The 54,733-nt window shown below is 72.4% G+C and carries 62 protein-coding genes; 31 read left to right on the forward strand and 31 right to left on the reverse strand.

From position 1 onward, the window contains the following. Positions 1-99: 99 nt before the first annotated feature. Positions 100-393 carry a helix-turn-helix domain-containing protein gene (locus ACU436_RS11315; RefSeq protein WP_459024340.1) on the reverse strand — a complete coding sequence of 98 codons (294 nt, stop codon included), beginning with the start codon at positions 391-393 and terminating at the stop codon, positions 100-102. A gap of 157 nt (positions 394-550) precedes the next feature. Next, the gene (locus tag ACU436_RS11320; RefSeq protein WP_459024342.1) at positions 551-1,384 is read right to left on the reverse strand and encodes an alpha/beta fold hydrolase; all 834 of its coding nucleotides are present in this window, start codon (positions 1,382-1,384) and stop codon (positions 551-553) included. A gap of 117 nt (positions 1,385-1,501) precedes the next feature. Here ACU436_RS11320 and ACU436_RS11325 point away from each other — a divergent pair, with 117 nt between their 5' ends. Beyond that, on the forward strand, positions 1,502-2,077 hold the full coding sequence (locus tag ACU436_RS11325; RefSeq protein ID WP_459024344.1) for a TetR/AcrR family transcriptional regulator: 576 nt from the start codon (positions 1,502-1,504) through the stop codon (positions 2,075-2,077). Between the two features lie 8 nt (positions 2,078-2,085). On the opposite strand, the gene ACU436_RS11330 is transcribed toward ACU436_RS11325, so the two are convergent. After that, positions 2,086-2,493 carry a type II toxin-antitoxin system VapC family toxin gene (locus ACU436_RS11330; protein ID WP_459024346.1) on the reverse strand — a complete coding sequence of 136 codons (408 nt, stop codon included), beginning with the start codon at positions 2,491-2,493 and terminating at the stop codon, positions 2,086-2,088. Then, positions 2,493-2,762: a hypothetical protein gene (locus ACU436_RS11335; protein WP_459024348.1), complete on the reverse strand. Its 270-nt coding sequence runs from the start codon at positions 2,760-2,762 to the stop codon at positions 2,493-2,495. Before ACU436_RS11335 ends, ACU436_RS11330 begins: the two co-directional genes overlap by 1 nt. A gap of 73 nt (positions 2,763-2,835) precedes the next feature. On the opposite strand from ACU436_RS11335, the gene ACU436_RS11340 reads away from it, so the two are divergent. Next, positions 2,836-3,255, forward strand: a complete 420-nt coding sequence (locus tag ACU436_RS11340; protein ID WP_459024351.1) for a hypothetical protein — start codon at positions 2,836-2,838, stop codon at positions 3,253-3,255. Here ACU436_RS11340 and ACU436_RS11345 read toward each other — a convergent pair. Next, a complete protein-coding gene (locus ACU436_RS11345) occupies positions 3,231-3,524 on the reverse strand; it encodes a hypothetical protein (protein WP_459024353.1) in 294 nt (97 codons plus the stop codon). The genes ACU436_RS11340 and ACU436_RS11345 overlap by 25 nt on opposite strands. On the opposite strand from ACU436_RS11345, the gene ACU436_RS11350 reads away from it, so the two are divergent. The 7 genes from ACU436_RS11350 to ACU436_RS11380 all read left to right on the forward strand — a co-directional run bounded on the left by ACU436_RS11350 (position 3,523) and on the right by ACU436_RS11380 (position 9,297). Next, positions 3,523-3,837 (forward strand): enoyl-CoA hydratase/isomerase family protein, encoded by a 315-nt coding sequence (locus ACU436_RS11350; RefSeq protein ID WP_459024355.1) that lies wholly within the window; start codon positions 3,523-3,525, stop codon positions 3,835-3,837. The genes ACU436_RS11345 and ACU436_RS11350 overlap by 2 nt on opposite strands. Before the next feature lie 250 nt (positions 3,838-4,087). Then, positions 4,088-5,293, forward strand: coding sequence for a sensor histidine kinase (locus tag ACU436_RS11355; RefSeq protein ID WP_459024357.1), 1,206 nt, complete (start codon positions 4,088-4,090; stop codon positions 5,291-5,293). After that, a complete protein-coding gene (locus tag ACU436_RS11360; RefSeq protein ID WP_459024358.1) occupies positions 5,290-5,730 on the forward strand; it encodes a roadblock/LC7 domain-containing protein in 441 nt (146 codons plus the stop codon). Before ACU436_RS11355 ends, ACU436_RS11360 begins: the two co-directional genes overlap by 4 nt. 23 nt (positions 5,731-5,753) lie before the next feature. Beyond that, the gene (locus ACU436_RS11365) at positions 5,754-6,125 is read left to right on the forward strand and encodes a DUF742 domain-containing protein (RefSeq protein ID WP_459024359.1); all 372 of its coding nucleotides are present in this window, start codon (positions 5,754-5,756) and stop codon (positions 6,123-6,125) included. Next, positions 6,100-6,747, forward strand: a complete 648-nt coding sequence (locus ACU436_RS11370; protein WP_459024361.1) for a GTP-binding protein — start codon at positions 6,100-6,102, stop codon at positions 6,745-6,747. The genes ACU436_RS11365 and ACU436_RS11370 overlap by 26 nt, the downstream gene beginning before the upstream one ends. Positions 6,748-6,803: 56 nt before the next feature. Continuing rightward, a complete protein-coding gene (locus ACU436_RS11375; protein ID WP_459024363.1) occupies positions 6,804-8,033 on the forward strand; it encodes a styrene monooxygenase/indole monooxygenase family protein in 1,230 nt (409 codons plus the stop codon). A gap of 34 nt (positions 8,034-8,067) precedes the next feature. Further along, on the forward strand, positions 8,068-9,297 hold the full coding sequence (locus ACU436_RS11380; protein WP_459024365.1) for a styrene monooxygenase/indole monooxygenase family protein: 1,230 nt from the start codon (positions 8,068-8,070) through the stop codon (positions 9,295-9,297). A gap of 24 nt (positions 9,298-9,321) precedes the next feature. Here ACU436_RS11380 and ACU436_RS11385 read toward each other — a convergent pair whose 3' ends face one another. From ACU436_RS11385 to ACU436_RS11425, 9 genes are read right to left on the reverse strand one after another with little or no spacing between them, the layout of a single operon-like run. After that, a complete protein-coding gene (locus tag ACU436_RS11385) occupies positions 9,322-9,630 on the reverse strand; it encodes an EthD family reductase (RefSeq protein WP_459024367.1) in 309 nt (102 codons plus the stop codon). Positions 9,631-9,645: 15 nt separating this feature from the next. Next, the gene (locus ACU436_RS11390; RefSeq protein ID WP_459024369.1) at positions 9,646-10,239 is read right to left on the reverse strand and encodes a nuclear transport factor 2 family protein; all 594 of its coding nucleotides are present in this window, start codon (positions 10,237-10,239) and stop codon (positions 9,646-9,648) included. Further along, positions 10,236-10,649: an acyl-CoA thioesterase gene (locus ACU436_RS11395; protein ID WP_459024370.1), complete on the reverse strand. Its 414-nt coding sequence runs from the start codon at positions 10,647-10,649 to the stop codon at positions 10,236-10,238. Before ACU436_RS11395 ends, ACU436_RS11390 begins: the two co-directional genes overlap by 4 nt. Beyond that, entirely contained in the window at positions 10,646-11,047 is a 402-nt protein-coding gene (locus tag ACU436_RS11400; protein WP_459024372.1) for a MaoC family dehydratase, read from the reverse strand. Before ACU436_RS11400 ends, ACU436_RS11395 begins: the two co-directional genes overlap by 4 nt. Then, positions 11,044-11,496, reverse strand: coding sequence for a hypothetical protein (locus tag ACU436_RS11405; RefSeq protein WP_459024374.1), 453 nt, complete (start codon positions 11,494-11,496; stop codon positions 11,044-11,046). The genes ACU436_RS11400 and ACU436_RS11405 overlap by 4 nt, the downstream gene beginning before the upstream one ends. Beyond that, positions 11,497-13,056: an AMP-binding protein gene (locus ACU436_RS11410; protein WP_459024375.1), complete on the reverse strand. Its 1,560-nt coding sequence runs from the start codon at positions 13,054-13,056 to the stop codon at positions 11,497-11,499. A 2-nt stretch (positions 13,057-13,058) separates the two neighbouring features. After that, positions 13,059-13,484, reverse strand: coding sequence for a nuclear transport factor 2 family protein (locus ACU436_RS11415; RefSeq protein WP_459024377.1), 426 nt, complete (start codon positions 13,482-13,484; stop codon positions 13,059-13,061). Between the two features lie 14 nt (positions 13,485-13,498). After that, entirely contained in the window at positions 13,499-14,338 is an 840-nt protein-coding gene (locus tag ACU436_RS11420) for a mycofactocin-coupled SDR family oxidoreductase (RefSeq protein ID WP_459024379.1), read from the reverse strand. A gap of 11 nt (positions 14,339-14,349) precedes the next feature. Continuing rightward, the gene (locus ACU436_RS11425) at positions 14,350-15,624 is read right to left on the reverse strand and encodes a cytochrome P450 (RefSeq protein ID WP_459024380.1); all 1,275 of its coding nucleotides are present in this window, start codon (positions 15,622-15,624) and stop codon (positions 14,350-14,352) included. 88 nt (positions 15,625-15,712) lie between these two features. Between ACU436_RS11425 and ACU436_RS11430 the strand changes: the two genes are divergently transcribed. Continuing rightward, positions 15,713-15,904 (forward strand): ferredoxin, encoded by a 192-nt coding sequence (locus ACU436_RS11430; RefSeq protein ID WP_459024382.1) that lies wholly within the window; start codon positions 15,713-15,715, stop codon positions 15,902-15,904. An 18-nt stretch (positions 15,905-15,922) separates the two neighbouring features. Here ACU436_RS11430 and mftR read toward each other — a convergent pair whose 3' ends face one another. Further along, the gene (gene mftR / locus ACU436_RS11435; RefSeq protein ID WP_459024384.1) at positions 15,923-16,612 is read right to left on the reverse strand and encodes a mycofactocin system transcriptional regulator; all 690 of its coding nucleotides are present in this window, start codon (positions 16,610-16,612) and stop codon (positions 15,923-15,925) included. 65 nt (positions 16,613-16,677) lie between these two features. On the opposite strand from mftR, the gene mftD reads away from it, so the two are divergent. Beyond that, positions 16,678-17,853 (forward strand): pre-mycofactocin synthase MftD, encoded by a 1,176-nt coding sequence (gene mftD / locus ACU436_RS11440; RefSeq protein ID WP_459024387.1) that lies wholly within the window; start codon positions 16,678-16,680, stop codon positions 17,851-17,853. A 22-nt stretch (positions 17,854-17,875) separates the two neighbouring features. Here mftD and ACU436_RS11445 read toward each other — a convergent pair whose 3' ends face one another. The 9 genes from ACU436_RS11445 to ACU436_RS11485 form a co-directional block, all read right to left on the reverse strand. After that, positions 17,876-18,064 (reverse strand): hypothetical protein, encoded by a 189-nt coding sequence (locus tag ACU436_RS11445; protein WP_459024388.1) that lies wholly within the window; start codon positions 18,062-18,064, stop codon positions 17,876-17,878. 17 nt (positions 18,065-18,081) lie between these two features. After that, the gene (locus ACU436_RS11450) at positions 18,082-18,939 is read right to left on the reverse strand and encodes an EamA family transporter (protein WP_459024389.1); all 858 of its coding nucleotides are present in this window, start codon (positions 18,937-18,939) and stop codon (positions 18,082-18,084) included. A gap of 268 nt (positions 18,940-19,207) precedes the next feature. Further along, positions 19,208-19,984 carry an SDR family oxidoreductase gene (locus ACU436_RS11455; RefSeq protein WP_459024391.1) on the reverse strand — a complete coding sequence of 259 codons (777 nt, stop codon included), beginning with the start codon at positions 19,982-19,984 and terminating at the stop codon, positions 19,208-19,210. Positions 19,985-20,008: 24 nt separating this feature from the next. Next, positions 20,009-21,241, reverse strand: a complete 1,233-nt coding sequence (locus tag ACU436_RS11460) for an aminotransferase class III-fold pyridoxal phosphate-dependent enzyme (protein WP_459024393.1) — start codon at positions 21,239-21,241, stop codon at positions 20,009-20,011. Further along, positions 21,238-22,272 (reverse strand): transketolase family protein, encoded by a 1,035-nt coding sequence (locus ACU436_RS11465; RefSeq protein ID WP_459024395.1) that lies wholly within the window; start codon positions 22,270-22,272, stop codon positions 21,238-21,240. The genes ACU436_RS11460 and ACU436_RS11465 overlap by 4 nt, the downstream gene beginning before the upstream one ends. Continuing rightward, complete coding sequence (locus ACU436_RS11470) at positions 22,269-23,111, reverse strand: transketolase (protein WP_459024396.1); 843 nt, start codon at positions 23,109-23,111, stop codon at positions 22,269-22,271. Before ACU436_RS11470 ends, ACU436_RS11465 begins: the two co-directional genes overlap by 4 nt. Positions 23,112-23,121: 10 nt before the next feature. Further along, positions 23,122-25,290 carry a N,N-dimethylformamidase beta subunit family domain-containing protein gene (locus ACU436_RS11475; protein WP_459024397.1) on the reverse strand — a complete coding sequence of 723 codons (2,169 nt, stop codon included), beginning with the start codon at positions 25,288-25,290 and terminating at the stop codon, positions 23,122-23,124. Continuing rightward, positions 25,287-27,509 (reverse strand): N,N-dimethylformamidase beta subunit family domain-containing protein, encoded by a 2,223-nt coding sequence (locus tag ACU436_RS11480; RefSeq protein ID WP_459024399.1) that lies wholly within the window; start codon positions 27,507-27,509, stop codon positions 25,287-25,289. The genes ACU436_RS11475 and ACU436_RS11480 overlap by 4 nt, the downstream gene beginning before the upstream one ends. Further along, positions 27,506-28,552 (reverse strand): extracellular solute-binding protein, encoded by a 1,047-nt coding sequence (locus ACU436_RS11485; protein ID WP_459024401.1) that lies wholly within the window; start codon positions 28,550-28,552, stop codon positions 27,506-27,508. The genes ACU436_RS11480 and ACU436_RS11485 overlap by 4 nt, the downstream gene beginning before the upstream one ends. 253 nt (positions 28,553-28,805) lie before the next feature. On the opposite strand from ACU436_RS11485, the gene ACU436_RS11490 reads away from it, so the two are divergent. From ACU436_RS11490 to ACU436_RS11535, 10 genes are all read left to right on the forward strand, one after another. Further along, positions 28,806-29,714: an ABC transporter permease gene (locus tag ACU436_RS11490; protein WP_459024403.1), complete on the forward strand. Its 909-nt coding sequence runs from the start codon at positions 28,806-28,808 to the stop codon at positions 29,712-29,714. After that, entirely contained in the window at positions 29,711-30,496 is a 786-nt protein-coding gene (locus tag ACU436_RS11495; protein WP_459024405.1) for an ABC transporter permease, read from the forward strand. Before ACU436_RS11490 ends, ACU436_RS11495 begins: the two co-directional genes overlap by 4 nt. Next, positions 30,489-31,622, forward strand: coding sequence for an ABC transporter ATP-binding protein (locus tag ACU436_RS11500; protein ID WP_459024407.1), 1,134 nt, complete (start codon positions 30,489-30,491; stop codon positions 31,620-31,622). The genes ACU436_RS11495 and ACU436_RS11500 overlap by 8 nt, the downstream gene beginning before the upstream one ends. After that, positions 31,619-32,263 (forward strand): class II aldolase/adducin family protein, encoded by a 645-nt coding sequence (locus ACU436_RS11505; RefSeq protein ID WP_459024408.1) that lies wholly within the window; start codon positions 31,619-31,621, stop codon positions 32,261-32,263. Before ACU436_RS11500 ends, ACU436_RS11505 begins: the two co-directional genes overlap by 4 nt. Then, a complete protein-coding gene (locus tag ACU436_RS11510; protein WP_459024410.1) occupies positions 32,260-33,186 on the forward strand; it encodes a carbohydrate kinase family protein in 927 nt (308 codons plus the stop codon). The genes ACU436_RS11505 and ACU436_RS11510 overlap by 4 nt, the downstream gene beginning before the upstream one ends. A 24-nt stretch (positions 33,187-33,210) precedes the next feature. Further along, positions 33,211-33,987, forward strand: a complete 777-nt coding sequence (locus ACU436_RS11515; RefSeq protein WP_459024412.1) for an IclR family transcriptional regulator — start codon at positions 33,211-33,213, stop codon at positions 33,985-33,987. A 120-nt stretch (positions 33,988-34,107) separates the two neighbouring features. Next, entirely contained in the window at positions 34,108-34,659 is a 552-nt protein-coding gene (locus tag ACU436_RS11520; RefSeq protein WP_459024414.1) for an HD domain-containing protein, read from the forward strand. A 24-nt stretch (positions 34,660-34,683) separates the two neighbouring features. Further along, entirely contained in the window at positions 34,684-35,436 is a 753-nt protein-coding gene (locus ACU436_RS11525) for a dienelactone hydrolase family protein (RefSeq protein ID WP_459024415.1), read from the forward strand. Further along, the gene (locus ACU436_RS11530; protein ID WP_459024416.1) at positions 35,433-35,699 is read left to right on the forward strand and encodes a DUF6295 family protein; all 267 of its coding nucleotides are present in this window, start codon (positions 35,433-35,435) and stop codon (positions 35,697-35,699) included. Before ACU436_RS11525 ends, ACU436_RS11530 begins: the two co-directional genes overlap by 4 nt. Before the next feature lie 49 nt (positions 35,700-35,748). Beyond that, positions 35,749-36,144: a RidA family protein gene (locus ACU436_RS11535; protein ID WP_459024417.1), complete on the forward strand. Its 396-nt coding sequence runs from the start codon at positions 35,749-35,751 to the stop codon at positions 36,142-36,144. A gap of 1,234 nt (positions 36,145-37,378) precedes the next feature. Here ACU436_RS11535 and ACU436_RS11540 read toward each other — a convergent pair. Then, the gene (locus ACU436_RS11540; protein ID WP_459024419.1) at positions 37,379-37,972 is read right to left on the reverse strand and encodes a methyltransferase domain-containing protein; all 594 of its coding nucleotides are present in this window, start codon (positions 37,970-37,972) and stop codon (positions 37,379-37,381) included. A 390-nt stretch (positions 37,973-38,362) separates the two neighbouring features. After that, positions 38,363-39,178 carry an SDR family NAD(P)-dependent oxidoreductase gene (locus ACU436_RS11545; protein WP_459024420.1) on the reverse strand — a complete coding sequence of 272 codons (816 nt, stop codon included), beginning with the start codon at positions 39,176-39,178 and terminating at the stop codon, positions 38,363-38,365. Between the two features lie 47 nt (positions 39,179-39,225). Between ACU436_RS11545 and ACU436_RS11550 the strand changes: the two genes are divergently transcribed. Together ACU436_RS11550 and ACU436_RS11555 are read left to right on the forward strand one after the other, a co-directional pair. Continuing rightward, positions 39,226-40,167, forward strand: a complete 942-nt coding sequence (locus ACU436_RS11550; protein ID WP_459024422.1) for a U32 family peptidase — start codon at positions 39,226-39,228, stop codon at positions 40,165-40,167. Further along, on the forward strand, positions 40,164-41,735 hold the full coding sequence (locus tag ACU436_RS11555; protein WP_459024424.1) for an amidohydrolase: 1,572 nt from the start codon (positions 40,164-40,166) through the stop codon (positions 41,733-41,735). Before ACU436_RS11550 ends, ACU436_RS11555 begins: the two co-directional genes overlap by 4 nt. 3 nt (positions 41,736-41,738) lie before the next feature. Here ACU436_RS11555 and ACU436_RS11560 read toward each other — a convergent pair whose 3' ends face one another. After that, a complete protein-coding gene (locus ACU436_RS11560; RefSeq protein ID WP_459024426.1) occupies positions 41,739-43,070 on the reverse strand; it encodes an APC family permease in 1,332 nt (443 codons plus the stop codon). A gap of 74 nt (positions 43,071-43,144) precedes the next feature. On the opposite strand from ACU436_RS11560, the gene ACU436_RS11565 reads away from it, so the two are divergent. Genes ACU436_RS11565 through ACU436_RS11575 form a run of 3 tightly spaced genes read left to right on the forward strand, consistent with a single transcriptional unit; the run spans position 43,145 to position 45,506 of the window. Further along, a complete protein-coding gene (locus ACU436_RS11565) occupies positions 43,145-43,951 on the forward strand; it encodes an alpha/beta hydrolase (protein ID WP_459024427.1) in 807 nt (268 codons plus the stop codon). Between the two features lie 17 nt (positions 43,952-43,968). Continuing rightward, positions 43,969-44,475 (forward strand): SRPBCC family protein, encoded by a 507-nt coding sequence (locus ACU436_RS11570; protein WP_459024429.1) that lies wholly within the window; start codon positions 43,969-43,971, stop codon positions 44,473-44,475. Then, complete coding sequence (locus ACU436_RS11575) at positions 44,475-45,506, forward strand: LLM class flavin-dependent oxidoreductase (protein ID WP_459024430.1); 1,032 nt, start codon at positions 44,475-44,477, stop codon at positions 45,504-45,506. Before ACU436_RS11570 ends, ACU436_RS11575 begins: the two co-directional genes overlap by 1 nt. Here ACU436_RS11575 and ACU436_RS11580 read toward each other — a convergent pair. Then, the gene (locus tag ACU436_RS11580) at positions 45,498-46,382 is read right to left on the reverse strand and encodes an AraC family transcriptional regulator (protein WP_459024431.1); all 885 of its coding nucleotides are present in this window, start codon (positions 46,380-46,382) and stop codon (positions 45,498-45,500) included. The genes ACU436_RS11575 and ACU436_RS11580 overlap by 9 nt on opposite strands. 90 nt (positions 46,383-46,472) lie before the next feature. Here ACU436_RS11580 and ACU436_RS11585 point away from each other — a divergent pair, with 90 nt between their 5' ends. Together ACU436_RS11585 and ACU436_RS11590 are read left to right on the forward strand one after the other, a co-directional pair. Beyond that, on the forward strand, positions 46,473-47,555 hold the full coding sequence (locus ACU436_RS11585; protein ID WP_459024433.1) for an aldo/keto reductase: 1,083 nt from the start codon (positions 46,473-46,475) through the stop codon (positions 47,553-47,555). A gap of 22 nt (positions 47,556-47,577) precedes the next feature. Continuing rightward, positions 47,578-48,330, forward strand: a complete 753-nt coding sequence (locus ACU436_RS11590; protein ID WP_459024434.1) for a creatininase family protein — start codon at positions 47,578-47,580, stop codon at positions 48,328-48,330. Between the two features lie 359 nt (positions 48,331-48,689). On the opposite strand, the gene cynS is transcribed toward ACU436_RS11590, so the two are convergent. Further along, positions 48,690-49,139, reverse strand: a complete 450-nt coding sequence (gene cynS, locus ACU436_RS11595) for a cyanase (protein WP_459025667.1) — start codon at positions 49,137-49,139, stop codon at positions 48,690-48,692. Between the two features lie 210 nt (positions 49,140-49,349). Between cynS and ACU436_RS11600 the strand changes: the two genes are divergently transcribed. Next, a complete protein-coding gene (locus ACU436_RS11600; protein WP_459024436.1) occupies positions 49,350-50,201 on the forward strand; it encodes a formate/nitrite transporter family protein in 852 nt (283 codons plus the stop codon). Position 50,202: 1 nt separating this feature from the next. Here ACU436_RS11600 and ACU436_RS11605 read toward each other — a convergent pair whose 3' ends face one another. Continuing rightward, complete coding sequence (locus ACU436_RS11605; protein WP_459024438.1) at positions 50,203-51,027, reverse strand: helix-turn-helix domain-containing protein; 825 nt, start codon at positions 51,025-51,027, stop codon at positions 50,203-50,205. A gap of 71 nt (positions 51,028-51,098) precedes the next feature. On the opposite strand from ACU436_RS11605, the gene melA reads away from it, so the two are divergent. Beyond that, positions 51,099-52,460, forward strand: coding sequence for an alpha-galactosidase (melA, locus tag ACU436_RS11610; protein ID WP_459024440.1), 1,362 nt, complete (start codon positions 51,099-51,101; stop codon positions 52,458-52,460). A gap of 30 nt (positions 52,461-52,490) precedes the next feature. Continuing rightward, positions 52,491-53,135, forward strand: coding sequence for an ABC transporter substrate-binding protein (locus tag ACU436_RS11615; protein WP_459024441.1), 645 nt, complete (start codon positions 52,491-52,493; stop codon positions 53,133-53,135). Between the two features lie 276 nt (positions 53,136-53,411). On the opposite strand, the gene ACU436_RS11620 is transcribed toward ACU436_RS11615, so the two are convergent. Then, entirely contained in the window at positions 53,412-54,641 is a 1,230-nt protein-coding gene (locus ACU436_RS11620; protein WP_459024443.1) for a metal-dependent hydrolase family protein, read from the reverse strand. Positions 54,642-54,733: the final 92 nt, after the last annotated feature.

Below are 54,733 nucleotides of genomic sequence, written 5' to 3' on the forward strand. Positions count from 1 at the left end.
CGCGGTCACCGGCGCGGCATCGGCGGCGCCAAGTGGATGCTCAACCCGCGGGTCATCGGTCATGGTCATCTGTGTACTCCTCGATTCAAGAGGATCTTGTTACACAGACCATCTGACACGCTCGCGATGCCGGCCAGTCCGACGAGCGATCTCGGCCCGACTCAGCCCGGCCGCCCAGCCCACCGCGATCTCTTCCCGCTCCGCCAAGGACAGGTGCCAACCAGAGGGCTCGGCAAGATCAGGGATCATGCCGCCAGACTCCGCGATCCAGTCCCGTGCCCTGGTCTCCGACACTCCGACCAGCTCCGCGGCGTCAGCGACTGACACCCCCGCCAGCCGCGCCCGCCAAAACGCCCGCACCCGCTCCCGTGGATACCGCCGAGACCCTGCCATCACAATCACCCCAGTTCAGAAGGGTGTTGCGATCACTCCTTGAATCCGCCCTTGACCGGAGCCCGCTCACGTCTACGCCGAGCCACCCGGGCGATTGCCAGTCACCGTGATCATGGACCTGTCCCGCCCTTGCAAGATCACGAAGTCCGGCTGAACGCTAGGCGGCGAGGAACTCCACCAGCAGGTCGCTGATCTCGTCGGCGTGCGTCCACAGCATCCCGTGCGGCGCACCCTCGATCTCGACGTAGCGGGCGTTCGGGAGGCGCTTGGTGAACTCCCGGCCCGTGGCGTCGATCGGCAGGATGCGGTCGTGTGTGCCGTGCACGATGAGGGTCGGCACGTCGACCTTCTGGATGTCGGCGCGGAAGTCGGTGCCCCAGCTGGGGACCACCGCCCAGGACGCGCGGGCGCCCGCACCCGACGCGACGTTCCAGCTGCCCCGCACCGCCTCCTCGCTGATGCGCGAGCCGAGGTTCTCGTCGAGGTTGTAGAAGTCCTGGTAGAACTGGGTGAACCAGGCGTAGCGGTCCGCCTTGGCGGTGGCGAGGATGCCGTCGAAGACGCTCTGGTCCACGCCGGTCGGGTTGTCGGTCGTCTTGATCAGGTACGGCTCCAGGGAGGCCAGGAAGGCGGCCTTCGCCACGCGCCCGGACCCGTGCCGGGCCAGGTACCGGGCGACCTCGCCGGTGCCCATCGAGAAGCCGACGAGCACCGCGTCGGTGACGTCCAGGGTCGTGAGGATCTGGTCGAGGTCGTCGGCGAAGGTGTCGTAGTCGTAGCCGAACGAGGGCTTGCTGGAGTCGCCGAACCCACGGCGGTCGTAGGTGATGACCCGGTAGCCGGCCTCCAGCAGCCGCTCCTCCTGCTTCTCCCAGGACGCCCCGCTGAGCGGGTAGCCGTGGATGAGGACGACCGGCTGCCCGGTGCCCCGGTCGGTGTAGTTCAGGACGATGTCGGTGCTGTTCTCGTGCCCGACGGTGATCGTGGCCATGATCGCGACTTCCTTCCGGTGGGGACTGAACGGGCCGAAGCTATTACCGAACGATCGGTAATACAATGTGACGAGTGCGACGCGGTAACTTTCCCGTTCGTTCGGTAACGTCGAGCCATGCCTCGCCCCCAGACGGTCCCCGACGTCGAGCTCTTCGACCGCCTCGCCGAGGTCTTCCGCGTCGCGGGCTTCGAAGGTGCCTCGCTGGGCGCGCTCGCCGACGGGGCTCAGCTCCGACGGGCGAGCCTGTACCACCGCTTCCCCGACGGCAAGGTGCAGATGGCGCAGGCCGTGATGGGCCGGGTGCGGGAGCTCTTCGCGCAGGCCCTGGAGCCGATGACGAGCGACCCCGACCTCGCGGCGGGCATCGTCGAGTCGGGCCGGCGGATCTCTGCGATCTACGCCGACGGCACGCTGCCGTGCGTGCTGGACACGCTCACGCTCTCGGGCGCACCGGAGGGAGTCCGCGCGAGCGCCGCCGAGATCACCGGTGCGTGGATCGACGCGATGGCCGCGGCCGCCCGTCGCGGCGGAGCATCCCCGGCCGCGGGGCGGGCTGCCGCCGAGGACGCGTTCATCCGGATCGAGGGGAGCCTCGTGCTGGCCCGGCTGCGCGGCGACCCCGCCGCGTTCCGCCGGGCGATCACCGAACTCCCGAGGATGCTGCTGGCCCGCGAACGGTCGACGGAGTAGCCGCGTGCTCAGGTGGGTGTCGCCGTAGCGAGCCCGTTCTCCTCGCACGCCGCGAGGAGGCGAACGTCGTAGGCGATGACGAGGTCCGCATCGACCAGGAGCGCTGAGGCCACATGAATGGCGTCGAGTGATCGCAGCGCATCGGGATTGACCCGGCGTGCGAGGCTCACCACCTCCGGTGCCATCGGGTGCTCGGCCACGCCCGAGAGGGCGGCCTCGACGTCGGCCGTCACTCGCGCGAGGCGGTGGTGGTGCCGGTTCCGAAGCGCGCGTGACACCTCGATCCAGGCCAGTGAGGACGACAGCAGCAGGTCGCCACCGCCATGATGGGTGTCCAGCGCCTCGACCAGGGCTGCGGATTCGCGATCGGCGACCACTCGCTTGATCAATGCGCTGCTGTCGACGTAGACCCGCATCAGAACCGGTCGTCGCGGTCGAGAAGGGTCAGGCTCGGGAGGTCGGACGTAGCGTCATCGGCCGGCACGACCTTCCGGTATGCCACTCGTGGGGCTCGCACCTTCCCGCTCGCGATGAGGTCGTCCTCGGCCGGATTGCGGGGCCCGGTCAGCCCGAGGTAGCGGTCAACGGCTTCCCGGAGCACGTCCTGCTGTGAGCGGTGCGACAGTTCCGCTTCCGCGCGCAGTGCCGCTTCGGCGTCCGGGCGAAGCCGCAGGTTCATGGCCATGACTGATTACGGTACCAGTTCGGTACCATCCATGGTATCGATCGCGGGCGTTCGGGACACTAGGATATTTCGGGTGTCCGAGCGGGCGGTGGCCGCAGTGGTGGACGTCTTCGTCTATGTCGTCGTCCTGAACCTGTTCGTCGAGTACTTCCCACAGGTCCTCACCGAGACCTTCACGCTCTCACTCCTCACCGCCGTTCTGCTGAAGGGCGTGCTCGAGGTCGTCCTCGCCGCGAAGGACCGGGTGAAGACGCGGTTTCGCGAAGCCTCCACGCCGCTGGGCAAGGTCGCTGCCGGGTTCCTCCTGTGGTTGGTGCTGTTCGGCAGCAAGTTCCTCGTCCTGGAGGCCATCGACCTCGTCTTCGGCGAACGGGTCAGCCTGGGCGGGTTCTTCTCGGTGACGCTGCTGATCCTCGTCCTGATGCTGTCGAGGGCACTCGTCCGCCGCCTGCTCCGCGCCCACGATGGTCATGCGAGGGCGAACCCCTCGTAGCCGCTCGCCGCCACCTCGTCGCACTTCTGCCGGTACGGCCCCACGCCGCCGATGTAGGGCAGGAAGACCCGGGGCTTGCCGGGGACGTTCGAGCCCATGTACCAGGAATCGGCAGTGGGGTAGAGGGTGGCGTGACCGACCTCGTCGACGTGCCGGGTCCAGGCGTCCTCGGCCTCGACGGAGGCCTCCATCGTCGCCTTGTCGCCGGCGCGGAGCGCACCGATCGCGGCTGCCACCCACTCCACGTGCTGCTCGATCGACACGATCATGCGGACCCGCTACCTCGCCCTGACCGGCCGCGAGATCGACGCCTCCCGGGCCGGGCGCGCCGGACTGGTGCAGGAGGTGCACCCCGACGCCGACCTGCTGCCCGCCGCCGTGGCGCTGGCCGCCGAGATCGCCGCGCACCCGCCCCTGGCGGTGCAGGTGGGCAAGGCGTTCGTCAACCGGGACACGGGCGGCGGGCTCAGCGAGCCGGTGGAGGCGACCGCGCTCCTGTTCGGTACCCCGGAGCACCGCGCCGCGGTGGACGCCTTCCGCGCCCGCCACCGTTCGGATGACATCTCGAGTCACGGCGCGTGATCTTTCGCGGCGGGCGCACCCGGCGGAGCAGCGCGAACACGCTGTTGCGCCATGCAGGCCATCCACGTGATCTGGACGGGGCAGTCGACAAGCCCGCCGGACTCTGCTTGCATAGCCCGCGGTCCCGGGAGAGTGACTGATCCGGGACTGACCGTCACCGTATGTTCCAACGGAATGTCTCCCGAATGTCGAGGTGGACCGCATGGCGACGCGGGCGCGCGCTCGTGAGATCTTCGATCGATCACGTGTAATGCTCGACCGCTCGCGCGTGGTGGCGGCGCACCTCCTGGACCCGCCCCGCCACGCCGCGCCGAGGGCACTCGAAGCCGCGCCGAGCGCCTGGGCCGAGGCGGCGCGGAACGAGTCGCTCGTCGACGCCTGCGCGAGCATCGCCCTGCGTGATCTCAACCTGATCGACACGCTGCTGGCCGAGCTCGAGGAGCTGGAGCGCAAGGAGGACGACAGCACGCGGCTGGGCCAGCTCTACCGGCTCGACCACCTGGCCGCGCGGCTGCGCCGCAACGCGGAGAACCTGCGCGTGCTGGCCGATCGGGATGCCGGGGAGAGCGGCGGTGACACCACCTCGATCCTCGACACGGTCCGCGGTGCGATGTCCTCGATCGACCAGTACGCCCGGATCGGGATCGGCCGCATGGTGCCGCTGGGCGTGGTGGGTTTCGCCGCCGACGACCTCTCCCGGGTGCTCGCCGAACTGCTCGACAACGCCGCCAACCACTCACCCCCGAACGAGCAGGTGCGGGTCAGCGCCCACCTGACCGAGCAGGGCAGCGTGCTGATCCGGATCGAGGACGGCGGCATCGGGCTCCCCGCCGACCGCCTCGCCGACCTCAACCGCAGGCTGTCCCAGGCGCTCCGGCTCGACGACGACGCCGTGCGGCACATGGGCCTGTCGGTGGTCGGGCGGCTCGCCGATCGGCACGACCTGCGGGTGTCGCTGCACCGCAGGCTCCCGAACGGCACCACCGCCACGGTGCTCGTCCCGCCGTCGCTGGTGACCGAGCTGCCCGAGGACGGGTGGACGGGCACCCAGACCGTCCCGATCAACGGCAGGCGCCACTGGCAGCCGGTGCCGGAGCCCCGCGAGGCGGTCCCCGTGCCGGCCACCGGCGGGGGAGCGGAGGCGCCCGCGGCCACACCGCCGTCCGGCCTCCCCCGGCGGAGCCCCCGCCCGCCCGTGTCACCGTCACCCGCGCCACCGTCGCCCGCGCCCCGGCCGCCGGAGCCGACGATCAGCGGCACCACGGCGAGCGGGCTGCCCCGCCGCGTGTCGCGCAGCATCAAGGACACCTCCGACGCCGAGGATCCCGCGGTCGAAGGCGCTGCCGGCCCCGGCGACCACGACAAGTTCCTCGCCGATCTCGGCGACTTCGCCGACGGGGAGGAGGCCGCGCGCGCCGAGGACGCCGGGCCGGACACGGGCGGGGAGCCGAAGTGACCACGGATGGCCCCGGAGCGCCCCGGGACTTCGGCTGGCTGGTGAACGACTTCGTCGGCCGCGTGCACGGCGTCACGCACGCCCTGATCATGTCGTCCGACGGGTTCCCGCTCACCGCGTCGCGCACGGTCGCGAAGGACGACGCCGAGCAGCTCGCCGCGATCGCGAGCGGGTTGCTGAGCCTGTCCCGCAACAGCGCCGCGCTGTTCGACAAGGGCACGTGCGAGCAGATCGTGATCCGCATGACGTACGGCTGGTTCCTGTTCATGGGCATCGGCTCGGGCGCCGGCTTCGCCGTGCTGACCGGTCCGGACTGCGACATGAAGGTCGTGGCCTACGAGATGACCCAGTTCGTGCGCAACGCGGGCCACGCGCTGACCCCGGAGGTTCGCGCCGACCTGCGCCGGGTGCTCTCCGCGCGGCGGGCACCCGCGTGAGGAGTCCCTCGGAGGTGACCACCATGTCGGGAGAGCCCCGGGCGGACCGGAAGATGCGCAGCAAGCGGATCCGGCCCTACGCGCTCACCGGTGGCCGGACCCGGCCCCGCCACGAGCTGCTGGTCGAGGCGCTGGTCTCGGTGCCCCGGTACGACCCGGGCCTGCCCGACTCGCTGATGCCCGAGTCGCGCGCGCTCTACGAGCGGGCCCGCACCCGGGTGTCGATCGCCGAGCTGTCGGTGGCGCTCTCGATGCCGCTGGGCGTGGTGCGGGTCCTGGTCAGCGACCTCGCCGCCCAGGGCGCCATCTTCATCCACCCCACCGCCCACGCCTACCACCACGACCGCGAGATGCTCGGGAGGATCCTCGATGGACTCGAGCGGCTACGGATTTGAGCCGCAGGCCGTGACGACCGAGGGGCCGGGCGAGCCCGACGGGTTGCTCACGGTCTCGGCGAAGATCGTCGTCGCCGGAGGTTTCGGCGTCGGCAAGACGACGTTCGTCGGTTCGGTGTCCGAGGTCCCGCCGCTGAACACCGAGGCGTGGATGACGGAGGCGGGCACCGGCGTCGACGAGCCGGTCGACGTCGGCAAGTCGACCACCACGGTGGCGATGGACTTCGGGCGCATCACGCTGCACCCCGACCTGCTGCTGTACCTGTTCGGCACGCCGGGGCAGCCGCGGTTCTGGTTCCTCTGGGACGACCTGACGCGCGGCGCGCTCGGGGCCGTCGTGCTCGTCGACACCCGCAGGCTGGACCAGTCGTTCGCCGCGATCAACTACTTCGAGAACGACTCGGACCTGCCGTTCGTCGTGGCGGTCAACAAGTTCCACGGGGAGCTGCACCACGACCTCGGCGAGGTGCGGGACGCCCTGGCCCTGCCCGCCGACGTCCCGCTCGTCACCTGTGACGCCCGGGAACGGGTGTCGACGGTCGAGACGCTGCGGCGGCTCGTCACGCACGTCATGTCCCTCGGGGAGCTCACACCGCCGGGAAAGGTGCGCGCACATGCCTGAAGTCCGCGTGTCGAGCTGACCGAGGACGAGAACGGACACGGGAGGCACGGGGGGAGATGCGCAAGATCTTGATCGTGGGCTCGGGGCAGTCGGGCCTGCAGCTCGCGCTGACTCTGCAGCAGCACGGGTACGACGTCACGATGATGTCGGCGCGCACCGCCGGGGAGATCCGGGGTGGCCGGGTCATGTCGACGCAGTGCATGTTCGACAAGGCGTTGACGATCGAACGCTCGCACGGGTTGAACCTGTGGGACGACGTGGCGCCGGCGATCACGCATCAGGGCCTCTCGCTCAGTGTCGAGCGGGGAGAGCGGGCACTCGACTGGGCGGGCGAGTGGCCCGGTCCCGCCCAGTCGATCGACCAGCGCGTCAAGATGGCGACGTGGCTCGAGCTGTTCGAGCAGCGTGGCGGCAAAGTGGTCATCCACGGTGTCACGACGGCCGACCTGAACACGCTCGCGGGGATGTACGACCTGACGGTCGTCGCCGCGGGCAAGGGTGAGCTGGTGCAGTTGTTCGACCGCGACGACGAACGGTCGGTGCACGTCAGGCCGGCGCGCGCCCTCTCGGTGTCCTACGTGGATCGGGTGCCGAAGCGGTCGGAGCGGCCCGAGGGGTCCGTCGACGTGTGGGTGAACATCGTGCCGGGGACCGGGGAGAACATCAACATCCCCGGTTACACGGTGACCGGCCCGTGCGACATCCTGTACCTCTCCGGCATTCCCGGTGGGCCGTTCGACGCGTTCTCCGACCGGCCGGGGCCCGCCGAGCAGTGGAAGCGGCACCTGAGCCTGCTCGAGACGTACCTCCCGTGGGAGTACGAGCGGTACCGCGACGCGAAGCTGACCGACGCGCGCGGCACGCTCGTCGGCGGCTACACGCCGATGGTGCGCCGGCCGGTCGGCGAGCTGCCGTCGGGCCACATCGTGCTGGGCATGGCCGACGTGGTGGTGGCCAACGACCCGGTCACCGGGCAGGGTTCCAACAACGCGTGCCGGTGCGCGCAGTACTACCTCGATGCCATCCTGGCGCACGGGGACGAGCCGTTCGACCGGGACTGGATGCAGCAGACCTTCGAGGCGTACTGGACGCACGCCCAGTGGGTCACGAAGTTCACGAACACCATGCTCGACCCGCCCGAGCACGTGCAGGCGGTGCTGGGTGCGGCACAGACGAACCAGGCGGTGGCCGACCGGTTCGCGGGCGGCTTCAACGATCCTTCCGACCTCGCGGACTGGTTCTTCGAGCCCGAGAAGTGCCAGGAATACCTGGCCAGCGTGTCGTAGTCGGAGCTCTCACAGGCAGGAAGGGTGCGTGCACATGCCCAAGGTCCTCATCGTCGGTGCGGGCCAGTCCGGCCTCCAGCTCGCGCTGACCTTGCGAGAGCACGACTACGACGTCACCCTCATGTCCGCGCGCACCCCCGAGGAGATCCGCCGCGGCTGGGTGATGTCCACGCAGGGCATGTTCCACGACGCGCTGCAGATCGAGCGCGACCACGGGCTGAACCTGTGGGAGGCCGACACCGTCCGGATCGAGGGGCTCGGCGTCTCGATCGCGGCGCCGGACTCGAGCCGGGCGCTGGACTGGGTCGGCATGCTCGACCACCACGCCCAGTCGGTGGACCAGCGGGTGAAGATGGCGGGCTGGCTGGAGCTGCTCGAGCGGCGCGGCGGCAAGGTCATCACCCACGGCGTCACCACCGCCGACCTCGACAAGCTCACCGACCTCTACGACCTGGTGATCATCGCCGCCGGCAAGGGCGAGCTGGTGCAGCTGTTCGACCGCAACCCCGAACGCTCCCCGTTCACGCGGCCGCAGCGGGCCCTCTCGGTGGCCTACGTGCACGGGCTCGCACCGCGACCGGAGCACCCGGAGTTCTCCGCGGTGCGGTTCAACATCGTCCCGGGGGTCGGCGAGCTCTTCGTGATCCCCGGGTCCACCCTGAGCGGCAACTGCGAGATCCTCTTCTTCGAGGGGATCCCGGGCGGGCCGCTGGACTGCTGGAGCGACCGGCCCGGCCCGCAGGAGTTCCTCTCGCGGATGCTCGAGCTGATGCAGCGGTTCGTCCCGTGGGAGTACGACCGCGCGGGCGCCGTGGAGCTGACCGACCCCCGCGCCACGCTCAGCGGCGGCTACACCCCCATGGTGCGGATGCCCGTCGGAGAGCTGCCCTCGGGCGGCGCGGTGCTCGGCATGGCCGACGTCGTGGTGGCCAACGACCCGATCACCGGTCAGGGCTCGAACAACGCGGCCAAGTGCGCCGAGATGTACCTGCACAGCATCCTGAACCACGGCGACAAGCAGTTCGACCGCGACTGGATGACTTCCACGTTCGAGCGCTACTGGGACTACGCCCAGCACGTGACGCACTGGACCAACGCGCTACTGGGGCCGCCCCCCGAGCACGTCGTGAAGATCCTCGGGGTGGCGCAGGGCAACGAGACGGTGGCCCGCCGGTTCGTCAACGGCTTCAGCGACCCGTCCGACTTCCGGCACTGGTTCATGGACCCGGAGAAGGCCGAGGCCTACCTCGCCGAGGTGTCCTGAACGCCCCCTTTGCTGGGCCCGCTCTCAGACCACCGTCTCCGTCTCGTACGTGACGATCGAGACCCCGGCCTGGGCGAAGTTCGCCAGGTCCCCGGTGCCCTGCTGGCCCGCGGGCGAGCCGAGCGAGGCGAGCGCGGCCTCCTTCGTGGGCCAGTCGAGCACGGCGGTGAGGAAGTACTCGGGCTTCGAGCCGTCGAGGCTCTCGCACACGCCGTACGTGTACGCGGCCACATCCGGCATCTGCTTGGCGAGCGGCGCGTGCACCGACCGGTAGTGCTCCATGAACGCGTCGGTGTCGGCGGGGTGGTGGTAGTTGACGACGAGCCGGTACATGCGCATCTCCTCCGGTCAGCGGTACGTGTCCCAGGTCGGGGCGGTCTCGGGGTAGTCGGCGGTCTCGGGCGGGGTCCGTGGCCAGCGGATCCGGTCGGTGCCGCCGAAGCTCGTGGCGAGCCGGTCGGCGGGCACCGCGTACATGAACGTGATCGAGCGCCGCGCGAAGCGCCAGCGGCCTTCCGCGCACCGGTAGTCATCCTCGTACCGGTAGGAGGCCAGCACCAGCGTGCTGCGGGTGGCGAGCTCGGCGTGGCCGTGCGACCAGCCGCTCGCCGTGCCGTCTCCGTGCAGCGCCACCACGCCGGGGTGCGGGGTGTGCAGCATCGTCCGGTAGGTGTCGAAGCTCGCGACGTACGCCGCGCGGATCGCGTCCGGCCCGGTCGCGGGCACGCCGCGCCGCTCGAACACGCCGTCCGCGGTGAACATGGTGACGAGGGCGTCGATGTCGTGGTCGTCCACGGCGCGGGCGTAGAGGACGCAGAGGTCGGTGATCGCCTGCCGGTCGGCCTGCGCGCGGACGGCGGTCGCGAGCGCCGCCGCGTCCCCACCGGGCAGCGCGGTCACGGTGGTGAGCGCGGCGGTCACGGCGGGCAGGTCGAGGCTCACGCAGTCACCCGCGCCGGCAGCGTGCGGAGCACGGCGAGCAGCCGCTCCGGGACCGCCTTCTTCCCGCCGCTCCCCGGCTCCCGGCACACGAACGTCATGGCGCCGTGCGTGACGACGTCGCCGTCCCGGACGAAGTCGAACCCGACCGTGTAGGAGGTGGTGCCGACGCGGCCGAGCACGAGCCGGACGGTCAGCTCGTCGAACACCCGCACCATTCGCACGTAGGTGCACTCCGAGTGCGCCCCGACCGTCAGGACGCCGAGCGACTCGACCATCTCGCCGGAGCGCAGGCCGTGGTCGTAGAGCCAGCCGCTGTAGGCGCGCTCCATCCAGCGGTAGTAGATGGCGAAGTAGGCGATGCCTACGGTGTCGCAGTCGCCGTAGGAGAGGCGGAACGACAGCTCCTTCACGGCAGCGCCACCGTCGCCGTACCGGTGACGGCCGGCTCGCCGCCGACCACCTCGAGCACCACGTCGCACTCCGCCAGCCGCACCCCGTCCTCCTCCCGCACCGCGGTGACCGTGCCGCGCACCCGCACATGATCGCCCGCCAGCACCGGGCCGCGGAAGCGCACCCGCAGCCGGCGCAGCCGCTCCGGCCCACCCGCCCACGCGGTGACCGCGTTCATCACGTAGCCCATGTTCAGCGGGCCCTGGTTGACCGGGCGGTCGCCCATGCCGAGCGCCCGCACGGTCTCGGTGTCGAAGTGGATCGGCGTGGGGTCGGAGAGCAGCGCCGCGGTCGTCTTCATCTTCTCGGCGCTGACCGCCTCCACCTCCCACACCGGCAGCTCGGTGCCGACGTTCATGATTCCCTCCGGGGGAAGACGATCGAGTTCCAGCAGGTGGCGACGTGGCCGTCGGCGTGCAGATCGAGCTCGTACCCGACGACGTCGAAGGGGCCGGTGCGCCGGCCCACCTTGCGTTCGGCCGAGACGATCCGCCCGCTCACCCGGTACGTCGCGCCGATCCGCAGCGGCCGGTGCAGCGTGGTCTCGTGCTCGCCGAACACCGGCCCGTCGGCGGCGGTGGCCCCGAACCAGGAGAACAGCTCGTCCCAGGTGACGCCCATCGCGCCGGTCGCGGCCAGCCAGGCGAACAGCGGGTGCGCCACCCGGCCCTCGGCGTCCTTCAGCGGCGGCGGCTCCGCCAGCACCGCGTCGGCGACGAGCCACGCCCGCCACGGCTCGATCGTGTAGGTGCCGCCGGGAAACTCCCGGCCCACGCGCGCCGCCAGCTCGCCTTCCGCGAAGGGCATTCAGACGTTCCGCTCCGCGTCCGCCCAGTAGGGCGCGCGCAGCTCCCGCTTGAGGATCTTCCCCGTCGGCGCCTTCGGCAGGGCCGGGACGAAGTCGACCGACCGCGGCTTCTGGTAGCTCGCCAGGTGCCTGCGCGCCTCGTCGATGATCTCCTGCTCGGTGGCGGTCTGCTTCGGCTTGAGCACGACCACCGCCTTCACCGACTCGCCCCACTCCACGTCGGGCACGCCGATCACGGCGCACTCCAGCACCGCCGGGTGCTGGTTGATCGCCTCCTCGACCTGCACGCTGAAGATGTTCTCGCCGCCAGAGATGATCATGTCCTTGGCGCGGTCGACGATGAAGACGTAGCGGTCCTCGTCCCACGTGGCGATGTCGCCGGTCCACATCCAGCCGTCGCGCAGCGTCTGCGCCGTGAGCTCGGGCCGGCCCAGGTAGCCGACCATGTTGGCCTCGGAGCGCACGATGATCTGCCCCGGCGTGCGCGCGTCGCGCGGGACGTCGTGCCCGTCCGGGTCGACCACGCGAACCGACGTCACGAAGCCCTCGCGGCCGCATGAGCGCAGCCGCTGCGCGTCGATCCCGCGGACGGCCTTCGCGTGGTCCTCCTGGGACAGGAAGGTCATCGTCGTGCCCTCCGTCTGCCCGTAGCCCTGGATCAGCGTGCACGGGAACGACTCCAGCGCCGCCCGCACCACCGACGACGGCATCGGCCCGCCGCCGTACTGGATGTTGCGCAGGCTGGACAGGTCGAAGGAGGCGAAGCCGGGCACGGCCATCATCCAGTTCAGCATGGTCGTGATGCCGAGGAAGGCCGAGACCCGCTCGGCCTCGATGATCTCGAGAGCCTGCTTCGCCTCGAAGTTGACCAGCACGAGGGGGCAGCCGTGCTTCATGTAGTTCATCGCCAGCACGATCGGGATGTGGTACATCTGCCCGGTCAGCATGTAGACGTCGGTCGGCACGATCCGCTCGGCCACCGTCTGGTTCAGCATCCCGGCCGCCGCGCTGCGGTGCGAGTGCACCGCGCCCTTCGAGCGGCCCGTCGTGCCGCCGGTGTAGAGGATGAAGAACGGGTCGTCGTCGCGCACCTGCGGTGTCCAGACCGGCTCCTCGTCGGACGCCGACTCCAGCAGGCGCTCCAGGCTGCCGTCGCCCTTCTCGCCGAACAGCAGCCAGTGCTCGACGTCGAGGTCCACGTCCCGCTGGAGCTGTTCGACGGTGTCCGCCCACTCCGCGCTGCTGATCACGACGCGGGGCTCGGCGTCGGCGACGATCGCGGCGAGCTCCTGCCCGGCCAGGCGCCAGTTGAGCGGCTGCAGCACCAGCCCGGCGCGGCCGGCGGCGAAGTAGAGCGCCTGGTACTCGACGCAGTTGCGGGACAGCACGGCGAACCGGTCGCCGGCCTGCAGGCCGAGGCCGCGCAGCCCGTTGGCCGCCCGGCGCACCATGGCGTCGAAGTCCGCCCAGCTCACCCGGCGGTCGTTCGGGACGTCGTAGACCGCCTGGGCGCGCGGGGTGAGCGCGGCCCACTTGGCGGGGATGAGGCCCTGGTTCATGATCAGTAGGGCAGGTCCAGCTGGATGTGGCGCCTGGTGAACCGCCAGGCGCCGTCGCCCTCGCGCCGCAGCTCGTCGTCGTATCGGGCGGTGGACAGCACCCGCGCCGCGCCGTTCTCGACCGAGACCAGCGTGAGGTAGGAGCTGACCGCGGCCGAGCTCCCGTCCTCGCGGCGCACCGCGAGGTTGGTGGTGACGTGCCGGCGCTGGTCGGTCTGCGAGGCCAGCGAGTCGACCATCAGCTTCATGATGGCCTCCTTGCCCTCGAACGGGCCGATCAGGTCACCGTCGGCGATGCGCATGGTGAGCACGGCGTCGTCGGCGAAGGTGTCGGCCATCTCCGTCATGTCGTTGTCGTCGTAGGCGATGGAGTAGCGGTTCAGGACGTTCTCGATCGCACCTCGGTCGAAAACAGCGGGCTCGGACACGGTGACTCCCGGGTTCATTTGACGTATGCGCCTGCATCGACGGGGAAGGTCACCCCGGTGACGTAGCGGGCCTCGTCGCTGGCGAGGAACAGCACCGCGTTGCTGATGTCGCGCGGCTCGACCCACGGCACCGGCAGCCCGTTCAGCGACATGAACCCGGGCATGGCCTTCTCGACCGTCGGCTCCGGGTCGCCGGGAGCGAACATCCCCCACGTCCCCGGGTTCTGGATCATGATCGTGTCGACGTTGGTCGGGTGGATCGTGTTGACGCGGATCGAGTAGGGCGCCAGCTCGTTGGCGAGCGTGCGCATCAGCCCGACGATCCCGTGCTTCGCGGACACGTAGTGCGCGACCTGCTGGATGCCCTTGAGCCCGCCGATCGAGCTGGTGAACAGGATCGAGCCGCCCCGGCCCGCGTCGATCATCGCGGGGATCGCGACCTTCGCCGTGTGGAAGACGCCGGTCAGATTCACGTCGATCATGTCGCGCCACTGCTCGGCCGTGAGCTCCCAGGCCCGGCCGTAGGTGGCGATGCCGGCGTTGGCCACCACGGCGTCGATCCGGCCCAGCTCGGCGAGGCCCTCGTCGAACGCGGCCTGCAGCCCGTCGAGGTCGCGGACGTCGGCGCGGCGGGCGACGATCCGCCGGTCGAGCGCCTCGACGGCGCGCACCGTCTCGGCGAGCTCCGCCTCGGTGGCGAGCGGGTAGAACGGCGTGACGCTCGCGATGTCGGCGCAGATGTCCACGGCGACGATGTCGGCGCCCTCCTCGGCCAGGCGCACCGCATGGCTGCGGCCCTGGCCTCGGGCGGCCCCGGTGATGAAGGCGACCTTGCCGTCCATCCGTCCGGTCACGGTGCTCTCCTCTAGACGTGGGACGCGGCGGTGACGCCGGGCGGCACGGTGCCGGGGGCGAGCCGGCGCTCGCCGGGCGTGAACGTCGCGGGGATGCGCTGCCAACCCTTGTTGACGCCCTGGCGCGGGTAGCGCTCGAGGGCGTCGAGGTCCACGACGTAGTCGGGGATCCGCTCGAGCACCTGGCCGAGCATGGACAGGGCCATCCGCTTGCCCAGGTGCGAGCCGGCGCAGCGGTGGATGCCCACCCCGAAGGCGAGGTGCCGGTTGGGCCAGCGGTGGATGTCGATCTCGTCGGGGTCCTCGAACGCCCGCTCGTCCCGGTTGGCCGACGACCAGGCCAGCAGCGCCCGGTCACCGACCTTGAGCGGGCAGCCGTGGAACTCGGTCTCGGTGAGCACGGTGCGGGCGAGCGCCTGGGTGGGGGAGAAGTAGCGCAGGAACTCCTCCAGCGCGCGGGGCAGCAACGACGGGTCGTCGATCAGCTCCCGGCGCACGTCCGGGTGCTCGTAGAGCCACACCAGCGCCTGGCTCACCAGCGACGCCGTGGTGCCGACGCCACCGGCGATGAGCAGTTCGACGATGGAGAAGACCTCCGCCTGCGTGATCGGCCGCCCGTCCACCTCCTGCTGCACGAGGTAGCTGATGGCGTCGTCGCGCGGCTGCTCCGCCCGGGCGGCGATCACCTCGCGCATCTGCTCCGTGCACCACGGCAGGTCGACCTGCACGGCCTGCTGGTAGGCGGCGCTGGTGGTCTCCTCGGCGAGCGTGGCGTGGTGGGCGCGCGAGTAGCGGTGCCAGCCCTGCACCGGCAGGCCGAGCCAGTCGATCGTGACGATCGAGGGCACGCCGATCACCTGCGCGAGGTCGGCCCGCCCGGACTCGATGATCTCGTCGATGAACCAGGTGGTCCACGTCTCGATCCGGTCCGCGACCTTCTCGACGGCCGCGGGTGCCGCGATGGGGTTGACGATCTTGCGGTAGCCGCGGAACGCCGGCGGGTCCAGCTCGATCGGGATGTGCTCGTGCATCGGCGTCTTCGGGATGACGACGGACAGCCCCGGGCCGCCGTACTCGTCGAGCCGCTGGGAGGAGAAGACGTCGTCGTCGCGGGCCGCCTCGAAGACCGCGTCGTAGTCCGAGAGGAGCCAGAAGCCGCCGTGGGCCTCCGTCCACGCGACGGGATGCGTCCGCCGCACCGCCCGGTAGCCGCCGACGGTGTCCTCGGCGTGCGCTTGCGAGTGGTGGTCGAAGTGGACGACGGGGCAACGCTGCTCCGCTCTCATGCGGTCTCCTCGACTTTCTCTCGGACGGCCTAGATGTGATAATGCTGATCCTGGTTTGCGTCTGTCAATGGTGGCCGGAGGGAGAGCGATGCGCGTCAACGTCGACCTGGAGGCGTGCCAGGGCCACGGGATCTGCCACATGAGCGCACCCGACGTCTTCGACCTCGCCGAGGAGGACGGGCACTCGATCGTCCGGACCGACCCGGTGCCGCCGGAGATGGAGGCCGACGCCAGTCTCGGCGTGGACAGCTGCCCGGAGCGCGCGATCTCGGCGTCCTAGCCCCCGGGCGGCCCGACATCACATATCGGGCGTGGGCCTCACAGGGTCGGCCTTGTGTGCGGCCCGCCCTGGGTGTGAGAAGTCGCGGCTGACCGTCGGGAGTGGCTCCGCGAGCGGCTCGCGGAAGCCGTTCGCCAGGGCGCGCAGCGCGGCGTCGAGGTAGACGGTGAGGTCGGCGTCGGCGCGGGCCGCCCAACGTTCGTAGGCAGCGCGGCACGCGGCGAGCGTGGCGCGGCCGACCACCTGCGGGAACAGGGAGTCGGCCGGTTGGCCGACACGCCGGCCGACGAACTCGCTGATGGCCCGCTCCCACGCGTCGTAGCGCACGGTGGCGCTGGCGGCGATCTCGGGCACGTTGCCGACGAGGGTCATGCGCATCCGCAGCTCGGGGACGTCGGCGGCGCGGTAGTGGTTGGCGGCGAGGACGGCGTGGCGGACGGCGTCCATCACCGGGAGGTCGTCGGGCGCGTCGGCGAGGGCGGTGCGGATCGCCTCGACCTCGCTGTCGAACGTCTGCCACAGCACGCTCGACTTGGCGTCGAAGTAGCGGAAGAACGTGCGGGTGCTGACGCCCGCGGCCGCGGCGATCTGCTCGATCGTGGTCTCGTGGAAGCCCTGCTCGGCGAACAGGCGCAGCGCGATCAGCTCGAGCTCGCGCGTGCTCGTGCCCCGAGGGCGGCCGCGGCGCGCCGGTCTTGTTCCCGTCACGGTGCGACGCTATCGTCCCCCTAAATTCGACACTGCGTGTCGAAAAGTCCGGCGAAGGGCTGATCATGGGCGGGGCCTGGTTCGAGACGGTGGCCGAGGCGCAGCGGCGCGCGCGGAAGCGGTTGCCGCCGTCGGTGTACGGGGCGCTGGTCGCGGGCTCGGAGAAGGGCCTCACCCTGCTGGACAACCAGGCCGCCTTCGACGAGCTGGGCTTCGCCCCGCGCACGGCCGGGTTCTCGGGCAAGCGCGAGCTCGGCACCACCGTGCTCGGGCAGCAGGTGTCGCTGCCGGTCCTGATCTCGCCCACCGGGGTGCAGGCGGTGCACCCGGACGGCGAGGTCGCCGTGGCCCGCGCGGCCGCGGCGCGGGGCACCGCGATGGGCCTGTCCTCGTTCGCCAGCAAGCCCGTGGAGGACGTCGTCGCGGCCAACCCCCGGACGCTCTTCCAGATCTACTGGTGCGGCAGCCGGGACGACATCGCGCGGCGCGTCGAGCGAGCTCGCGCGGCGGGCGCCGTCGGGCTGATCCTCACGCCCGACTGGTCGTTCTCCCACGGCCGTGACTGGGGGAGCCCGCGCATCCCCGAGCGGCTCTCCTTCCGCGAGATGCTCCGCTTCGCCCCGGAGGGGATCACGCACCCGCGGTGGCTGCTCGACTGGGGACGCACCCGGCAGCTGCCGGACCTCACCGTGCCGAACATGTCGGATCCCGGCGAAACCCCGCTCACGTTCTTCGGCGCCTACGGCCAGTGGATGCAGACACCGCCGCCCAGCTGGGAGGACGTGCGCTGGCTGCGCGAGCAGTGGGACGGACCGTTCCTGCTCAAGGGCGTGTTCCGGCCGGACGAGGCCAAGCGTGCCGTCGACGCCGGGGTCAGCGCCATCTCCGTCTCCAACCACGGCGGCAACAACCTCGACGGCACGCCCGCCACGATCCGGGCGCTGCCCGCCATCGCCGAGGCGGTGGGCGAGCAGGTCGAGGTCCTGCTCGACGGCGGCATCCGCCGCGGCAGCGACGTCGTGAAGGCGATGGCGCTGGGTGCTCGCGCCGTCCTGATCGGTCGCGCTTACCTGTGGGGCCTCGCCGCCGCGGGACAGGCCGGCGTGGAGAACGTCCTCGACATCATGCGCGGCGGCATCGACTCGGCCCTGCTCGGGCTCGGTCGCAGCTCGGTCGAGGAGCTGAGCCGCGACGACATCATCGTCCCGGCGGGGTTCACCGACGCCGTGCACCCTCGGTGAGCATCTGCGGCGCCGGGTCCGCTCAGACGCGCCGGGCCCGGACGGCCCGCACCAGTAGCCAGATCCCGGCCACCAGGGCGACCAGCCCGATCACCAGCCACAACCGGGAACCGGACATGAAGCTGCCGCCGAGCAGGTTGCTGCCCTGCAGCGTCCACACGGCACCGATCAGGACCAGGACGACACCGAGGGCGGGAAGCACGAACCGCATCCCCCGATGATGCCCCCTCACAGGCTCAACAGCAGCACCCCGGTCAGGACGACGGCCGCCGCCAGGGTGCGCCGGTGCCCGAGCGGCTCCCGCAGGAACACCGCGCCGATGAGGGCGCCGAACACGATGCTGCTCTCGCGGAGCGCCGCGATCGGGGCGAGCGCGCCGGAGGTCTGGGCCCAGAGCACGATCGAGTACGCGGTGAGCGAGATCGCCCCGCCGGCGAGCCCGGCCCCGCCGTGGCGGCGCAGCAGCGCGGGCAGGCGCCGGCCCCGGCGCACCACCGCCAGCACGGGCAGCGCGGGCCCCTGCAGGAAGAACATCCAGCCGATGTAGGCGAGCAGCGGGCCCTTCGCCACGCCCAGGCCGTCGATCACGGTGTACCCGGCGATCAGCAGGCCGGTCGCGACCGCGGCCGCCACGGCCGGCAGCTGCTTGCGCCCGGGGATGCCGCCCGCGAGGACCAGCCCGATGAGCCCGGCGGAGACGGCGAGGACGCCGGCGACGTCCTGCCCGGCCAGCGGCCGGTGGAGCAGCAGGACGGACGCGAGCGCGACGATCAGCGGCGCCGTGCCCCTCGCGAGGGGATAGGACTGGCTGAACTCGCCGAGCTGGTAGCTCGCGAGCAGCAGCAGGGTGTACCCGATGTGCACCACGGCCGAGGCCACGATGTACGGCCAGGCGCCGGCGGGTGGCATGCCGGCGAACGCGGCGAGGGCGCCGCCGCCGACGACGTCGACGACCCCGATCAGGGCGAACCCGACCAGCCGGTCCCCGATGCCGTGGGCGATGGAGTTCCAGGCCGCGTGCAGCACGGCGGCGGCGAGCACCGCGGCGATCATGAACGGGCCGAGCGACGGTGTGGTGACGGACATCGATGGGGCTCCCCGTGGGCCGGTCCGCCGAAGGCGGACACGTCGGATCAGGAGCCCTCAGGGCTTTTGTCCCGTCAGGTGTGGGCCCACCGCAACCGGGTGGGGTGCTGGCGCCGCTCGGTCCAGTCCTCGCCGTCCTGGTTGTGGTCGTCGGGGCGGGCGGCGAGCGGAACCCTAGGCGCAACCACGCGCTGACCCCGACGCTACTGCAGTCGATGTTCGAATGCAGAGTCCGGCCAGCCGGGGCAATGGGGCCGGGCCGCGGCGCCTACCGCGCGAGCCACCCGCCGTCCACCGCGATCACCTGCCCGTGCACGTACGCGGCGGCGGGGGAGGCGAGGAACACCACGACGTTCCCGATGTCCTCGGGGCGGCCCCACCGCCCGGCCGGGATGCGCACCGAGATCTGCTCGCTCCGGACCGGGTCGGCGAGGAGCGCGCTGTTCAGCTCGGTGTCCATGTAGCCGGGGGCGACGGCGTTGACGTTCACGCCGCGGCCCGCCCACTCGTTGCAGAGCGCCTTGGTCAGCTGGGCGACCCCGCCCTTGCTGGCGGCGTAGGCGGGCACCGTGATGCCGCCCTGGAACGAGAGCAGCGACGCCACGTTCACGACGGCGCCGGCCCCGCGGTCCAGCATGGGGCCGCCGAAGAGCTGGCAGAGCTGGAAGACGGCCCGCAGGTTGACGTCCAGGACGTGGTCCCAGGCGTCGAGCGGGAACTCGGCGGCCGGGTACCGGTCCTGCACGCCGGCGTTGTTGACGAGGATGTCGACGCGGTGCCCGGCGAGCACCTCGCGCGCGGTCGTGGTGATCGCGGCGGTGTCGGAGAGGTCGAGTGCGTGGGCGGTGAGCCGCCTGCCGAGCGCCGTGGCGGCGTCGGCGAGGTCGGCGGGCACCGGTGAGCGGCCCAGCGAGACGACGTCGGCGCCGGCCGCGAGCAGCGCGAGCGTGGTTCCCCGGCCGAGGCCGCGGGCGCCCCCGGTGACGACGGCGGTCCGCCCGGTCAGGTCGAACGGGCCGCGCTGGTCTTCCCGATGATCAGGCACCCGGCGAGTATGGCCGGGTTCCCGTCATCCCCTCACGGCGGCGAACGCGTCGTCGGTGCGCCCGAGGATCTCGTCGATGTCCGCGTCGGTGTGCGCGGCGGACAGGAACCAGTTGTGCCAGGGGTGCAGGTACACGCCTCGCCGGACGGCGGCCTCCGCGAACGCCGTCACCAGCCGGAAGCCCTCGTCGCCCGCGAACGACAGCATCGGCATCTGCACCGGCCCGGTCTGGTTGATCTCGAACCCGTGCGCGGCGGCCTGCGCGGCGAGCCCATCGCGCAGCCGGGCGCCGGCGCGGGCGATGCCCGGCAGGGCGACGCCCTTGCGCAGCTCGGTCAGGGTCGCCAGGCCCGCGGCCAGCGGCACCGTCGCCGTCCAGAACGACCCGGTGACGTAGATCGACCCGACGGCGTCGCGCAGCGCGTCGACGCCGGTGACGGCGCCGAGCGCCTGCCCGTTGGCGATCGCCTTCGACCAGGCCGACAGGTCCGGCCGGACGCCGAGGGGCTCCCAGCTGCCGCCGAGGTCGAGGCGGAACCCGCAGCGGACGTCGTCGAGGACCAGGACGGCGCCGGTGCGGTCGGCGAGCGCGCGCAGGCCGCGGGCGAACGCGGGGTCGACGAGCTCCTGGTCGCGCTTGATGTCGTGGCGCATCGGGCAGACGACGATCGCGGCCAGGTCGTCGCCCGCCTCGGCCGCGGCGGCCTCGGCGGAGGCGAGGTCGTTGTACTCGTAGTGCACCAGGTGCGCCTGGTCCTCCTCGGTCACGCCCGAGCCGCGCAAAGAGCACCAGGGCACTGCGCCGTGGTAGGCGCCGTGGGCGACCAGGAGCTTCCGCCTCCCGGTCGCCGCCCGGGCGATCGTGACGCACGTCGTGGTGGCGTCGGAACCGTTCTTGCAGAACAACGCCCAGTCCGCGGACGGGACCGTGTCCACCAGCAGCTCGGCGAACTCGACGGCGACCGGGCCGGTGCCGTCGAGGCAGTCGCCCCGGTCGAGCTGGTCGCGGACGGCGGCCGTGACGGCGGGGTGGCGGTGGCCGAGGACGACCGGGCCCCAGCCGCACATCAGGTCGAGGTAGGTGCGCCCGTCGGTGTCGGTGACCCGGCAGCCTTCGCCGGAGGCCATGAACTGCGGGTGCGCGGAGCTGAAGGCCTGGACGGACATGTGGCCGTACATCCCGCCGGGGATCACCTGGCGGGCCCGCTCGCGGAGCGCGAGCTCGCGCTCGCCGAGGACGGTGGGTGCGCTGGTCATCTCGAGGACCCCCCGGAGTCGAGCAGCTCGCGGGCGACGGCGGCGATGCCGGTCCCGTCGAGGCGGTAGTGGGCGTAGAGCGCGGCGGGCGGGCCGACGGGCACGTGCTCGTCGGGCACACCGTGGCGGCGGAAGGGGACGTGGGCGCCGGCCTCGAACAGGCACTCGGCGACCGCGCTGCCCAGCCCGCCGGTGAGGTTGCCCTCCTCGACGGTGAGGACGGCGCCGGTGGACCGCGCGGCGTCGAGCACGGCGGCACGGTCGAGCGGGGCGATCGTGAACATGTCGACGACCCGGGTGGAGATCCCGCCCGCGGCCAGCTCGTCGGCGGCCTCCACCGCGGGGTGCACCTCGGAGCCGGTGGCGATGATCGTCAGATCGGTGCCGTCGCGGACGGTCTCGGCGCGGCCGACCGCCAGGTCCGGCACCTCGTCGTAGACCTGGGGGTCCCGCCCGCGGCCGAGCCGGATGTACATGGCGCCCGGGTGGTCGAGCGACAGGCGCAGCAGGGCGCGCAGGTGGTTCGCGTCGGTGGCGCACACGACCGTCAGATCGGCGATGCAGCGCATCATCGCGAGGTCCTCGAGGCTGTGGTGGCTCGTGCCGTAGAAGCCCATGGACATGCCGGAGTGGTGGCCGACCACCCGGACCGGCATGCCGGGGTAGGCGCAGTCGGTGCGGATCTGCTCGGCGCAGAGCAGGGCGGCGAACGCGCCGAACGTGGCCGCGAACGGGAGGTAGCCGGACGCGGCCATCCCGGCCGCCATCGTGATCATGTTCTTCTCGGCGATGCCGACGTTGACGAACCGCTCCGGGTGCCGGGTCGCGAAGTCGGTGGCCCGGTTCGAGCGGGCCAGGTCGGCGGTGAGCACGACGATGCGCGGGTCGTGGTCGGCGAGGCGGGCGAGCTCCTCGCCGAACACGAACGCCGGGATCGCCCGGGTGTCGGTGCCGTCGACGGAGCGGGTGTCCTTGAGGCCGACGTTCGCGGTGCCGTTGAACAGCTCCGACTGGTCCTGGGTGCTGCTCATGCGCGCTCCTGCCCGAGCTCGGCCAGCACGTCGTCGTAGTCGGTGCCGGCCAGGTTGCCGACGTGCCAGTCGGGCGACAGCTCCATGCGCGCCACGCCCTTGCCCTTCACGGTGTCCGCCACGACGAGCTGCGGCGGGCCGTCCACGGCGGACGGCAGGCCGGCGAACAGCTCCAGCAGCGCCGGGATGTCGTGCCCGTCGACGCGGTGGGTCTGCCAGCCGAACGCGGCGAACCGCCCGTCGATCGGCTCGGCGGCCATCACGTCGCGGACGAAGCCGTCGATGCCGAGCTGGTTGGCGTCGACGATCGCGACGAGGTTGCCGAGCCGGAAGTGCCCGGCCGACATCGCCGCCTCCCAGATCTGGCCCTCGGCCAGCTCGCCGTCGCCGAGCAGGCAGTACGTGCGGTGGTCGGAGCCGGACATCCGCCCGGCGAGGGCCATGCCCGCGGCGATCGACAGCCCGTGCCCGAGGGAGCCGGAGGAGAAGTCGACGCCGGGGATCCGGCGCATGTCGGGGTGGTCGCCGAACGGGCTGCCCAGGCGCGTGTAGGTGTCCAGCTCGGACGGGTCGAAGAAGCCGAGGTCGGCGAGCACCGGGTACAGGCCGATCGCCGCGTGGCCCTTGCTGAGCACGAACCGGTCGCGGTCCGGCCATTCCGGGCGGGACGGGTCGAGGCGCAGCTGCGCGTAGTAGAGGACGGAGAACAGCTCCGCGCAGGAGAACACGGCGCTGTAGTGGCCCGCCCCGGCGATGCGGGTGAGCCGGACGGTCTCGGTGCGCACGAACCTCGCCCGGTCGGCGAGGTGCGCGACCTGGTCGGTACTGGTGACGGGCACTCCTGCTCCTTTACTGCAGCACCGGGCCGGGCTCGTCCCGGAAGCGGTCGAGGACGTTGGCGGTGAGCCGGGAGACGTCGTTGTCGCCGCCGTCGTGCGTCATCGCGGTCGACCAGGCGATCGAACCGACGGAGAACACGGCGCCGCCGCCGGGTCGCCCGAGCAGGACGACGTCGGCGCGGACCTTGGGGTGGATGCCGGGTGGGGGAGCGGCGTAGCCGTGGTCGGCCTCCTCGGGTACCAGCGCGATCTTCTCCGAGTGGTCGACCGAGGAGGCCAGCACGACGGCGTCGGCGGGGGTGCCGAGCGTGACGTCGGCCCGGTCCAGCTCGTCGCCCGCCGCGCCGCCCAGGCCGGGGCCCTCGGTGCCGAAGACCTCGCCGACGCCCGCGGAGACACCGGCGAAGGCCCACGCCGCCGCGGGGTCCGCGCTCGCCGCGGTGCGCCGGTACCCGTAGCCGGAGTCGAAACCCTGCGCGGTGAACCCGACGCCCGCGAGCACGTTCGGCGCCCGGCCGCGCATCCGCCACAGCCCGCCGCGCTCCCCGGTGGCGGCGAGGTGCTCCTCACCGGGGTCGGACACCCAGGTGGCGACGCCCGCGTGCCCCCGGCGGATCTCCAGTGCGTCCGGGTGGCCCGGGACCCGGGCGGTGACCTGGTAGAAGCCGTTGCCGCCCAGGTACATCAGCCGGCCACTGGCGTGGGTGTATCCGAGGTAGGCGTCGAGCATGCCGGCCGAGCAGTACTCGGGGTGGCTGCCGGTGAGCACCACGTCGTAGCGGGAGAGCAGGTCCGCGCCCTCGCGCTCGACCTCGTCGTCGGTGACCACCGCGTAGTCCTCGCCGCGCCGGTCCAGCCAGTCCAGCAGCTGCAGGTCCTGGGCGTAGTGGCGGAACCCGCGGGTGGTGGGGGTGAAGTAGTCGGGGCGCAGGTTGAGGATCGGGCGCAGCCTGCTGGTGTGGCAGACCCCGCTGCCGTCGGTGTGCACGTCGTAGAGCGAGCGGCCCAGCTCGGGGTGCGCGGCCAGCCAGCGGTCCCGCTCGTCGATCCCGCGCGCCTCCCCGTAGATCGCCAGCCGCTCGGCCTCGTACTCGGCGTAGGTGCGCCAGTTCGCGTAGGCGAGGTAGGTCCAGGTGGGCAGCACGACGAGCACCGGCGCCTCGTGCCGGGCCGGCGTGACGACGAACGGGATCCGGTCGACGTCGTCCCCGGCGCTCGTCTTCAGCGCGTAGACGCCGCTGGGCAGGTCGGTGGGGACGTCCCAGGTGAGGTCCGGTTCCCAGCCGGCGTCGGCGAGGTCGTCGTCGTGCAGGTGCAGGGCGTCGAACTCGGCTGGGGCGCGGCGGAAGTCGGTCTCCGCGCCCGTCCAGAACGGGCCGGGCACGCCGCGGGTGGGCAGCTGGTGGACCACGGCGCCGCCGGTGAGCCCGCCGCGGTCGGGCACCCGGGTGCCGCCGGGGTCGGCGGCGAGGTCGAGCGCGCTCGTGGTGGCCGGGTCGAGGAGGGTGAGCGGGTCGGCGCCCGCGGCCAGCGCCGCCGTCGTCGTCGCGGGCCAGGCGGTGGCGGCGACGACCGGGCGGGCCACCTTCCCGTTGAACGTCGCGCCGAGCCCGCCGGTCACCGTCCCGTCGGATCCGATCCGCACGACCCCGCCGGAGGTGGAGGGCGGTACCTGCGCGGCAGCCGTGATCGCGTCCAGGCCCGGACGGTGCAGCGACAGCCGCACGTGTCCAGCGGCGTCCACGGTGGCGGCGGCGCAGGCCCAGCGGCGCTCGACCGGCGGCGCGTCGAGGGCAGCCAGCGTCGTCGCGCCGCGGCGCAGCGCGACCCGGGCGGTCGACACCTCGAGCACCAGGTCCCCGACGGCCAGCAACGGCCGGGCGCCGGTACCGGGAAGGGTGGGCAGGAACCACGACGCGAGCCCGACCGCGTCCGTCGGACCGACCGGACCGGCCTCCACGAAGGAGCCCGACGTGGTGTGCTGCACGCGGCCCGGCAGCCGGGGCGGCAGCCCGCTCGCGACCGCCTCCTCGACGAGCGCGGTCTCGTGCTGCGGGGAGCCGCCGCGGCGCAGCCGGACGATCTCCGGCCGGAAGCCGTCGTGCACGCAGCTGACGTGGAACGCGATCGGGTCCCCGGCGCGGACGGAGAGCCGGTCGGCGTAACCGACGATCCTCATGCGCCCGCCACCGGGTCGGGGTGGTCGCGGAAGCGGCCGAGGACGTTGGCGGTGAGCCGGGAGACGTCGTTGTCGCCGCCCTTGTGCGTCATGGCGGTGGACCAGGCGATGGAGCCGACGGCGAAGACGGCGCCGCCACCGGGCCGCCCGAAGAGCACGATGTCGGACCGGACGCGGGGATCGGGCCCGGTGGGCACGGCGTAGGAGATCGTCTTGTCGTCGGGTACCAGCACGATGCTCGCGGAGTGGCCCACGGAGGTGGCCAGCACCACCGCGTCGGCCGGGGTGCCCAGCCCGACGTCGGCCCGGTCGATCTCGTCGCCCGCCGCCCCGCCGAGGCCGGGGCCCCGGTCGCCGAAGACATCGCCGACCGCGACGTCCACGCCCTCGAAGACCCACTCCGCGGCCCGGCTCTGCGGGGTCCGGCGGTAGCCGCTCGCCTTGTCGAAGCCCTGCGCCGTCATGCCGACGCCGAACCGGCGCTGAGGTGCCCGGCCGCGCCACCGCCACAGCCCGCCGGGTTCACCGGTCCCCGACAGGTGCTCCTCGCCCGCGCCGCTCGCCCACGCCGTCTGGCTGCCGCGGGCGCGGCGGATCTCGATCGCGCCGGACGGTCCCTCGTGGCGGGCGGTGACGTGGTAGAAGCCGTTGCCGCCCAGGTACATCAGCCGGCCGCCGGACTCGACGTGGTCCTCGTAGGCGTCGAGCATCCGGGCGGAGGCGTACTCGGGGTGGCTGCCGGTGATCACGACGCGGTGGCCGGCGAGCGCGTCCGCGCCGCGGTCCTGCAGCTCGTCGTCGGTGATCACGGCGTAGTCCTCGCCGCGCCGGTCGAGCCAGTCCAGCAGCGACAGGTCCTGCGCGAAGTGGCGCAGCCCGCGGGTGGTCGGCGTGTAGTAGTCGGGCCGGATGTTGACGATCGGCCGCGCCCGGGAGGAGTACATGACGCCGCTGCCGTCGGTGTGCACGTCGTAGAGCGAGCGGCCCAGCTCGGGGTGGCGGGCCAGCCAGCGGTCCCGGGGATCCACGCCGCGGCGCTCCCCGTAGAGCGCGACCCGCTCCTCCTCGAACTCGGCGTAGGTGCGCCAGTTCGCGTAGGCCAGGTAGGTCCAGGTGGGCAGCACCACGAGCACCGGGGCCGGGGGAGCGCCGTCGCCCGGGGTGACGACGAACGGGATGCGGTCGACGTGCTCGCCCGCGGTGATCCTCAACGCGTAGGCGCCGCTCGCCGCGTCCGCCGGGACGGTGAGGACGATGTCGGTCTCCCAGCCGGCGTCGTCGAGGTCGTCCTCGTGCAGGTGCAGGGCGTCGTACTCGCCGGGGACGCGCCGGAAGTCGGTCTCCCGGCACCGCCAGAACGGCCCGGGCACCGCGCTCGCCGGCCGGTTGACGGCGGTGCCGCCCGCGGTGAGCGCCCCGTCGTCGGCCACGGCGACGGCTGCGGGGTCCCGGCCCAGCGCGAGCGCGCTGACGCCGGCGTCGCCCAGGACGGCGACCGCGTCCTCGCCGGCGGCGAGCCGCTCGGTCGCCTCGGCGGACCAGCCCGTGGCGGACACGACGGGCCGGGCCACCCTGCCGTTGAAGAAGCCGCCGCGAGGACCGGCGCCGACGCGGAGCAGCCACGGTCCCGTCAGCCGAGGTTCAGGAGGTTCAGGAAAGCCACTTTCCTGAACCTGGGGTACATGAATGTGGCTTTCCTGAACCTGGGGAGCAGCGCGGTGCAGGGTCAGCCGGGCATCGCCGTCGCTCGAGATCGTCGCCGCCAGGAACGACCACTGCCGCTCCACCGGCGCCACGTCCAGGCGGGCCAGGTCGGTCCCGTCCGCGGCGCGCAGGGCGCACCCGCGCCCGGAGACGGACAGCAGGTAGCCGGCCGCCGCGTCGGGTGCGGTGAGCGCGAGCACGGTCTGCTCGCGGTCGGCGTCGAGCCGGGTGGGATGCAGCCAGATCGCGAGCCCGGCACCGTCGATGACCGTCCCGTCGTGCAGCGGCGCCTCGACGTACGAACCGGCGCGGGCGACCTGGACGCGCCCGGGCACCGTCGCCGGGAGCGACGCTGCGACCTCCTCCTCCAGCAGGTCGCACTCGTGGGCCGGGGAACCGCCGCGGCGCAGCCGCTGAAGGGTCGGGGCGAACTCCGGGAGCTCGCTGCTGATCTTGAACTCGACGGTTCCGCCCGCCGGGACGGAGAGCCGGTCGCCGTAGCCGATCAGCCTCACCGGTTGACCCACTCCGTCCACTGCCGGGTGGCCTCGTCGAGGTTCGCCGCCCACCACTCGTTGTCGCGGTGCACCTCGCTGCCGGTGACGTTGCTGGTGGCGATGAAGGAGTTGATCAGCGGGTCCGCGGACGGCTTCGCGTTCGAGTTGGGCGAGCCGTAGGGCTGGCGCTGCATGATGAGCTCCTGGGTCGGGACGTCGACCACCGCGTTGATCAGCGAGTACGCCGCGTCGAGGTTCTTGGCGCCCTTCACGATCCCGAGCGAGTCCTCGTAGTAGAGCGGCTGGTTCCAGACGACCTTCAGGTTGGCGCCGTTCTTGGCCGCCTCGTAGGCGCGGCCGGGCCAGGCCAGCATCATGTCGACCTCACCGGCCTCGAGGGCCTGGGTCTGCTGCGCCCCGGTCTCGTAGAACCGCGCGGAGGGCCGGATCGTGTCGAGCGTCGCGAAGGCGCGCTCGTAGTCCAGCGGGTAGAGCTGGTCGCCGGGCACGCCCGCGGCGAGCAGCGCCGTCTCCATGCCGGCGTCCTTGGCGTAGTTCATGATTCCCCGGGTGCCCGGGAACTTCGTCGTGTCGTAGAAGTCGGCCCAGCTCTGCGGCGGGTTGTCGCCGTACTTGTCGGCGTTGTAGACCAGCAGGAACGCGGACTTCAGCACCGGCACGCCGCAGTCGGTGACCTGCGCGGGGTCGAGCCCGGCGGTGTTGATCCTCGACTTGTCCAGCTTCTCGAACAGCACGTCGCACTTGGCCACGGTGCGGTAGGGCGACGAGTAGAAGACGTCCCAGGTGGGGGAGCCGGACTCGACCATCGCGGTCAGCTTGGCCTCGTTGTTGGGGGACTCCTCGGCCACCTGGATGCCCTGCGTGGAGAGCTCCTTGTACGCGGTCTCGGCGAAGATCGAGGCGAGCGCCCCGCCGGTGTTGCTGAACACGACGGTGCCGCCGGAGGCCGACTCGCCGCCGACCGTGGCGAAGCACCCGGTGGCGCTGAAGCTGACGGCGGTGGCGAGGGCCAGCGCGGAGACGAGCCTGCGGTTGCGCACGGGAACACCTTCGATCGACGGGGTGCAACGCACCTTTGCGTTTCACTATCCAGAACGTGGTTCAGGATGTGGCATCAGGAGGATGGCGGCCGTGGTCCGGGTCGTCAAGGCCCGGCACGTGAACTGCCTGTTGGATCGGGTCTCGTCGCCGTAACGGCCGCGCCGGGCGGTTGACAACCCGGCCTCCTACCGCGACCCTCCCATTTCGGTTCGTGAAACCCGTGCCACATCGTGACCGAAGTGGGGGTTGTCCATGGTGTCGGTCGGCTCGACGAGGGCCGCGGCCGCGGCGCCCACGCCGCCGGCGGCGTCCCGCCCCCGGCGCGTGGGCCGCCCGCTGCTGCTCCTCGCGTTGCCCGCGGTCGTCGTGCTCGGCGTGTTCTTCGTGGTGCCGGCCCTGCGCCTGGCCTGGCTCTCGGTGAGCACCCCCGAGCTCGGCGTCGGCAACTACACCGGCCTGGTCACCGACGGCGTCGTCGTCACGGTCGTGCTGCGCACCCTCGGGATGGCCGCGGTCGTCACTGTGCTCTGCGTGCTCTGCGCGTACCCGTACGCACACCTGATGACCATCGTCGGTCCCCGGTGGCGGGCGGTGCTCACGGCGCTGGTGCTGCTGCCGTTCTGGACGTCGCTGATGGCGCGCACCTTCGCCTGGGTGGTGTTGCTGCAGGACACGGGGGTGGTCAACGGGCTGCTCGCCGCGGTCGGGCTCGGCCCCACCCGGCTGCTCGGCACGACCGCGGGGGTCAGCATCGCGATGGCGCAGGTGATGCTCCCGTTCATGGTGCTGCCGGTGTACGCGGCCATGCGCGGCATCGACCGCAGGCTCGTCGACGCCGCGATGGGGCTCGGCGCCACCCCGGTCGCCGCGTTCCTGCGCGTGTACCTGCCGCTGTCGCTGCGCGGCGTCGCCGCGGGCGCGACGCTGGTGATGGTGCTGTCGCTCGGCTTCTACGTGACGCCGTCGCTCGTCGGGTCGCCGCAGCAGTCGATGCTGGCGCAGCTCATCGCGGTGCAGGTCAACCAGCTGCTCGACTTCGGCGCTGCCGGCGCCCTCGCGGTGACGCTGCTGGTCGTCACGCTCGTCCTGGTGGCCGGCGTGCAGCGGCTCACCCGCACCGGTGGCGCCCCGGCCGGGCTGGTCGGAGGTGCCGGTTCATGAGGTCCGTCGGCCTGCGCCGGGCGCTCGTCGCGCTCGGGATCCTGATCGGGGCCTGGCTGCTCGTGCCCACGTTGATCGTCATCCCGATCAGCTTCTCCGGCGAGGACAGCTTCGCGTTCCCGCCGGGCTCGTGGAGCCTGCGCCACTACCGGACGTTCTTCACCGACCCGAGCTGGCTGAATGCGCTGCTGGTGTCGATCCAGCTCGCCGTGATCGTGACGGTGGTGGCGACCGTGATCGGCACCGCCGCGGCCTTCGCCCTCTCCCGCACCGCCAACCGCTGCCGTGGCGTCCTGAACGGGCTGTTCCTCGCGCCGCTGATCGTGCCCGGCATCGTGGTGGCCGTCGCCGTCTACGCCGCGTTCCTGCAGTGGGGCCTGATCGGCACGCCGACGGGCTTCATCATCGCGCACACAGTGCTCGCGATCCCGTTCGTCACCGTGAACGTGGGGTCGGCGCTGGGTGGGTTCGACCGCACCCTGGAACGGGCGGCGGCGAGCCTCGGCGCCTCGGCGCCCGCCACCTTCCGCAGGGTGACCCTGCCGCTGATCATGCCCGGGGTGCTGTCCGGGGCGGTGTTCGCATTCGTCACCTCCTTCGACGAGGTGGTGGTGTCGCTGTTCGTCCAGTCGCCGCAGCTGCAGACACTGCCGGTGCGGATGTTCACGTCCGTGACCAACGAGGTGGACCCGACGATCGCGGCCGCGGCCACCGTGGTCGTCACGCTCACCACCGCACTGCTCGCCCTGGCCGCCACCCTGAGGAGGACCCGCCGTGCCTGAGACCCTGTCCGGCGCCCGGATCGAGGTCGAGGGCCTCACCAAGCTCTTCCCCGGCGCGGCGGCTCCCGCCGTCGACGGGATCGACCTGGAGATCCGGGCCGGGGAGTTCATGACCCTGCTCGGGCCCAGCGGGTCGGGCAAGACCACCACCCTGAACATGATCGCCGGCTTCGAGGCGATCACCTCCGGCCGCATCGCCCTGGACGGCAGCGACATCGCCCAGCTCCCGGCGTACCGGCGCAACCTGGGGATGGTCTTCCAGAACTACGCGCTGTTCCCGCACATGAGCGCGGCCGAGAACATCGCGTTCCCGCTCAAGCAGCGCAAGGTCGGCAAGGGCGAGATCGCCCGGCGGGTCGCGGAGGCCCTCGACCTGGTGCACCTCGCCGGGCACGGCGAGCGGCTGCCGTCGCAGCTGTCCGGCGGGCAGCAGCAGCGCATCGCGCTCGCCAGGGCGGTCGTCTTCGAACCGCGCGCGCTGCTGCTCGACGAGCCGCTCGGGGCGCTGGACAAGAAGCTGCGCGAGTCGTTGCAGCTGGAGATCGCGCGGCTGCACCGGGAGCTGGGCATCACCTTCGTGTTCGTCACCCACGACCAGGACGAGGCGCTGGCCCTGTCCGACCGGATCGCGGTGTTCCGCGATGGCCGCATCGAGCAGGCCGGCACGCCGGCCGAGCTGTACGAGACGCCCGCGTCCCGGTTCGTCGCCACGTTCCTCGGCGACTCCAACGTGTTCGCGGGCCGGGTCCGCGACGGGCGGCTCGACACCGGCTGGTGCAGCCTGCGGGTGCGGGACGCGCCGGCCGCCGACGGCCCGGTCGCACTCGTGGTGCGCCCCGAGCGCCTGCGGATCGCCCCCGCGGGCGGGCCGGCCACCGGGGACAACGTCCTATCGGCCACCGTCACCGACGTCGTCTACCACGGCGCGTTCCGCAGGGTGCTGGTCCGGTTCGACGGCGGCGGCACCGGGCAGGTGCGCGACCCGGCGGGCGCGGGTGGCACGCTCGTGGTCGACCAGCGCGTCGAGGTCTCCTGGGACGGCGACGCCGGGGTGCTCGTCCCGGACGACGAGCCGGATCCCGCCGGGGACGCGCCGGCCACCCCGGTCGCGGCGGGTGCACAGTGACCCCGGCAGCGGATGCGCTGGCGGCGGCCCGCCGGGAGGTCGCCGCGTGCGGCCGCCGGATGACCGCCGACGGGCTGGTGCTGGGCACGGCGGGCAACGTGAGCGTCCGCGTCGGTGAGCTGGTGGCGGTCTCCCCGTCGGGCATGGCCTACGACCGGATCGAACCCGCGGACGTCGCCGTGGTCGACCTCGACGGCAACCGGGTGGACGGCCCGCACGCGCCGTCCTCCGAGACGCCGATGCACCCCGACGTCTACGGGGCGACCGGCGCCACCGCCGTCGTGCACCACCACGGGCTGCACAGCGCGGCGGTGTCCACCGTGCTCGACGAGCTCCCGGCCCTGCACTACTACGTGCTGCAGCTGGGTGGCCCGGTCCGGGTCGCGCGCTACGCGACCTACGGCACCCCGGAGCTGGCCCGCTCGGTGCACGCGGCGCTTCAGGGACGCACGGCGGCGCTGATGCAGAACCACGGCGCCGTCGCCTACGGCGACACGCTCGACCAGGCCTACGACCGCGCCCGGCTGCTGGAGTGGCTGTGCACGCTGCACGTCACCGCGACCGGCATGGGCACCCCGCGGGCACTGACCGGCGAGGAGCTGGCCGCCGTCGCCCGGCGCCGAATGGAGGTCCCGGCATGAAGGTGATCTGCCTCGGTGCGCACATCCTCGACATCCTCGGCCGCCCCGTCCCCGACATCCCGCCCGGCCAGGGCCGGCGGGTGCTCGACGAGATCCGGATCACCGCGGCCGGCACGGCCGGTGGCACCGCCGTCGACCTCGCCAAGCTCGGCGCCGAGGTCGTCAGCATCGGGCCGGTCGGCGACGACGTCCCGGGCAGGTTGCTGCTCGACCTGCTCGCCGGGCACGGCGTCGACGTGCGGCACATGGCCCGGCGGCCGGGCCTCGCCACGCCCGCGACGATGCTGCCGATCCGCCCCAACGGCGAGCGGCCCGCGCTGCACGCTCCCGGCGCGATGGCCACGCTCACCGCGGCCGACGTGGACCTGGACCTCGTGGCGGAGGCCGACGTGCTGCACGTCGGCGGGCCGGACGTGCTGGGGGACTTCACCCGCGACGCCCTACCGGACCTGCTCCGCTTCGCCGCGGCGCACGGCACGGTCGTCAGCATGGACCTGCTCAGCGTCGGCCGGCCCGAGCTCGTCGACCTGCTGCGGCCCGCGTGGGAGCACACCGGGTACCTGCTCCCCAACGACGACCAGATCCGCGGCGTGACGGGCCACGACGACCTCGTCGAGGCGGCGGGGGTGGCCCGGGCGGCCGGTGTCGGCACCGTGATCGTCACGACCGGGGCCGAGGGCTGCGTGATCGTCGACGAGGGCGGCGTCCGGCGGATCCCCGCGTTCGAGGTGCCGGTCGTGGACACCACGGGCTGCGGTGACGCCTTCACCGCCGGGTTGCTGGTGGGCCTCGGCTCCGGCCGTGCGCTGCCCGCCGCGGCGCGGCTGGGCACGGCCGCCGCGGCCCTCGTGGCGCAGGGGCTGGGCTCCGACGCCGGCATCGTCGACCTCCCGTCGACGCTCGCGTTCGGCGCCGTAGCGTGATCGAGTGAACGACAGGAGGCACCCGTGACCGAGAAGGCCGCCGGTGCGGGTGAGCCCGTCCGGGTGCTGGTCAAGGCGATGGCGGTGCTGGATCTGCTGGCCGAGGCGACCGACGAGCTGTCCCTCGGTGACATCGCCGCCCGGCTGGAGCTGAACAAGAGCACCTGCCACCGCATCCTCACCACGCTCGCGGCCGGGGACTTCGTGGAGCGGCCCTCACCGGGCACGTACCGGCTCGGGATCGGGGCGTTCCGGGTCGGCAGCGCGATGGCCCGCCGGCTCAGCGTTCGCGAGCGGGCGTTGCCGGCCATGCAGGAGCTGTACCGGCGCACCGGGGAGACGGTGTTCCTGCTCGTGCTGCGCGGCGACGAGGCGGTCTGCGTGGAGCGGCTGGACGGCCGGTACGCCTCCACGCACACCCTGGGCGTCGGCGGCGCGCTGCCGCTGCACCTGGGTGCCGGGCCGCGGCTGCTGCTGTCGACCCTGCCCGACGAGAAGGTGGAGAGCTACCTCGCGGGTCCGCTGCAGCGGCGTACCTCGCCGACCCAGGCCACGGCCGACCAGGTGCGCGAGGACCTCCGGCGGATCCGCGAGGACGGGTTCGCGGTGAGCCGCGACGACGTCGAGCTCGGGGTGAAGGCGCTGAGCGTGCCGGTCCGCGACCACACCGGCACCACCGTCGCGGCCCTGAGCGTCAGCGGGCTCACCGCCCATCTGCCCGACTCCGAGCAGGCGCACCAGCTGGGGCTGCTGCGCACCGCGGCGGCGGAGGCGTCCCGGGCGCTGGGGTTGCGCGCCTGACCTCCAAGCCGGCGGTTCCGTCACCGGCCGGTCACCCCGCGGGCGAGCGGGGTTGGGGACGTCGCCATCGGGGCGGCGTCGACTCGGTGCCGTCCCGAACCACGACGGAACGGAGCCGCCATGCCCACCACGCGTGACAGCCTGCTCGCCGCCCTGCGCGCCACCGCCGACCTGCCCTACGACGGCGAGGCCGTCGACCAGCTCGCGCACGCCCTGCAGTGCGGCACCATCGCGGTCCGCGCCGGTGCCCGCCCGGCGGTCGTCGCCGCAGCGCTCCTGCACGACATCGGCCGCTCGCCCGCCGTCGCGGCGCTGCTGCCGGAGGCCCCGCACGAGCGGGCCGGGGCCGCGTTCTGCACCCGCCTGCTGGGCCACGAGGTCGGCTGGCTCGTCGGGGCGCACGTGCTGGCCAAGCGCGCCCTCGTCACGCTCGACCCCGGTTACGCGTCGCTGCTGTCGCCGGTGTCGGTCCGTTCGCTGCAGGAACAGGGCGGGCCGGCCGCCGCGGCCGAGGTCGAGCGCTTCCTGCGCCACCCGCTCGCGGAGGAGGCGATGCAGGTCCGCCGGTGGGACGACGAGGCGAAGGTGCCCGGTGCTCCGACGATGGGGCTCGACGAGCTGGTCGACATTTCCGTGACGGTCGGCGTGGAGAAGACTGGGGCCGAGAAGTGATCGACTGAAGGAGAGGAAACGTTCGTGCGCCACGACGCAGTGCTCGCCGAGACGATCGGCATCCGGGGAGCGGACGACGACGAGATCGAGGCCTACACCGCACGCCCGCTGGACGGGGGCGGCCGCGGTGGGGTGGTGGTGATCCACCACATGCCCGGGTACGACCGGGAGAGCAAGGAGGTCGTGCGGCGGTTCGCGGTCTCGGGCTACAACGCGATCTGCATGAACCTCTACAGCCGGGAGGCGCCGGGCGCGGAGCCGGACGACGCCGCCGCCACCGCGCGGGCGCAGGGCGGGGTGCCGGACGCCCGGTTCGTCGGCGACGCGGCGGGCGCGGTGCGCTGGCTGCGGTCGCTGCCGACGTCCAACGGGAAGGTCGGCACGATCGGCTTCTGCTCCGGCGGGCGGCAGGCGTTCCTCACCGCGCTGGAGCTGGACATCCAGGCCGCGGTGGACTGCTACGGAGCGTTCGTCGTCGGCACCCCGCCGGAGGGGTTCCCGCTGCAGGTGCAGCCCCTCGCGGACCGCACGGCCGAGCTGCGGGCCCCGCTGCTGGGCCTGTTCGGCAACGAGGACTCCTACCCGTCGCCCGACCAGGTCGACGAGCTGGAGAAGCTGCTGCAGACCCACGGCAAGGAGTACGAGTTCCACCGCTACGACGACGCCGGCCACGCCTTCTTCTCCGTCGACCGGCCGGCCTACCGGGTGGCCGCGGCGCAGGACGGGTGGCAGCGCGTCCGGGCCTTCTACGCCACGCACCTCGACGGGCAGGCGTGATCGGCGTGTGCACCTACAGCACCGAGAAGTTCGACGTCACGGCGAGCAGCGGCAAGGGCCCGCAGGGCTGGTTCCCGCTGCGGACGGCCACGGTCTACTACGACCATCCCGTGCACGCGCCGGACGACCACACGGTGAACATCGACTTCCTGAACCCGGAGCAGGGCCCCGCCGCCCGCGTGGCGGTGGAGCTCTCCCTGGACTCCGCCCGCGAGCTGCTGGCGGCCCTGCAGGTGACGGTGGAGCGCGCCCGTAACCATTGACGGTGCCGCCGCGAGTGACGCCCGTGTCGGCGCGCTCGAGGAGGGCAGCATGGAACGGACCGCGGTCAACCCGTGGAAGTGGTCGCTCGACATCGGCTTCAACCAGGCCGAGCTCATCGAGGGCACGCGGAGGGAGCTGATCTGCTCGGGGCAGACGTCCATGGACGGGGACGGCCACCCGCAACACGCCGGGGACATGCGCGCGCAGGTCGTCCTCGCCATGGACAACCTCGAGGTGGTGCTCGCGGGCGCGGACATGACGCTCGCCGACGTGGTGCGGTTCAACATCTACACGACCGACGTCGACGAGCTCTTCGCGTGCTACGACGTGATCGCGGGGCGGTTCGGCGCCGCCGGGGTGCGGCCGCCCTCCACGCTCCTCGGCGTGACCCGCCTCGCCTTTCCCGAGCTGATGGTCGAGCTGGAGGCCACGGCCGCCGCCTAGTACTACGGCTCTCGCGTCCCGCTGGTGGGCGCCGTTCGGGGTCGCGTTCCGGGTGTCGGGCCGGCCGGTGGTGACCCGGTGCTGTCGGCGGGATGTCCAGGTCCCACACCGGTTCGAGCCGTGTCGTGCGTTCCGCGGAAGCAGTCATCGGGTCGAGATGACCAGGGGATCCGCTGCCGGTGGGCGCGCCGTACCCGGCTCGTAGCGTGGGGCCCCCGTCTCGACCCGGTCCGGGTGCGATCCCTCCGGTCCCTGCACCTTTGCGGGGTGGCCGGGGTTGGCGTCACCACCGTCCTCCGGGGTCACCCGGGTGGCCGTCCCCGACCTGCTGGCACGCCGGTTCGCGACGGGATCCTGCGGCTGGGTGGGACTCGACCGGCGGTGGTGCCGTTGCCCCGGCCACCCCGATCGTGGTGTCGGCACCGAATGTCCGGCCGGCCGACAGCCGGCCTGGAACGACCCGAGGATGGGGCTTGATCAGCGAATACGGGACCTGGCGTGCATGTGTGAGCGTGATGTCCCGATCCCGCCGATCACGGCCCGCTGGGTGTCGACCTCGGGGTTGTTCCTGGAGGATGCCCGGGTGTCTGGGGAGTGCAGAAGGGGCCGGCGGGACCACCGCAGGTCGAGTGGCCGCCAGCAGTGGCGGTCTCGTCGGGACTGGCGTGCCGGCAGGTCGGGGACGGCCGCCCCGGTGACCCCGGAGGACGGTGGTGGCGCCAACCCGACCACCGCGCCGGGGTGAGGTCGGGTCCGGACGGGAGTGGCCGCGCCCGGGGCCGGGTCGACGGGGTGGGGCGGTCGGCTGCGAGCCGGGTACGGCGCGCCCACCGGCAGCCGATCCCGTGGCGAGGCAGCCCTGACCGCCGGGCGGCGGTCACGTTCATGATCCGCGGTATCGGTTGGCCATGGCTGCGGCGACAGCCATGGACAACCGATACCTGCGATCTTCCCCGTCAAGATCCGAGGTATCGGGTGTCCATGGTCGTGTGGACAGCCATGGGCAACCGATACTTCGGATCTTGCCCCGCGGATCGACGGGCATCGGCCCCCGCGCCGCCGTGTGCGCGGGCCCCGTCCAGCCGATCAGGGCCGCTGGGACGAGCTGTCGCGCAGCTGGGGCCGACGACCCGACACCACCACAGCGAAACGCGCCGGCCACTACCGCCGCCGACCAGCAACACGATCACGACCTACCGCTCCAGCACCAGAACCGGGCGATCGTCGTGATCGATCATGCGGCCCAGTGGTCGGGGATGTCCCGCAGCTTCCGCGCGACGTAGGCGATGTAGTACAGCGGCTCCCCCCGGACCGAGAGCCGGTGCCGGTAGTGCTCGTCGGCGATGAGCGTGATCACGTCCTCCGCGAACATCCGCTTGATCAGGCGGCTGAACCCGGTCGCGTCGTGCTCGGCGACGAAGTCCTCCTTGATCGTGAAGGTGAGCAGCCCCGAGGTCTCGACGAGGTTGAACGCGGTGGTGAACGCCGCAGGCGGGATGTCGCCGAACCCGAGCGCCGCGACCGTGGTCATCGTGTTGAAACGGTGCGCGGCGAGCTCATCCCGCTGGGCGGGGCCGAGCGTCGTGAGATCGGCGACCAGGTAGCCGTCGTAGACGTCGGGCCGGTCCCGGGCGGCCGCCCGCGCCGCCTCCTCGATGATGTCGACGCCGTAGACCGTGCCTGCGCCGAGGGCCCGGATCTCCTCACCGACCATCCCGTTGCCGGCGCCGACGTCGAGCACCCGGAGTCCGGCCGGATCGATGTCCTGTTCCGCCAGCGCGCGGGTGAGCAGGCCGCGGACCACCCGCGGGGACGTGCACTCGAGCAACTCGTAGAAGAGCTGCTCGTACAGGCCGGGGCAATCGAAAATGACGTGGTAGTCGTGGAAGCGGATGCGGACGTGCTTCCCGTCGAGCCCGGCATCGCACCACTCCTCGTCCTGATCGAGGCGCAGGTCGTCGGGGAGGGAGATCTCCCAGCGTCGGGGGGTTCGGGCTTCGACACAGCTGGCGTCGCTCGCGCTGATGGTCGTTCACCTCCGGATTCGGCGCGCGGCACGGTGGGACCGGCCGCGATGATCATTTTCAGCCTAGGCGCCGGGAATTCCGCTGGGGTACCGCCTTTCCGTGGCATGGACCTGGATCGCCGATGAATCGGGTCACATCAGGGCGTGTGCGTAATACGAGAAAATTTGCACCTACTGAAACGCGAAGAAGGGTCACATCCGTTCGTCGGTGGGAAGGGCGACCCCGGCCGCCGCCGTGAGCCCTCCGTCCACGCGCATCTCGCTGCCCGTGACGAAGGAGGAACGCGCGCCGGCGAGGAACGCGCAGGCCTCGGCCACCTCCCCGGGGTCGGCCATGCGGCCCAGCGGGTGCGCACGGCCCCAGTCGCCGAGGACGTCGGCCGGTTCGCGGTCGCCGGCGAACCGCGCCGCGGAGGCACGCAGCATCGGGGTGTCCACGGAGCCGGGGCACACCACGTTGCACCGGATCTGCTCGTGGGCGTGGTCGACGGCGATCGCCCGGGTCAGGGCGTTGATCGCGCCCTTGCTCGCGGCGTAGGCGACCACGTCGGTCTGCGCCACGAACGCCTGCACCGACGAGACGTTGACGATCGACCCGCCGCCCGCGGCGCGCATCAGCGGGACGAGGTGCTTGGCGAACAGGAAGATGCTCGTGACGTTCACCGCGAGCACCTCGTTCCACACGCGCTCGTCGGTGCTCTCCACCGTGCCGTAGCGCTGGATGCCGGCCGCGTTGACCAGGATCCGCGCGCCGCCGAACCCGTCCCGGGCGGCCCGGGCGGCCCGGGCGGCGGTGTCGGCCCGGCTGACGTCCCCGACCACCTCGGTGACCCGGGCACCGCCGGCGCGCAGCTGCCCGGCGTGCTCGCGCAGCGCGTCGCCATCCACGTCGCAGGCGACCACCGCAGCGCCCGCGGAGGCGAGCCGGGCGGCGACGGCGCCGCCGATGCCCTTCGCCGCACCCGTGACGACGGCGGTCTGCCCCGCGAACTCCGGCATGTTGTTCATGGGCACACGTTGCGCCGCTCTCGTCCGACACCGCAAGATCGGGCGCGATGACTGAGACCCGATCCGCCGTCGCCGACCTGCTCACGCGCCTGGGCTATCCCGCGCGGGAGGTCAACCACCTGCCCGACTCGCCGGTGCGGTTCCCGGACGGGGCGCAGTACCGCACCGAGATCCCCAGCGTCGAGGGCCCGGCCGCGTTGCAGGCGGTGTTCGACGAGGCCGAAGCCCGCGGTGTGCGCGTGCACCGCGTCTCCTCCGGCAGCGGGATCATGCTGGCCACCGACGCCGAGATCAGCGACATGGTGCGGGCCTGTGCGGCGCGCCGCGTGGAGCTGTCGCTCTTCGTCGGCCCGCGGGCGCCGTGGGACATCGGCGCCCAGGCGCGTACGCCCACGGGCGGCGCCGTGGGCTGTCGGCACGAGGGCGCCGACCAGTTGGCGTACGCGATGGAGGACCTCGTGCGCGCCAACGCGCTGGGTGTGCGGGGAGCCCTCGTCGCGGACGAGGGCCTGCTGCTGATGACCAAGCACATGAAGGAGGCCGGGTTGATCGCGGCCGACTTCGTGGTGAAGGTGTCGGTGCAGATGATGGCGTCCAACCCGGTGAGCGTGCGGCTCATGCAGGACCTCGGCGCCGACACCTACAACGTGCCACCCGGCCTCACGCTGCCGCGGCTGGCCTCGATCCGGGCCGCGACGCAGATCCCGATCGACATGTACGTCGAGTCGCCCGACACCCTCGGTGGCTTCGTCCGGCACCACGAGATCGCGGAGCTGGTGCGGGTGCTCGCGCCGATCTACGTCAAGTTCGGGCTGCGCAACCACCCCGACGTCTACCCGAGCGGCGGGCAGTTCGAGGCCCTGAACATCCAGCTGTCCCGGGAACGGGTGCGGCGGGCCGAGATCGGCCTCGGGTTCCTGCACCGCGCCGCGCCCGACCTCGTGACGTCGGAGCTGGGCGCGAGCGGCTTGGCGGTGCCGGTGGCGTGAAGATCTTCACCGGCCCGCGGATCGTGCCCCTCGACGAGGGGCCCGAGCCCGAGGCGTTCGCGGTCGACGGGGAGTGGGTGGCGGCCACCGGCACGCGGGTGCAGCTGCGGGAGCGGTACCCGGGCGCGGAGTGGGTCGACCTGGAGGGCGCGCTCGTCGTCCCCGGCTTCAACGACGCCCACTGCCACCCGTCGCAGGCCGCGCTGGCCCGCGTGCGGGTGGACCTGTCCGCGGCGGCCGACCGCCACGCGGTGCGGGACGCGCTGCGGGCCCGGGCCGCCACGACCCCGCCGGGGGAGTGGGTGGTCGGGCAGCCGATCAACGAGCGGGAGGTGCCCGGAGTCGACCGCGACCTCCTCGACACCGTCTCGGCCGAGCACCCGGTCGTGATCGTCCAGTACACGTTCCACCGCGCCGTCGCCAACAGCCGTGCCCTCGAGACGCTCGGCTACCGCACCCCGGCCGACGCGCCGCCCGGCGGAGAGCTGACCGTCGGCGCCGACGGCCGGCTCGACGGCTGGATGTTCGAGCAGGCCTGGCTCGACCCGTGGCTGCCCGGCCCGCAGCGCGCGTCGATCGCCCCCGGTGGTGAGGAGTCGGCGCAGGTCGCCGCGCTGCGGGCGGTCAACACCGAGCTGCACCAGGTGGGTATCACGTCCTACTGCGACGCAATCGTCACACCGCTCGAGCAGCGGATGTACGCCGCGGCGCGGGCGGCGGGGCAGCTCACGCCCAGGGTGAGCATGCTGCTGTGGCACCGCTACTTCGATCCCGGCGCCTGGCCCGCGGAGCAGCCGGACGCCGCGCACCTCCAGCTCGCCGGCGTGAAGCTGATGCTCGACGGCGCGTTCTCCGGCGGCACCTGCCTGTGCCGGCACCCGTACGTGAGCGCGACCGGCGCGGACAACGGGCTGCAGGTGCTCGGGGACGCCGAGTTCGCGGAGACGGTGCGGGCGGTCGACGCAGCGGGCGTGCGGGTCGCCGTCCACGCCAACGGTGACCTCGCGATCGCCAAGGTCCTCGACGCGTACGAGGCGCTGCCCGACCGTCCCGGGCGACCGAACCACCGGATCGAGCATTGCAGCATCGTCGATGACGCGCTGGTCGGGCGGATCGCGCGCGCCGGCGTGACGCCGGTGCCCTTCGGCCCGTTCATCGCGCTCTTCGGTGAGGCCGTGCACGGCTTCTACGGAGAGCGCGTCGAGATGGCCTGCGCACACCGGTCGTTCCTCGACGCGGGTGTGCCGGTCGGCGGGTCGTCCGACTTCCCGATCGTGCCCATCGACCCGCTGCTCGCTTTGCAGAGCCTGGTCACGCGCCGCACGGCGGCCGGGCTCGTCGTCGGGCCGGGGCAGCGGCTCGGCGTTCTCGACGCGCTCGCCGTCTACACCGCGGGCTCGGCGCACGCCACGGGCGACGGTGCCGTCAGGGGGCGCCTGGCACCGGGCCGGCTCGCCGACTTCGTGGTGCTGGGCGCGGACCTCACGGCCGTCGCGCCCGAGGAGATCGCATCGGTGCCGGTGCGGTCGACGTGGGTGGGTGGCAGCCGTGTCTGGTCCGCGGACTGACGATCACGAGACCTCGCTCATGTGCAGCTCCGGCGGCCGCCGCGTGAACAGGCGCGTGAGCCCGAGCAGGTATCCGAAGCCGACGGCGATCCAGGCCAGCCCGACGGCGAACGTGGTGCCCGAGAGGCTGGTCCACAGCCACAGCGTGAGGAGCACACCGATGCCCGGCACCACGGCGTAGGCCAGCAGGTTCGCCGGTGTCCGGCGCCCATCGTCGAGCACGTAGTGCTTGATCACCGACAGGTTGACGAGCGAGAACGCGACCAGGGCGCCGAAGCTGATCATCGAGGAGGCCAGCTCCAGGCTGATGAACAGCGCGATGAGCGACAGCACGCCGACCACCGCCGTCGCGAGCGCCGGGGTGCGGGACCGCGGGTGCAGCCGGCCGAACACGGCCGGCGGCAGCGCGCCGTCGCGGCCCATGGCGTAGAGGATGCGCGAGACGCTCGCCTGCGAGGCCATCGCCGAGCCGAAGCAGCCCGCGATGTAGGCGGCGGTGAAGAACGCGGTCAGGGCGGTGCCGCCCGCGGCGCCCACGACGTCCAGGGCGGCGGAGTCGACGTCGGTGAACTCCTGCCAGCGCGGGAAGACCAGGTGCCCCGCGTAGGAGACCACGACGAACAGCGCGCCGCCGATCACGGTCACCAGCATGATCGCGCGGGGGATGCGCCGGCGCGGGTCGAGGGTCTCCTCGGAGAGCGTCGAGACGGCGTCGAACCCGAGGAAGGACAGGCACAGGATCGCCGCGCCGCCGAGCACCGCAGGCGCCTCGCCGCCGCTCGGGAGGAACGGCTCGGTGAGCGACGGCAGGCCGGCGCCGGCGACCGTGCGGCCCACGGCCACCAGGAAGACCGCGATGAACACGACCTGGACGGCGACGAGCAGGAAGTTCATCCGCGCCACGAGCCTGATGCCCAGGACGTTCAGGCCGGTCACCAGCACGATCGCGCCGATGATCCAGACCGCGACCGGGACGGCCGGGAACGCGGCCTGCAGGTAGATGCCCATCACCAGATAGTTGATCATCGGCAGGAACAGGTAGTCGAGCAGCAGGGCCCACCCGGTCATGAAGCCCAGGTGGGGCCCGAACGACCGCTGCGTGTAGGTGTAGGCCGAGCCGGCGAACGGGTGCGCCCGCACCATCAGCCCGTAGCTGTAGGCGGTGAACAGCATCGCCGTGAGCGTCACGACGTACGCGGCCGGCAGGTGTCCGGAGGTCTGCTCGGTGACCACGCCGTAGGTGGTGAACACCGTGAGCGGCACCAGGTAGGCGAGGCCGAAGAGCACGATCGAGGGCATCCCCAGCACCCGCTTCAGGTGCGACGTCGCATCCATGATCGCGAGTATCGGGCCGCCACCGCCCCGCCCACTACCATCGGTGCGCCGAAACCTCGGACCTCGGGCGGATCATGGGTACCGCACTGCGGGTGGGCGTCGCCGTCGTCGTGCTGGCGGTCGTGGTCGTCGCCTTGGCGTGGGTCTTCCAGCGGCGGCTGGTCTACCTGCCGTTCGGGGCGCCCGACGGGCCGGCCGGCGCGTACCTGGACGGTGGCCGCGACGTCGTCCTGCACACCGACGACGGGCTGGACCTCACCGCGTGGTGGGCACCGGCGACCGGACCGTCCCGCGACCGGACCGTGCTCGTGGCGCCCGGCAACGGCGGCTCGCGGGTGCTGAGGGTGCCGCTCGCGCGGGCCCTCGCGGCGGAGGGCTTCGACGTGCTGCTGGTGGAGTACCGCGGCTACGGCGGCAACCCCGGCTCGCCCACGGAGGAGGGCCTCGCCGCGGACGTGGCCGCGGCGTACCGGCACGTCGTGCAGGTGCGCGGCGTGCCGCCGGACCGGCTCGTCCTCTTCGGCGAGAGCCTCGGCGGCGCGCCGCTGACCCGCCTGGCCACCGAGCGCCCGGTCGGGGCGCTGGTGCTGCGAAGCCCGTTCACCTCGCTCGCCGACGTCGGCGCGCGCGCCTACCCGTTCCTGCCCGTGCGGACGCTGCTGCGGGACCGGTTCCCGCTGCTCGAGCACGTGCGGTCGGTGCGGGCGCGGATTGCGGTGATCGCCGGTGCGGCCGACGAGATCGTGCCGGTGGAGCAGAGCCGGGCCGTCGCGCAGGCGGCGGGGGCGGCCTGCACCGAGGTGGCGGGGGCCCGGCACAACGACCCGGGACTGGTCAGCGGGCGGGTCGTCGTCGCGGCCGTGGTGGCGGTGGGTTCCTGACGTGCCACGCTGAGCAGATGGAGTGGACCGGTGCGCGCTACGCCGACTGCCCGACCGTGGAGGTCACGACCTGGATCGACGCCCCGCCCGACGCCGTCTGGCCCGCCGTGGTCGACCTGCCCGGCATGGCGGCGGCGAGCCCCGAACTGCAGACCGTCGAGTGGCTCGACGGCGGTGGACCGGACGTAGGTTGCCGGTTCGTCGGGCACAACAGGCACGACGCGATGGGGGAGTGGTCGGTCACCTCGCACGTGGTGGCCTGCGAACGGCCCTCCGTGTTCTCCTGGGCCGTGCACGACCCGCGGGATCCGGCCGCGACGTGGCGGTTCACGCTGGAGGCGGCCGACGGTGGCACGCGGCTCACCGAGTGGGTGCGGCTCGGGCCGGGGCGGTCCGGGCTGAGCCAGGCGATCGACCGCATGCCGGACAAGGAGCAGAAGATCGTCTTCGTCCGGTTGCGGGAGTTCGAGCGGAACATGACCGCCACCGTCGCGGCGATCAAGGCGCGGGCCGAGGCCGCCTGATGCGCACGGCTACCACCGTCGAGGGGGGCTCCCGGGAGACGGTGGAGTTCGTGTGCGAGGCCGAGAAGCTCGGCCTCGACGTCTGCTGGGTGGCCGAGGCGTGGGGCACCGACGCGGTGTCGGTGCTGGGCCACCTCGCTGCCCGCACCGACCGGGTGCTGCTCGGCTCCGGGGTGCTCCAGGTGGGCACGCGCACGCCCGTCGCGATCGCGCAGGCCGCGCTCACGCTCGCCCACCTGTCCGCCGGGAGGTTCCTGCTCGGGCTCGGCCCGTCGGGCCCGCAGGTGATCGAAGGGCTGCACGGGGTGCCGTTCGCGCGGCCGCTCACCCGGGTGCGCGAGACCGTCGACGTCGTGCGCCGGGTCCTCGCGGGCGAGAAGGTCGCCTACGCCGGGGAGACCGTCCGGATCCCGCTGCCCGGCGGCGAGGGCAGGCCGATGCGCGTGTCGGTCGGCGCCATCCCGGACATCCCGCTGTACCTGGCCGCGCTGTCCCCGAGGTTGCTCGAGCTGACCGGCGAGATCGCCGACGGCTGGCTGGGCACGAGCTTCGTCCCGGAGGGCGCCGCCGCCTACTTCACGCCGCTCGACGCCGGCCTGGCGCGCTCCGGCCGGCGGCGCCGCGACCTGGACGTCTGCCAGGGCGCCGAGGTCGCCTTCGCCGAGGACGAGGACGAACTGCGGCGCATGACGGCCGACCGGCGGAAGGGCCTCGCGTTCAGCCTCGGCGGGATGGGCTCGGCGAGCACGAACTTCTACAACGACGCCTACAGCCGCCAGGGGTGGTCCGACGTCGCCGCGGCCGTGCGGGAGCGCTGGCAGGCGGGCGACCGCGACGGGGCCACGGCGCTCGTCACCGAGGAGATGGTGCTGGGCACCACGCTGATCGGCACCGAGGAGACGGTCCGGGACCGGCTGCGGGTCTGGCGCGACGCGGGCGTCGACACCGTGCGACTGTACCCGGCGGGCGACACGCTCGACGCCCGGCTCACCACCCTGGCCCGCGCGATCGACCTCGTGCGGTCAGGGTAGGTGCGGTGCCGCGGCGCGCATCCGCGCCGCGTCCTGCCCGGGCGGCGCGCCGAAGAGGCGCCGGTACTCGCGGCTGAACTGGGACGGGCTGTCGTAGCCGACGAGGTGACCGGCCCCGGCGACGTCGTCGGGGCGCGCCAGCAGGAGGGACCGCGCCTCCTGCAGCCGGATGCACTTCTGGAACTGCAGCGGGCTCATCCTCGTGACGGCGCGGAAGTGCCGGTGGAACGCGGCCGGGCTCATCCCGGCCATCCGCGCGAGGTCCTCGATCCGCACCGGCTCGGCGTAGTTGTCCCGCAGCCACCGGGTCACCCGGCCGACCTGGGACGTGCTGCTGTCGGCGAGGCCGATCTGGCGGACCACGGCGCCCTGCGGCCCGGTGAGCAGCCGCCAGAGGATCTCGCGCTCGACGAGCGGGGCGAGCACCCGGGCGTCCGCCGGGTGGTCGAGCAGCCGCAGCAGCCGGGCGACGGCGTCGAGCAGGTCGGGCCCCGCCTCACCGGTCGCGATGGCCGGGCCGGTCGGCGAGCGGGACGGCCGCGCGGCCGGTGCCTCCAGCAGCAGCTCGGCGATCACCGCCGGGCGCAGCACCAGCCCCGTGCCCAGCGCGGGGGTCAGCGGGCCGGCGTCGAGGAAGTGGCCGCTGACCGGTAGGTCGGTGGTGACCACGAGGAACTGCCCGGCCCGGTACTCGAACACCTCGTCGCCGAGCAGGAGGCGCTTGCCCCCTTGCGCCATGACGACCAGCAGGGGATCGGTCAGCGAGTGGTCCGGCTCCTGCGTCTCCACCCTGGACAGCAGCAACCCGTCGATCGACGTCCCGAGGTCGGGACGGGCGTGGGTCGCGATCAGGCGGCGGATCTCGTCCAGTGGCACTCTCCGATCCGATCGGATCCGAGAGGATCGTGCAAGAGCCCGAGCGGATCGGTCTACCCCGGGGCGCCCCCCCGCCGGTTGCATGGGTGCATGCCTCTCGACCACTACGTCACCCTCGGCCGGTCCGGCCTCCGCGTCAGCCCGTTCGCCCTCGGCGCCATGACCTTCGGCGACGATCCCGGCGGCGCCGGCTGCAGCGTCGAGGAGTCGGAGAAGATCCTCTCGACCTACCTGGACCTCGGTGGCAACTTCATCGACACCGCGAACTTCTACACCAACACGCACTCGGAGCGGATCCTCGGCGACTTCCTCGCCGCCCGCCCCGGCCGGCGCGAGCACGTGGTGCTGGCGTCGAAGTTCTTCTTCAACCTCTTCCCCGGCGACCCCAACGGCGGCGGCGCGGGTCGGGGGTCGATCATCGCGCAGCTCGACGAGTCCCTGCGCCGCCTGCAGACCGACCACCTCGACCTGTACTGGCTGCACAACTGGGACCGCCACACGCCGATCGAGGAGACGATGCGCACCCTCGACGACCTGGTCCGGGCCGGGAAGATCCGCTACATCGGGTTCTCCAACACGCCCGCGTGGGTCACCGCCCAGGCCCAGACCACGGCCCTGCTGAAGGGCTGGACCCCGCTGATCGCGCTGCAGGTCGAGTACTCGCTGCTGGCCCGCACCGTCGAGGGCGAGCTCGCCCCGCTCGCCCTCGACCAGGGCATGGCTCTGGTCCCGTGGAGCCCGCTGAAGAACGGCTTCCTGTCCGGCAAGTACCGGCGCGGCGCGCCGGTCGCCGACTCCGCCCGCACCGCCTACGTCGGCGGGCCCACCGAGGACGAGTACGCGGTCATCGAGGCCGTCGCAGCGGTCGCGGAGGAGCTCGGGACCACATCCGCCGCCGTGTCGCTGGCCTGGCTGCGTGCCCGCGCAGGGACGGTCGTGCCGATCGTCGGTGCCCGCCGGGTGCAGCACCTCGTCGACAACGTCGCCGCGCTGGAGATGACCCTCGCACCCGAGCACCTGCGCGCGCTCGACGAGATCTCGGCGCCGAGCCTGGACTACCCGGCGCCGATGCACGGTGCGCCGCGGGCGATGCTGCAGTTCGCGGGCGCCACGGTCGACGGTGAGCCCTCCACGGTCTACCCACCGCTGCTGGCGAGCGACGTCCGGTACTGAGCTCGTGTCCTACTGTGGGTCCGTGATCCGACTCGATCGACGGCCGTGGCGGGAGGTGCGGGCCGCGGGGGAGCGGGGCGCTGTTGCCGTCCTCCCCGTCGGCTCCCAGGAACAGCACTCCGAGCACCTGCCGATGGGCACCGACACCCTGCTCGCCGAGGCGGTCGTCGACGCGGCGGTCGGCCTGCTCGGCGACGACGGCCCGGAGCTCGTCCGGCTGCCCGCGCTGCCGTTCGGGCACAGCCCGCACCACCTGTTCGCGGCGGCCGTGTCGCTGTCGGCCACCACGCTGCTGGCCGTCCTCGACGACGCGCTCGACTCCCTGGTGCGCAGCGGGTTCCGTCGCGTCCTGCTGGTGAACGGGCACGCCGGCAACGACGAGGTCGTGAAGCTCGCGGTGAAGCGCTGCGCGGAGCGGACGGACGTCGCGCTGGGCGCCTGCTCCTACTGGACGCTCGCCGGGCCCGGGGAGCCGCCGCAGGCCCCGGGGCACGCCGGCTGGTTCGAGACGTCCCTGCTCCTGGCCGTCCACCCCGACCTGGTGCACCCCGCGGCGCCGTGGCAGGAGCCGGACCCGCCGGCCCTGTTCCACCGCTCTCCCGCACCGGGCCTGGTGGTGGCGCGGCACGGCGAGTGGGAGCGGGTGGGTGGCGCCACCGACGACGCCGGGGAGGCCGACGCCGAGACCGGCCGGGACCTGCTCGCCGCCCGGGCCGAGGTGCTGGCGGCCGCGATCCGGGCGTTCGACGAGGCAACGGCCGGGAGCCACGGCTGAGCCCGACCGCACACCGGCCCGCCACCGTAGCCGCGGCCACCGCACACACCGGGTCGGGGCGGCACACAGCGCCCGCAATGTGTGCGGACCCGACTCGATGTGTGCGGTGCCCTTGGGGGACCTCAGTAGCAGCGGAACTCGTAGCATCCGGCCGGGCGCCATCTCGAACGCGGAGACGGCGCCGGGCAGCGCCCGGCCGGCGCACACCCACTCGACGCGGGCGCCGTCGAGCTGCTCGTGCAACGGATCGGGGCTGCCGAGGACACCTCCCCGCGGGCCGTCCAGGCCGCCCACCGGCTCGTCGTCCGGGGCAGCACCGACTCCGCGGCCGAGTGCTGACCCGGTCGCGGGTCCGCGGCTCACCAGCGGTAGTCGAGGAACTTCCCGTCGAAGGTGACCACGACGCGGTCACCTTCGGGGTCGGGGCGACGGGCGATGTCCACCCGGAAGTTGATGGCGCTCATGATCCCATCGCCGAACTCCTCGTGGATGAGCTCCTTGAGCGTGGGCCCGTAGACGGCGAGGGCCTCGGTGAAGCGGTAGATCGTGGGGTCGGCCATGACGGCCGGGTCCGTGCCGCGCGCGGGCTGCAGCTGGAGGCTCTCGGCCACCGTCTCGTCCAGCCCGAGCAGTGCGCACGCCGTCGTGGCCTGCTCGTCGGTCATCGGGTGCTGACCGAGGAGCGCAGCCGTCGTCCACACCACCGGGGTGCCGAGGGCCTCGGCGATCGCCGCCCAGGACAGTCCCCGCCGCGTCCGGGCGGCGACGACGAGATCGGCGGCCTCGGACTTGCTCATGATCGGGTTGATCGCCGGCTCCTTCGCGGTCGGTGGCTCGTCGCACCAGGCTCGCGGGCCCGTATTGCGGCCGCGTTACGCCCGGGGAACGCGCGGCTTGCCGGGGCGGCGGGGGAGCGGTGAGCGGGGCGTGACGCGATGACAGCCGGGGGGTAATGCAGCGGAAACACCCGGTTCCGAGACTCGACGCTGCCCGCCCGCAACCCTCCGAGGAGCGACCGCATGTCCTACCTGAACCCGTCGGAGTTCGTCGGCAAGATGATCGACGCGGGCGAGGCGAAGGTCTTCATGTCCGCCCGCGACACCGTGATCCGCGCCTACATGGCCGGGGCCATCCTCGCCCTCGCCGCGGCGTTCGCCGTGACGGTCACCGTGCAGACGGGCTCGGCCCTGGTCGGGGCGCTGCTGTTCCCGGTCGGGTTCTGTTTGCTGTACCTGCTCGGGTTCGACCTCCTGACCGGCGTCTTCACGCTGGTGCCGCTGGCCTGGATCGACAAGCGACCGGGCGTGACCCTGAAGGGGGTCCTGCGCAACTGGGCCCTGGTCTTCGTCGGCAACTTCGCGGGCGCGCTCACCGTCGCGTTCATGATGGGTGCGATCCTCACGTTCGCCTTCACGGTGGATCCGAACGACGTCGGACACCGGCTCGGCGAGATCGGTGCCTCGAGGACGGTCGGTTACGCGGACCACGGTGCGGCCGGGATGCTGACCCTGTTCCTCCGCGGCGTCCTGTGCAACTGGATGGTCTCCACGGGCGTCGTCGCCGCGATGATCTCCACGTCCGTCTCGGGCAAGGTGATCGGGATGTGGATGCCCATCCTGGTGTTCTTCTACATGGGCTTCGAGCACTCGGTCGTCAACATGTTCCTGTTCCCGACCGGCCTCATGCTCGGTGGCGACTTCTCGATCCTCGACTACTTCGTGTGGAACGAAATCCCCACCGTCGTCGGCAACCTCGTCGGCGGCATCGCCTTCGTCGGGCTCACGCTGTACGCCACGCACGCCCGGCCCGGCGCGGGCCGCGTGCGCCCGGTGCGCGAGGACGCCGACGTGCCGGTGGCAGCCTCCCGCTGAGTCAGCGTTCCCGGTGCAGGCGCCGGTACCTCCCGGGCGGCATGCCGCAGGCCTGCGCGAACGCCGCGTGGAAGCCGCTGTGCGAGCCGAAGCCGGTGTCTTCCGCGATCCGCCGCGTGGTCGCCGTGGTCGTGAGCAGCAGGCGCTGGGCCTCGGCGATGCGGCGGTCGGTGAGGTAGGTGTGCACGGTGGAGCCGAGCACCTGGCGGAACAGCGTCATCGCGTAGTTGGGGTTGAGGTGCACGGAGGCCGCGACGTCGGCGGTCCGGATCGGGTCGTGGAACCGTTCGGTGATGAAGCGGGCCATCGCGACGACGTGGCGGACGGCGTCGGGCACGTCGGCCGCGCTGCCGGAGTCGGCCGGCAGGGCCCCGCGCAGCAACCGGTGCACGCCCGCCTGGATCTCCAGGAGGGCGATCGCGTGCAGGTCGGCCGCCGTCCCGCCGAGATCGGCCGACCACCGGTCGAACGCCACGTCGGCGGGGTGGTCGGGGCGAGGTGTGACGAGCGGGGTGCCGCGCAGCAACTCGGCGATCGCCGGACCGGGAAGGCCCCAGGCGAGCGCCTGCCCGAGCGGGACGTGCAGCCAGCTCACCCGGGCGTTCCAGTTGTGGGGGGTGTCGATCAACCGGTGCGGCACCGACGCCCAGAACAGCGCCGCGTGGCCGGGTTGGATCGTCACCAGGCTGCCGCCGAACAGGTAGGTGAGCGGCTCGTCGTCGACGATGTTGACCTCGAGGTCGTCGTGGCGGTGGGCGCTGGCCATCGCGTGGCCGCGGCCCTGCCAGCAGGCCAGCCGCGAGGGGTGCTGCGTGACGCCCGACATCTGAGGATCCTGGAATTCCGCCCTACGTTCGCAGACCGATCCTAGGGGGCTCAGCTCCTACCGTTGGCTGCATGGCCAAGATCACTGTCGTCGGTGCCGGCGGGTACGTCTTCCCGTTCCGGCTGATCGGTGACCTGCTGAGCTATCCGGCGCTGCGCAGCAGCACGCTCACGCTGATGGACATCGACGCCGACCGGTTGGAGCGCACGGCGGGCGCCACGCGCGCGCTCGTCGCGCACCACGGCTTCCCCACCACGGTCGAGAGCACCACCGACCGGCGGGCCGCCCTCGCGGGCGCCGACCACGTGATCATCACGTTCCAGGTGGGTGGTGTCGACGCCTTCCGCGACGACGTCGAGATCCCCCGCCGGTACGGCGTGGACCAGACCGTGGGCGACACCCTGGGCCCGGGCGGGGTGTTCCGGTTCCTGCGCTCGGTGGTGGCCTACCGTGAGATCGCGGCCGACCTCGCCGAGCTCGCGCCGCACGCGCAGGTGATCAACTACGCGAACCCGATGGCGATGGCCACCTGGTACCTGAACGCGCTCGGTGCGCGGACCGTCGGCCTGTGCCACAGCGTGCAGGGCACCTCCCGCATGCTCGCCCGAGCGCTGGACGTCCCGTACGAGGAGGTGCGCTTCCGGGCCGGCGGGATCAACCACCAGTCGTGGTTCACCGAGTTCCGCCGGGGGAGCGAGGACCTCTACCCGCGGCTGCGGGAGGTGATGGCGCAGCGGCACCTGCACGTGCCGGCGGGGCGCGGGTTCGCCGCCGACCACGGCGACCACAGCGGCGTCGACCGCGGGGAGTCGCGGTACGAGGGCGGCAACGAGCGGGTCCGCACCGCGATCATGGACGCCTTCGGCTACTTCCACACCGAGTCGAGCCACCACGCGTCGGAGTACCTGCCGTACTTCCGCAAGTCGCCGGACATGGTGGCGGACTTCATCCCGGAGCGCTGGGACTACTACGAGATCTGCCGGCACCACGACGAGGACGGGCAGATCGCGTCGCTGCTGGAGAAGTTGAAGGACGAGCTCGCCCCGTCGGTCGAGTACGGCGCCGCGATCGTGCACAGCATCGAGACCGGGCAGCAGAGCGTGGTCCACGGCAACGTGCCCAACACCGGGCTCGTCACCAACCTGCCCGGCGGCTGCTGCGTGGAGGTGGCCTGCCTCGTGGACGGCAACGGCGTTCAGCCCGCGGTGTTCGGCGCCCTTCCGCCACAGTGCGCCGCCGTCAACCGGACCGGGATCAACGTGCAGGAGCTCGCCGTGACGGCCGCGCTCACCGGGCGCCGGGAGCACGTCTACCACGCGGTGATGGCCGACCCGCTCACGAGCGCGGTGCTCACCCTCGACCAGATCACGGCGATGGTCGACGAGCTGTTCCGCGCGCACGAGGCGTACCTGCCGGCGGAACTCCAGGCCTGAGCTCGATCTACCTCATCGGGGAGGTACCGCATGACCCGTGCGCTTTCGCGGCGCGCGTTCCTGGGCGTGGCGGGTGCGGCGGCGTTGGCCGGCTGCGCCGCCGACCCGTCGCCGGGCAAGATCCGGCTGCGGCTGTCGACCTGGAACATCGCGCCCGACCTGTTGAGCTACCGGGCGATCGCCGACCGCTACCAGCAGCTGCACCCCGACGTCGAGATCGCCGTGGAGGTGACGCCGGGCGGTGACTTCAACCAGTGGCTGACCACCCGCCTTGCCGCCGACCGCGCGCCGGACCTCATCCGGATCATCCCGCAGCAGTTCGGCCGCTACGTCGAGACCGGCGGGATGGTGGACATCGCGCGGTGGCTGCCGCCCGGCTACGGCGACGACTACCGGGAGAACTTCTGGTCGATCGTCGCCAAGGACGGCGGCGTGTACGGGCTGCCGCAGCACACCGACAACTTCATCACGTTCTACCGCCGCGACATCCTGGAGCAGATCGGCGTCACCCCGCCGCCGGACGCCGTGGACCAGGCGTGGAACTGGATGGAGTTCTTCGACGTCGCGCGCGAGGTGAAGCGGGTCACCGGCGCGTACGGCTTCTCCGTCGGCTTCGGCGGCGTGAACACGTCAAGGGCGCCACCGGAGGCGGCTCCCATGATCAGGTGTGGCTGAGCGCCCTCGGGTGGGCGTTGCGGCGAATCTCGGACCGATCATGACGCGTTGATCGTTGCGAGGTCCCGCTCATGGTCCTCCCGGGGACGGTCGCAAGCATGTGATCAACGGGAACCGCTATCCGAACCCAACCCGACCGGCCGGGCACGGCGCGCCCACCGCAGCGGGAACGCCCACTCGCCCACGGGTCCCGGGAGCTGATCAAAGCCGGCCCGGGGCGCGGTCGATGGATCGCCCGCCGTCCCACCGTGGAAGCCGCAGCGCTCTCGACTCTCGCTACCGGCCGACCACGTCGCCGCCCTGGACGACATGCCGCAGGTGCGCGGCCTCCACCAGCACGCCGACGTCGTCGAGGGGGTCGCCGTCGAGCACGAGGAGGTCGGCGTGGGCGCCGGGTCGCAGCGTGCCGATCTCGCCGGACATGTTCAGCAGGTCCGCCGCGACCGAGGTGGCCGACCGGATGATGTCGAGCGGTTTCTGCACCTCGGCGCGCAACCGGAACTCGTGCTTCTGGTGCCGGTGCATGCCGCCGAGCAGGTCGGTGCCGTAGACGAGCTTGACGCCGCCGCGTGCGGCGCGCTCCAGCGCGGCCAGGCCGGCGCCGAGCACCTCGTCCACCTTGCGCCAGCTCGACTCGGGGAGCCCGAACTCGCGGCCCTCCTCCTTGAGCGCCCAGTAGGTCACCAGCGTCGGCACGAGGAAGGCGTCGCGCTCGCCGAAGAGCTCGATGCTGCGGTCGTCGAGCAGGTTGCCGTGCTCGACGGAGCGGATCCCCACCTCGAGCGCGCGATTGACGGCGCGGGCGGTGTAGGCGTGCGCGGCGACGTACCGGTTGGCGGCCTCCGCCTCCTCGACGACGGCCCGCAGCTCGTCGACCGAGTACTGGGTGGAGTCGATGCGGTCGGTCGGGGACGCGACGCCGCCGGAGGCCATCACCTTGATGTGGTGGGCGCCCTTGCGCAGCTCGTCGCGGGCGGCGGCGCGCACGGCGTCCACACCGTCGGCGATCCGGCCCAGGCCCGCGCAGCACGGGTGGTCGTCGTGGCGGTGGGTGCCGCGGGCCCGGCCGTCCCCGTGCCCGCCGGTCTGGCTGAGCGCCCGCCCGCAGAACAGGAGCCGTGGCCCGCGGACCAGGCCCTCGGCCTGCGCGTCGGCAAGCCCGTAGTCCGCGCCGGAGGCGTCGCGCACGGTGGTGAACCCGCGGTCGAGCATCCCGCCCATGATCCGGGCGCTGTGCGCGGCGACGTACGACGGCGACAGCGCGGACATCGAGCTGAGATCCGCGGTCAGGGCGGTGACGTGGACGTGGGCGTCGACGAGGCCGGGGAGCACGACCGCACCCCGGACGTCGACGGTGGGCACGTCGGGTGCGGTGAGCCCGGTGCCGGTCTCCACGATCCGGCCGTCGGCGCAGCGCAGGTCACCCTCGACGGGGCGGCCGTCGGCGGGGTCGAGGAGGAGGGCATTTCGCAGGAGCAGGGATCCACCCGTCACGTCGTCGGCCACGCTGATCGACAGTACGTCCGGGGTGAGCCCGAATACAGGGGTTGGCGGCGAGCATCGGGACGAGGTAGGCAGATCATGTGTGGGCACAGCAG

This window comes from Pseudonocardia wallangbongensis (assembly GCF_054486945.1).

Excerpts from the sequence above, each read along its gene's own strand:
- ACU436_RS11315 (WP_459024340.1), bottom strand. The coding sequence starts at position 393 with ATGGCAGGGTCTCGGCGGTATCCACGGGAGCGGGTGCGGGCGTTTTGG.
- ACU436_RS11320 (WP_459024342.1), bottom strand. The coding sequence starts at position 1,384 with ATGGCCACGATCACCGTCGGGCACGAGAACAGCACCGACATCGTCCTG.
- ACU436_RS11325 (WP_459024344.1), top strand. The coding sequence starts at position 1,502 with ATGCCTCGCCCCCAGACGGTCCCCGACGTCGAGCTCTTCGACCGCCTC.
- ACU436_RS11330 (WP_459024346.1), bottom strand. The coding sequence starts at position 2,493 with ATGCGGGTCTACGTCGACAGCAGCGCATTGATCAAGCGAGTGGTCGCC.
- ACU436_RS11335 (WP_459024348.1), bottom strand. The coding sequence starts at position 2,762 with ATGGCCATGAACCTGCGGCTTCGCCCGGACGCCGAAGCGGCACTGCGC.
- ACU436_RS11350 (WP_459024355.1), top strand. The coding sequence starts at position 3,523 with ATGCGGACCCGCTACCTCGCCCTGACCGGCCGCGAGATCGACGCCTCC.
- ACU436_RS11345 (WP_459024353.1), bottom strand. The coding sequence starts at position 3,524 with ATGATCGTGTCGATCGAGCAGCACGTGGAGTGGGTGGCAGCCGCGATC.
- ACU436_RS11355 (WP_459024357.1), top strand. The coding sequence starts at position 4,088 with ATGCTCGACCGCTCGCGCGTGGTGGCGGCGCACCTCCTGGACCCGCCC.
- ACU436_RS11365 (WP_459024359.1), top strand. The coding sequence starts at position 5,754 with ATGTCGGGAGAGCCCCGGGCGGACCGGAAGATGCGCAGCAAGCGGATC.
- ACU436_RS11370 (WP_459024361.1), top strand. The coding sequence starts at position 6,100 with ATGGACTCGAGCGGCTACGGATTTGAGCCGCAGGCCGTGACGACCGAG.
- ACU436_RS11375 (WP_459024363.1), top strand. The coding sequence starts at position 6,804 with ATGCGCAAGATCTTGATCGTGGGCTCGGGGCAGTCGGGCCTGCAGCTC.
- ACU436_RS11380 (WP_459024365.1), top strand. The coding sequence starts at position 8,068 with ATGCCCAAGGTCCTCATCGTCGGTGCGGGCCAGTCCGGCCTCCAGCTC.
- ACU436_RS11385 (WP_459024367.1), bottom strand. The coding sequence starts at position 9,630 with ATGTACCGGCTCGTCGTCAACTACCACCACCCCGCCGACACCGACGCG.
- ACU436_RS11400 (WP_459024372.1), bottom strand. The coding sequence starts at position 11,047 with ATGAACGTCGGCACCGAGCTGCCGGTGTGGGAGGTGGAGGCGGTCAGC.
- ACU436_RS11405 (WP_459024374.1), bottom strand. The coding sequence starts at position 11,496 with ATGCCCTTCGCGGAAGGCGAGCTGGCGGCGCGCGTGGGCCGGGAGTTT.
- ACU436_RS11410 (WP_459024375.1), bottom strand. The coding sequence starts at position 13,056 with ATGAACCAGGGCCTCATCCCCGCCAAGTGGGCCGCGCTCACCCCGCGC.
- ACU436_RS11425 (WP_459024380.1), bottom strand. The coding sequence starts at position 15,624 with ATGAGAGCGGAGCAGCGTTGCCCCGTCGTCCACTTCGACCACCACTCG.
- ACU436_RS11430 (WP_459024382.1), top strand. The coding sequence starts at position 15,713 with ATGCGCGTCAACGTCGACCTGGAGGCGTGCCAGGGCCACGGGATCTGC.
- mftD (WP_459024387.1), top strand. The coding sequence starts at position 16,678 with ATGGGCGGGGCCTGGTTCGAGACGGTGGCCGAGGCGCAGCGGCGCGCG.
- ACU436_RS11445 (WP_459024388.1), bottom strand. The coding sequence starts at position 18,064 with ATGCGGTTCGTGCTTCCCGCCCTCGGTGTCGTCCTGGTCCTGATCGGT.
- ACU436_RS11450 (WP_459024389.1), bottom strand. The coding sequence starts at position 18,939 with ATGTCCGTCACCACACCGTCGCTCGGCCCGTTCATGATCGCCGCGGTG.
- ACU436_RS11460 (WP_459024393.1), bottom strand. The coding sequence starts at position 21,241 with ATGACCAGCGCACCCACCGTCCTCGGCGAGCGCGAGCTCGCGCTCCGC.
- ACU436_RS11465 (WP_459024395.1), bottom strand. The coding sequence starts at position 22,272 with ATGAGCAGCACCCAGGACCAGTCGGAGCTGTTCAACGGCACCGCGAAC.
- ACU436_RS11475 (WP_459024397.1), bottom strand. The coding sequence starts at position 25,290 with ATGAGGATCGTCGGTTACGCCGACCGGCTCTCCGTCCGCGCCGGGGAC.
- ACU436_RS11490 (WP_459024403.1), top strand. The coding sequence starts at position 28,806 with ATGGTGTCGGTCGGCTCGACGAGGGCCGCGGCCGCGGCGCCCACGCCG.
- ACU436_RS11495 (WP_459024405.1), top strand. The coding sequence starts at position 29,711 with ATGAGGTCCGTCGGCCTGCGCCGGGCGCTCGTCGCGCTCGGGATCCTG.
- ACU436_RS11510 (WP_459024410.1), top strand. The coding sequence starts at position 32,260 with ATGAAGGTGATCTGCCTCGGTGCGCACATCCTCGACATCCTCGGCCGC.
- ACU436_RS11520 (WP_459024414.1), top strand. The coding sequence starts at position 34,108 with ATGCCCACCACGCGTGACAGCCTGCTCGCCGCCCTGCGCGCCACCGCC.
- ACU436_RS11535 (WP_459024417.1), top strand. The coding sequence starts at position 35,749 with ATGGAACGGACCGCGGTCAACCCGTGGAAGTGGTCGCTCGACATCGGC.
- ACU436_RS11545 (WP_459024420.1), bottom strand. The coding sequence starts at position 39,178 with ATGAACAACATGCCGGAGTTCGCGGGGCAGACCGCCGTCGTCACGGGT.
- ACU436_RS11550 (WP_459024422.1), top strand. The coding sequence starts at position 39,226 with ATGACTGAGACCCGATCCGCCGTCGCCGACCTGCTCACGCGCCTGGGC.
- ACU436_RS11560 (WP_459024426.1), bottom strand. The coding sequence starts at position 43,070 with ATGGATGCGACGTCGCACCTGAAGCGGGTGCTGGGGATGCCCTCGATC.
- ACU436_RS11565 (WP_459024427.1), top strand. The coding sequence starts at position 43,145 with ATGGGTACCGCACTGCGGGTGGGCGTCGCCGTCGTCGTGCTGGCGGTC.
- ACU436_RS11570 (WP_459024429.1), top strand. The coding sequence starts at position 43,969 with ATGGAGTGGACCGGTGCGCGCTACGCCGACTGCCCGACCGTGGAGGTC.
- ACU436_RS11575 (WP_459024430.1), top strand. The coding sequence starts at position 44,475 with ATGCGCACGGCTACCACCGTCGAGGGGGGCTCCCGGGAGACGGTGGAG.
- ACU436_RS11585 (WP_459024433.1), top strand. The coding sequence starts at position 46,473 with ATGCCTCTCGACCACTACGTCACCCTCGGCCGGTCCGGCCTCCGCGTC.
- ACU436_RS11600 (WP_459024436.1), top strand. The coding sequence starts at position 49,350 with ATGTCCTACCTGAACCCGTCGGAGTTCGTCGGCAAGATGATCGACGCG.
- ACU436_RS11605 (WP_459024438.1), bottom strand. The coding sequence starts at position 51,027 with ATGTCGGGCGTCACGCAGCACCCCTCGCGGCTGGCCTGCTGGCAGGGC.
- melA (WP_459024440.1), top strand. The coding sequence starts at position 51,099 with ATGGCCAAGATCACTGTCGTCGGTGCCGGCGGGTACGTCTTCCCGTTC.
- ACU436_RS11615 (WP_459024441.1), top strand. The coding sequence starts at position 52,491 with ATGACCCGTGCGCTTTCGCGGCGCGCGTTCCTGGGCGTGGCGGGTGCG.